Raw genomic sequence first — 56,303 nt, 5'->3', positions numbered from 1 at the left:
CACGGCTACGGATCAGAAGGTGCCCGTGCCCCACCAGCTGCCCAGTCCATCAGGGTCCGTGGTCCGCATACGGTGTGGCCCAGCGCAAGGAGAGGGAGGCCAAGGATCGGCGAACCGGTACAGAGGTGAGCCCCATCCGTGCACGGGGCTTGACCCAAGGCCGTGCCCCCTGCCCCCTACCTGTACACAGCCACGGGGCCGCTGAGCAACAACGTGAGCCTCTACGCGACGACGGTCCCGCTGACCGAGGGCAAGCAGGTCGCCTTCGCCGGTCTCCCCAACATCGAGCGGATGCACATCTTCGCCGCCGCGATCAGCTGACCGCAGGCCCTGTCCTGCTCTGCCGCGCCAGCCAGGCGCGGCAGAGCACGGCTGACCAGCAAAGCGAGCGCGGCGGGCCGTTCCGCCACAACTGCTCCGGCACCTCCACGACCCGGTGGTACATGCACGCGTACAAACCCCGTCGACCCGGAGTTGGAGCAGCAGTTCGATCTTTCTGCGCTCCAGCTCCGGGTCGCCGCCGGTGTTCAGCGCCCGTTACGGATGCGTGGCCAGCGGATCGAGGAACGTCAGTACGGAGGCGTCCTCCTCGATCAGCGGGGTGAGGGCGGCGTTGAACGGGGCACCGTACGGGGCGCCCAGGTGCGTCTTGAAGGCGTCCTCGTCCCGGTAGACCTCGAAGATCCAGTATCCGCGCGGGTTCGCCGCCTTGGTGTAGACGTCGAAGGCCAGGTTGCCTTCCTCTTCCCGCACCTTCAGGGCGTAGTCCCGGATCAGGCGGGCGACCTCGTCCTCCGCTCCCTCTCGGGCGGTGAACTCGGCGAGCAGGGTCTTCTTCACGGTTTCGTGTCCTTGTCAATGAGCGAAGTCGAGGTGCCAGGCGACGGCCTTGTCCAGATTCACCGAGCCGATCCCTCGCATGCGGGCATGCCGGGTTACGCGTACAGGGCTCAGGATGTCTCCTTGTCCCCCGGCCATCCGCGCAGCGGTGACTGCGGTCCCGGCGCGGACGGACCTGAAAGCCCCGGGCCGAGGCCGGCGTCCACGCCGCCGACCAGGGGTGTCATCGTCGACTCATGTCATCGATGACATCGAGTGTCCGATTATGAAGCGCAATCCGGCCAGTGCGTCAACGGTTCGGGCTCGATTGCTCCGGTGCGGACCGACAGACCATCAGGCGTCGCCGACGGTCGCGAACTGCGCCAACTGGTTCGGCCACGGCGGGTTGGGGCCGGCAACCGAACAGGTCAGGGCCGCGACCTGCGCGGACAGAAACAAGCACGTCCCGGGCAGCCGGTGAGCGGCTTCGGGCGGGCGACGGCCGCGGGCGTTGCCGATTTGTGACGGGTACAAGGCATTGACGTTGCCGGGGAACGGAGTCCATCATCCTCGCCAAGCAGTGTCAACGATGACATAAGTCAACGATGACACCGAGGGACGGCATGCCCCGATGCCGGCCGTTCGCCCGCAATCCCGCAGGAGTCGTTCATGTCACGCATCTCTCGTCTGCCCTCCCCCTTGCTCAGAGCCGCTGCCTGCACGGGTGTCGCAGCCCTCGCCCTGACCGCCTGTGGATCCGGATCGGGATCGGGCACCGCGGGCACCGGATCGGGCAGCGTCAAGGTCGGTCTGATCACCAAGACCGACACCAACCCGTTCTTCGTGAAGATGAAGGAGGGCGCGGAGAAGGCCGCCAAGGAGAACGGCGCCCAACTGTCCACCGCGGCAGGCAAGTTCGACGGGGACAACGCAGGTCAGGTCACGGCCATCGAGAACATGGTCGCCGCCGGCGTGAAGGGCATCCTGATCACCCCGAGCGACTCCAAGGCGATCGTGCCCGCGATCCAGAAAGCCCGCGCCAAGGGTGTCCTGGTCATCGCCCTGGACACCCCGACCGAGCCGGAGAGCGCGGTCGACGCCCTCTTCGCCACCGACAACCTCAAGGCCGGCCAGCTGATCGGCGAGTACGCCAAGGCCGCCATGAAGGGCAAGACGGCGAAGATAGCCGCCCTCGACCTCGCGCCGGGTGTCTCCGTCGGCGTCCAGCGGCACAACGGATTCCTGAAGGGCTTCGGCGCCACCGACAAGGACGTCGTGTGCGCCCAGGACACGGGTGGCGACCAGGCCAAGGGCCAGACCGCGATGGAGAACTGCCTGCAGAAGGCGCCCGGCATCAACGTCGTCTACACCATCAACGAACCGGCGGCCCTGGGTGCGTACACCGCGCTGAAGGCCAAGGGCCGGGAGAAGGACGTCCTGATCGTCTCGGTCGACGGCGGCTGCACCGGCACCCAGGCCGTCAAGGACAGCAAGATCGCCGCGACTTCGCAGCAGTACCCGCTGAAGATGGCCGCCGAGGGCGTCAAGGCCGTCGTGACGTACGCCAAGGACGGCAAGAAAGCGTCCGGTTACACCGACACCGGCGTCACGCTGATCACCGACAAGGCGCAGGACGGGGTCACGTCGAAGGACACCGCCTACGGCCTGGACAACTGCTGGGGCTGAGCCGCTCACCCGCCCCTGGCCGCCATTTCCAAACCCGTCAGCGGGGCGGCCGCCCCCACCTCCCCGACCGGGGACGGCCGCCCCCTTGTCCTCCCACCGGGACTTCTGTCTTCCGACAAGGACTTCGCATGACAGCCACGACCACGCCGTACGCCGAGCTCAAAGCGCCGACCACGGCCCGCAGACTGCTCACGGCACCGACCACCGGCCCTCTGGTCGCCCTCCTTCTCGCCTGCGCCTTCTTCGCCCTCTCGACCGACCAGTTCCTCAGCGGCGGCAACTTCTCGCTGATCGTGCAGCAGGTGATGGTCGTCGGCACCCTCGCCATCGGACAGACCCTGATCATCCTCACCGCGGGCATCGACCTGTCCTGCGGAGCCGTGATGGCGTTCGGCAGCATCATGATCGCCAAGATGGCCGCCGAGGGCTCCCTGCCGCCGCTCGTCGCCATCGCGCTGGGCATAGCGGTCTGCGCGGGCTTCGGGCTGCTCAACGGACTGCTGGTGCAGAAGATCCCGCTGCCGCCGTTCATCGTCACCCTCGGCATGCTCAACGTGGCGTTCGCGCTGACCCACATCTACTCCGAGGAGCAGACGGTCACCAACCTGCCCGGCCCGCTGACGGCCCTCGGGCAGACCTTCCCGCTCGGCCACACCGACATCACCTACGGCTCCCTGGTCACCATCGCCCTGTTCCTCCTGCTCGCCTACGCGCTGAGCAGCACCGGCTGGGGCCGGCACGTCTACGCCCTGGGCAACAGCCAGGAAGCGGCGCGGCTGAACGGTATCCGCACCTCCCGGCTGACGATCGGCATCTACACCGTGGCGGGTCTGCTGTACGGGATCGCCGCCCTGCTGCTCATCTCCCGCACCGGAGTCGGCGACCCCCAGGCGGGACAGACCGACAACCTCGACAGCATCACCGCCGTGGTCCTCGGCGGCACCAGCCTCTTCGGCGGACGCGGATCGGTCCTGGGCACCTTCATCGGCGTTCTCATCGTCGGCGTCTTCCGCAACGGCCTCCAACTGATGGGCGTCGCCTCCATCTACCAGACCTTGATCACCGGTGTTCTGGTGATCCTCGCGGTGACCGTCGACCAGATCTCCCGGAAGAAGGTCCAATGACCGCCACCACTTCCCCCACGCCCGTTCTGCAGGCCCGTGGTCTGGTCAAGCGCTACGGCCACGTCACCGCCATCGACGGCGCCGACTTCGACCTGCTCCCCGGCGAGGTCCTCGCCGTCATCGGCGACAACGGCGCCGGCAAAACCAGCCTGATCAAGGCCCTCACCGGCGCGGTGGTCCCCGACGCCGGCGAGATACGCCTCAACGGGGAGCCCATCACCTTCTCCGGCCCGCAAAGTGCCCGCGCCCACGGCATCGAGACGGTCTATCAGGACCTCGCCGTGGCGGCCTCCATGGACATCGCCTCGAACATGTTCCTCGGGCGTGAGCTCCGCCGTGCCGGCGTGCTCGGCAGTGTCTTCCGCATGCTGGACAAGAAGCGGATGCGGCAGGAGGCCGCCGAGCACATGGCTGACCTGAAGATCGGCCTGCGCTCGCTGACGCAGTCGGTGGAGACGCTCTCCGGCGGACAGCGGCAGGCCGTTGCGGTCGCCCGTTCCGTCGCCTGGGCCCGCAGCGTCGTCGTCATGGACGAGCCCACAGCAGCCCTCGGCGTCAAGGAGTCCGGTCAGGTCCTGGACCTCATCCGCCGCGTTCGCGACAAGGGCATGCCGGTCGTTCTGATCAGCCACAACATGCCCCACGTCTTCGAGATCGCCGACCGGATCCACGTCCACCGGCTGGGCCGGCGCGCTGCCGTGATCAAGCCGTCCGACTACTCCATGGCCGAGGTCGTCGCCATCATGACCGGCGCGCTCAGCATCGACGAGGCCGGAGATACTGTCGTAGCGGATTCCAAGGCCGCGAAGGCCGCCGGAGTCCAGGCCACCTGACAGCACAACCCAGCTCTCGCAGTTTCCGGCCGAGGCCGCGGCCGGAACCGAGAGCCCTCAGGAGACGGTTTCTCCATGGCAGCGAACCGCCGCCCCACCCTGGCCGACGTCGCCCGCGAAGTCGGCGTCAGCGCCAAGACGGTCTCCCGAGTCCTCAACGAGGACGGGCCCGCCTCCGCGCAGACCAGGGAACAGGTACTGGCCGCAGTGGCCAAGCTCGGCTTCCAGCCGAACCTGATGGCCCGCAACATCCGCGTCGGCGGCCCGGACACCACCATCGGCCTGGTCATTCCCGACCTCGCCAACCCCTTCTTCGGAGCCGTGGCCCGCGCCATTGAGGACACCGTCCGCGACCGCGGACTGACCCTGCTCATGGGCTCCTCCGCGGACGACCCCGATCGCGAACGCGCCCTGACGGACAAGTTCCTCGCCCGGCGGGTCAGCATGCTGATCGTCGTTCCGTCCGTCGGCGCCGACCACTCCCACCTCAAGTCCCACCGCACGGCGGGACTGCCCGTCGTCTTCCTCGACCGCCCCGGAGCCGGCCTCGCCACGGACAGCATCGTCAGCTCCAACCGCGCCGGAGCCCACGACGGCGTCGCCCACCTCATCGCCCACGGCCACCGGCGCATCAGCTTCGTCGGCGACCTGCCCCCGAAGCTGTACACCCGCCGTGAACGTCTGGCCGGCTACCGCTCCGCGCTGCAGGAAGCCGACATCCCCTACGACCGCTCACTCGTCACCAACGCCCACGACCAGCAGGGCGCCGAGGCCGCGACCGCCCAACTCCTCGGCCTGGCCGATCCCCCCACTGCCCTGTTCGCCGGCAACAACATCATGGCGCTGGGCATCGTCGCCGAACTGGCCCGCAGCAAGCGCAAGGATGTCGCCGTCGTCGCCTTCGACGACGTATCGCTGGCCGAGGCACTCGAACCGGCCCTGACCGTCGTCGCCCAGGACGCGGAAGAACTCGGCAGAACAGCGGCGACCATGGCGCTGGCACGACTCGACGGCGACCGCTCCCGCGCCCGCACCATCACCGTTCCCACACGACTGATCGTCCGAGGCTCGGGGGAGCAACCCGTGTGAAGTTCCACCCTGGGCTTGGACAGCGGGTGTTTATGCTGCGGGAGTGAGGCCTTGCGTCGCCAGAGCTCTGGTCTCGAGTGGGGTGACGTAGCCGTACTCGGGGTGCTTGCGCAGGCGAGTGCGGTTGTACTCGACCTCGACGAAACGGAAGACGTCGGTGCGTGATGCACCCCTCCTTCAGCCCGCCGCGGGCAGCGGCCATCCGCAGAGCGTCGACGACGAGCTCGGCCCGGTGGTGGTCGGCCATCGCGTACCCGATCACCTCGCGTGTGGCCAGGTCAATGACCGTCGCGAGATACCACCAGCCGGCCAAGGTGGGCAGGTAGGTGATGTCGGACACCAGCTTCGTGCCAGGCTCGGCGGCGGTGAAGTCGCGGCCGACCAGGTCCGGCGACGGCGCCGCTTTGGTGTCGGCCTTCGTCAGACTGCGACGCCGACGTCGCGTGATCCCGCGGATGCCGCGCTCCCGCATGATCCGTTCGACCTTCTTCCGGCTGACCGGCCTGCCCCCGTGCCGCAGGACCGCGGTCACCCGCGGGGCACCGTAAGCGCCACGGGATTCGGCGTGGATCTGCCGGATCTCCCCGGCGAGCTCGTCTTCGCCCTCCTGTCGAATCTGGGCAGCCTCCCGGCCCGCAAGGTAGGCGTAGTAGGCCGAGCGGCCCACCTTCAGCAGCCGGCACGCTGTACCCGCCGGGATTGGCCTCACTCACCCTCTCCACGTCGATGAACCGGTAGCGCGCGGCTACTTCGTCCTCTGCTGCGCGAAGAAGGCCGTGGCTTTTCCCAGCACCTCGATCGTCTGCTCCTGCTCGCGGACCTTGCGCCGCAGCCTCGCGAGCTCCTCACGCTCCGCCGTCGTGAGCGCACCGGCCGGTCCCTCACCCCGGTCGATCTTCTCCTGCTTCACCCAGCCCCGCAGGCCCTCCGGACTCACGCCGAGATCCCGGGCGACCTCGGTCACCGTCTTGTCCGAGGACAGCGCCAGCGCGACCGCGTCCCGCTTGAACTCGGCCGTGTACCGCTTGCTCGTATTGCTCTTCTTGCTCACTACCTGGAACTGCTTCCTCCGGGACCTGTCGTCCCAGTATCAGGCTGTCCAGGCCGAGGGTGGAACTTCAGCATGCCGGACGGACGGCAGACAGTACGCTGAATCCAGCGGGATCGGGCCCGCGGCACAGTGTCCGGGAGGTGCTTCATGACGGCCGAGATGATGGCCCCGGCGTGGATGCATGAGCAGATCACGGCGGAGGAGTACGAGTCCTGGTCCGAGGAGCAGTGCGCCGGTATCGAGATCGTGGACGGGATGGTCGTCGTGAGTCCGAGCGCGTCCAAGCGGCACAACCGGCTGGCCCGGATGCTGGCGAACGCCCTGGATGCCGCCTCGGGCCCGGAGTGGAACGCCGACACGGACCTCGACGTCCGGCTTCAGGACGTCCCTCTCACCAATCGCCGCCCGGACGTCGTCGTGTACCGCGCAGACACGATCGACATCACCCCCACCCGCCCTGAGCACGTACTGCTGGTCGCGGAGGTGGTGTCGCCAGGCTCGGAGACCACCGACCGGATCGTGAAGGTCGACCAGTACGCCAAGGCAGGCATCGGCTTCTACTGGAGGATCGAGCAGGCCGCAACAGGCGTTCCTCTCGTGTACACCTACGTTCTCGACCCCGCGACGAAGACCTACCGGGACGGAGACGTGTTCACCGGCGTCCTCAAGGCAGCGGCCCCCTTCGCGGTGGAGATCGACCTCGGCCAGATCTGACCCACGCGCTGCTCAGCAGCCGACAGCGCGTGAGCGGCCGCGTGGAGTGGTCCTGCTCCGACGAGACGGCCTGCGCCGGCATCACCGCGTACCGCGTGGAGCGCTGGAACGCGACCGCCAGGACATACGAACCGGTCACCTCCGTCGCGGCGGCCCCGAACCGCCTGTACCACGCCTACGTGCCCATGGAGCTCGGCCAGACGTCGTACTTCCGGATCACCGGCGTCCGCACCGACGGCACACCGGCCGCCGTGGTCCACGCCTCGGCGGCCAGGGGGGCCTACGTGTGAGCCCCGGGAACCGTGCCGACGACTTCGCGACGGTGGCACGGGTATTGACCGAGGTGGATCAGCAGGATGTCTGCGGCGGACCCTGGGGGGGGGCGACGTCGGCGCTGCCGACGGTGAACCAGCCCGGCTCGTTCTTGAAGGTCCAGTCGTGCTCGTTGCTGGTGATGTGCCGGACGGTCCGCGCGGGGCCGCCGCTCATCCTCCCCTCGTTGCCGAGGGCGTGCCGGGTCACGCCGGGTATCCACAGATCGGACATCAGTGCTCCAGGGCATGCAGAAAGCCCCGGCCGGTTGGCGCGGGGCTGAAGGGGGGTTGGGTGCGGTTCGGGTCAGCAGGTGACCGTGAACCGCTGGAACTGGATCCGTTCGTACGGTCCGGTGGTGCCCGTTTCGTAGAGCACGCCGGCCGTGGTCCGGTCGAGCTTGGCGAGGTCGGAGTACGCGGCCGGACCCGGGGCGATGATCACCTGGGTGCGCCAGGTGCGGCCGCCGTCCGCGCTGCGGCGCACCGTCAGGTTCTGCCGCCGCGCAGGGTCCTGCGGGGCGGAGAACAGCAGCGGCTTGCAGCTGGTGCCGGTGTCCTGCAGCAGGGTGCCCTTGACGACCGGGGCGATGAGGGCGGGCATCGGCCGGAACGCGGCGGAGAAGGTGCTGCCGTTGGTCAGGCTGTAGGTGAAGGCGCGCGTGGTGGGGTCGGTGCCGCCTTCGTCGCGGGCGTTGAGGTAGAGCCGCCCGTCGGGCAGCTGCGCGGCGGTGGTCTCGTCGGGGTTGATGACACCGTCTGTGTGGTCGTCGACGGCGCCGATGCGCCACGTCTGGCCGTGGTCGTCGGACAGCAGCAGGTGCGAGCCGCGCAGCATGCCGGCACCGGTGTGGTTCGCGAGAACGACCAGCCGCCCGGAGGTGAGCGCGATGCCGTGGCCGGGCCCGGTGGCGTACCAGCGCCAGGAGGTCCGCTTGGTGGTGCTGGTGATCTCCCGGGGTGTGGTCCAGGTGACGCCGTTGTCGGAGCTGGTCTGCGCGTAGACGCGGCGCCCGTTGGCCGCGGAGACGGTTCCGGCCTGGATGTCCGCCTGGGAGACCTTGCCGGACTGGCGGGTGGTCAGCAGGACGATGCGGCCGGTGGCCGGGTCGGCGACCGGGGCGGGGTTGCCGACGGAGTCATTGCCGTTGTCGGCGATGCGCTTGAGCGGGCTCCAGGTGCAGCCGCCGTCGGTGGAGCGGCGGGAGACGATCTCGATATCGCCGGAGTCGGAGGACGAGTTCCGTCGTCCCTCGGCGAACGCCACGAGGACACCTCGGGAGTTGACCAGGGCGGGTATGCGGACGGTGTTGTAGCCGCTGGTGCCGGACGTGAAGGGCGTTGAAGCGATACAGCCTGGCGCCGCGCTGGCGTCGTGTGGCTGGACGGTGACGGCGAGCGCTGCGGTGAGTGTGGCTGCAGCGGTCGCCAGGACGGCAGTGGTGCGACGCATGTTTCCCCCGGTTGTGGCTGTTCCCCTGCGGGAGCATAGGCGTCTGCAGTGGCAGCGCGTCACATGAAGCGTTCAACGAGGCTGCGGGGGTGAGGGTGTTGGAGGCGCCCGCCGTGAACCACTGGGCGGTGATGACCAGGTCGTTGGCGGCGGCGGTGGCGGCGGCGGCGGTGGCGGTGTCGCGGGTGATGGGGCCGTCGCCGTAGAACATCTGCACTTCGCCCATCGGGCCGCCGGTGGTCCAGTTGCGCAGCTCGTGGAATTCCGCGAACCAGGTACCCGAGCCTCGAGCCGCCAGCGGTGAGGCACACGAGGTGCCCGCGGACGTGGAACTCCTTGTTGGAACTGGTCGCGGATCTCGGCGTCCATGGTGGCGGCGGCGCCCGCGACATGCGGGGTGGCCATGGAGGTGCCGTGGCAGGCCGGAGACTTCGGCCTCGACCTCTGCCTCTGCCTCTGCCTCTGCCTCTGCCTCTGCCTCTGCCTCTGCCTCTGCCTCTGCCGGATCGTCGGGGTCCTCCACGTGGCGGCGGCCCGCGCGTTCCGGACCGTGGTGTCCAGCCCTGCCGGTGGCGACGACCGCAGCGCCGCGTTCGTCGACAAGGAGGGCCTCGACACCGCCTGGAGCCGGTCGACCCCAACCGCGCGGGAGTGCTCGAAGCGGCCCACCACTTCGGTGTGCCGACGGGGTCGAGGGGCAGTGGTACCGGTGCCGTCCGGCGCGGCCCAGGCCGTCCTGGGGCTCAAGCCGGGCCGCGTCCACGTGCGAGGGAAGAGAGCGTCAGACCTTGAGAGTCACGTGGTGCTGTTCGTGCCCGGCAGCGCGGCCGTCGGGTGACTCGGCAGCGGTGCCAGGCCGGACATCAGAAGCTCGATCAGGGTCAGCAACAGGTCGCGGCTTGCCCGGCGCTGCCGGAGGTCGCCCATGACGACGGGGGTGTGCGGGTCGAGGTCGAGTGCCTCCCGGACCTCGGACTCGGTGCGGTCCTGGCGTCCGTCGAAGCAGTTGACGCCGACGACGAACGGGATACCGCGGCTCTCGAAGAAGTCGATCGACGCGAAACTGCTCTTCAGCCGCCGGGTGTCCACGAGGACGACGGCGCCGAGCGCCCCGTGCACCAGGTCGTTCCACATGAACCAGAAGCGTTCCTGGCCGGGTGTGCCGAAGAGGTACAGCACGAGTTGGGAGTTCACGGTGATCCGGCCGAAGTCCAGGGCCACCGTCGTGGTGGCCTTCTGGTCCACCCCGTCGATGTCGTCCACGCCGACGCCCGCGACGGTCAGATGCTCCTCGGTGTTCAGGGGCACGACCTCGCTCACGGCACCGACCATGGTGGTCTTGCCCACGCCGAATCCACCCGCGATGAGTATTTTCACCGCCGCCGGAGCCTGGGCCGAGGTGGAGTGGGTCATGTGTGTCCCGACCTGGTCGTCAGAGTCTGAGTAGGCCATCTTTCACCGCCTGAAGAAGTGTCATGTCCAGTCCCTGGCCCACCGCGACCGCCAGCGGTGCCCGGGCCGTCACCCTGCCGAGCGCGATCAGGTCGGAGACAAGGATCTTCGTCACCGCCACGGGCAGGTTCAGCCCGGCGGCGACCTCGGCGAGAGCCACCGGGGTGCGGCACTGCTCAAGGATCAGTCTGTGTTCGGGTTGCAGGCCACGGGGCGAGGCCTGCTCACCGGGGGCAGCAACCGTCGCGATCACGGTGATGAGGGTGAGGTCGTCCCGAGCCGAGGTCGTGCGCCCCTGGGTGATCGTGTACGGCCTGATGAAGCTCTGTTCCGCGTACTCGTCGTCCGGTGCCGCGTCCGCCCAGTGGCTCACCCACGCCCTCCCCCACTCTCGCCGTCGCTGGAGCGGCGGGACCCCGATCCCTCAGCGTCCTCCCGCACCACACGAACCTCGGTACCCAGGCGTTGCCCGACCTGCTGTACGAGGGTGTGCATCGCCACGGACATCACCTCGGCGTCCACCTCCTGGTCCGCCACGACCGCCAGGTGCGTGCCCCGGCCGGCGGAGCTGACGAAGAGCCAGAGTTCACGGAGCTCGATGATGACCTGGTGGACCGGTCCCCGCCGCCGAAGACATCACCGACTCCGCGAGCCAGGCTCTGCTGGCCGGTGGCGATGGCAGCCAGGCGTTCCGCGTCGACCCGGTCGATACTGCTGGACTGGCTGACCACCAGGCCGTCGTCGGACAGCACGATGGCGTTCCTGGTGCCCGGAACCTGGTCGACCAAGCGGTCGAGCAGCCAGTCGAGGTCGGAGTTGGTGGCAGTGGTTCGCAAAGTCATCGTCTGTCTTCCTTGCGGGCCCCGTCATGGCCCGGTGAGGGGTGAGTGGGCTGTTGATCGGAGTCGGACCCGAGCCGGGCTATCCGGGACTGGCGCTGGAAGGCGCCGATGGTGGCGCCGGAGCGGCGCGGCGCGATCCGGCGCGGCAACGGCTCCGTCTCCGACGTCTCGACGTGCGGCGCCTCGGCGTACGCACGGGGAGGATCGCGAAGTTCGGCGGCCAGACTGGCCTGTCGTACCCGGCGGGGCAGCGGTTCCGAACTCGTCGTGGGGGACACGGCGGTGGTGCGGGCCGGCGGTCTGGCCCAGGAGCCGATGAGCGGGCGGGTGAACGCCTCCTGATCACCGGAGTGCGGTTGCAGTTGCTGCTGGGGGTGGGGCTCCGGCCACAGATCTCGGGGATCGCCGTCCTGCCCCGAGCGGGGCGCGCCGATGATCGAGAGCTGGGCCGGGACAGCGCCGTCCGGTGGCTCCGAGGCCGGCCTCCCGTCGGAGATCAGCTCTGCCGGCACCAGTACGACCACCCGGGTACCGCCGAAGGAGGAGGGCCGCAGCTCCACGTTCAGCCCCAGGTTGGCGGACAGTCGCGCCACGACGTACAGGCCGAGGCGGGCGTCGTCGGCGCGGGACATCACGTCCATGCGGGGCGGGTCGGCCATCAGGCGGTTGGCCTCGGCGTACTGCTCGGGGTCCATGCCCATGCCCCGGTCCTCGATCTCGACCGCGACGCCACGGCCCACCCGGGTCGCGGACACCTCCACCGGAGTCGGCGGTTTGGAGAACGACACCGCGTTCTCCATCAGTTCGGCCAGTACGTGCACCATGGCGCCGACCGCGCGCTCGGACAGCCAGGTCTCGCCCTCGGTGTCGATCCGGATGCGCCGGTAGTCCTGCACCTCGCCCTGCGCGGCGCGCAGCACGTCCAGCAGCAGCACGGGATTGCGCCAGCGCCGCTGGGGCTGACCGCCACCGAGGATGACCAGGTTCTCCTCGTAGCGCCGCAGTCGGGCGGCCAGGTGGTCGACGTCGAAGAGCCCTTCCAGGATCTTGGGGTCCTCGTGCTGCCGCTGCATCTCGCCGAGACGTTTCATCTGCATGCCGATCAGCAACTGGGTGCGTCTGGCGATGCGCTGCAGCAGGCGCTCGAAGCCGCGGTACTGCTCGACCTGCCGCACGGCTGTCTCCAGCGCACTGCCGCGGGCCTCGTTGAGAGCCTGGCCGAGCATGCCCAGTTCGTCGTTGCCGTAACGGATCTCGGGCAGTTCGGCGTCCGTGTCGACCGTCTCGCCCTGCCGCAGCCGCTCCACCATGTCGGGCAGCCGGGTCTGCAGCTCCAGCGCCGCGGAGCGCAGCCCGAAGATACGGCGGCGCAGGACTCCGGTGAGCCGCAACGAGACCAGGAACACCAGCAGTACGGCCGCGCCGCCCACGACGCTGTTGACGATCAGGTCCGTCATCATGCCGCCGAGCTGGTCCTCGGTGGCGCCGACGAGGTACTCGGAGTAGGAGCCGCTTGCCTGCAGCAGCTGGGCTGTTATCGCCCCGTAGCTCTGCTGCCACTCCTTGCCCACCTGTGCGGATACCGGGGTCCGGCCGTCCTCGCCAGGGTTCTCGGCGGCCAGGACCGTCTGCTCGATCCGGGTCTTCTGCTTCCAGGCCGCGCCGGACAGGATGCCCTGGTACGTCTTGGCGGGCCCGCTCGGCAGCCGCGGTACGACCTTGTTGTCGTAGATGTGCTGCTGACTGCCGATCGCCTCGGCGAGCTGGGAGCGCTGCGCACTGGTGAAGTGGCCGCTCACCGTTGCCGCGGTGAAGACCGCGCTCTCGCGCGAGAGCATCTCCATGCCCCACACCGAGTCGATCAGCGGCTTGGCGAGGACGGTGACCTCGCCGAAGCCCACGTTGGTGAAGTCCTCGAACAGTTGCGCGTCCGACGCGATGACATCGGTGTAGCGGTCGAACGTCTGCTCCTGGGTGGCGTCCCGCTTGTCCACCGCGGCGCGGTACTCGGGCAGTCGGTCCAGGCCCCGGCCGACCTGCTGGTAACCCTTGGCGAGAGCGGCCGGCAGGGCGTCGGAGAGCGCTTCGAGCCCCTGGACGGAGCGGTCGGTGAGCGCACGCTGCTTCGCCAGTTTCGACTGGTAGGCCTTGGGGTCGGCGAGTGCCGCCGCGCTCAGTTGCCGCTCCGCCTGCAACTGGTAGAAGACGACGCCGATCGGCTGCCCGACCTGCTTGCCCGCTTCGTTGCGGTCGTGGACACTCTTCCAGTTGCCGTAGAGCTGAGCCGAGTTCATCGCCCACAGGGCGACCAGGGCGACGGTGGGAACCAGGGCCAGCACGAGCAGGGTCGTACGCAGCGACAACCCTCGCTCCAAAACCGTCTCCTGGCCGCCTTGCCGCCGTTCCACTTCTTGGCCTATCTGCCGTTTTGCCGCTCGCGAGTGAAGTGCCACAGAAGTCCCCGGCATGCTAGCGATGACGGACTGGTCCGAAATGGGGTCCGCGCGATGTCAGACGGAGCCTACTCATCACACAATTAATCTCAATAGTTTGATCATTCAAATTGATACCGATGCTTCGGGTGACAGTGTGTGAACGCACCGTGACGGGAGCGTCCAGGGGGCTCCCGCTCTCCTGAACTCTGCTCCGGTGACGTGCGGCCGGTCCCTGACTCGTCCGCGACCGAGGCCGCCCCGGCGACAGTTGGCACCTGCGGCGCGTGCTGGGCGGCAATCGCCTGGTCGAGGGCGGCGCGGAGCTTCTCGAACTCCGGCTGTTGCTGCTTCGTGACGGTGATCTGGCTGATGTGGAGTCGCTTCTCGCCCTTACCGACAGTGGCGCGGGCGAGGAACCCCTTGCGGGTGATAGTGACGTACTGGCCGTCGAACTGGACCTGCCCGCCGTGGCCTTTGACCTCGATCATGGTGATGCGCCCCCTTACTGGTGGAGGCAGCGTGGCATGAGGTGTCCGGTTCGGGGAGGGCAACGGCAAAGGCCCACTCAGTGTTGGGTCGTTTCTTTTATGGGGCGGCAATTCTTCATCAGTCGACGGCCTTCAAGTGGCCCAGGGCGTCTCCGAGGTCGAGTTCGGTGGCACCACGGGTCTGGAAGCCCTGCTTGAACAGCTCGGCCGTGCGCTGCTGCACTTTCTCGCCTCGGACGAGTTGCTGGAACAGCGCGGCGTCTGCGCGTACTTCGGCAGGGGCCGGCAGGCTGATGGCGTTGATTGCCGACTTGGCCGCGATCAGCGCGTCGCGGGGGAATCCGCTGATGCGCGTGGCGATGCCTGCTACGAACTCGTCCAGTTCGGCGTCAGGGACCGCGCGATTGACCCATCCATAGCGTTCGGCGAGGTCGGCGTCGAAGTCCGACGACGTCAGTACGGCTTCGAGTGCACGGCCCCGGCCCAGCAGGCGGGTGAGGTGCTGGATCGCGCCCGCACCGGGGGGTGCTCCGATTCCCACTTCGGGCTGGCCCAGGATGGCGTTCTCCCGGGAGGCGAAGCGCATGTCGCAGGCAAGGAGGAACTCACTGCCCGCGCCCCGGGCGCGGCCGCGCAGCTTGGCGATGGTGACAGCCGGGAGCCGGCTCAGCTTGCGGAACAGCATTCCCAGGGAGGCATCGCCGGGGCCTCCGGCCTTCGCTGCCTCAGCGGTGTACTCGGGGACTTTCGTCATGTCGACGTGCGGGAAGAAGAAGTCGGCGTCCGCACTGTCGAAGATCACCACGCGTGGGGCGGTCGGGTGGGACAGTTCGTCAAGCAGTGCGACCAGGTCCCGCACCACCTCGGGACCGATGAGGTTCATCGGCGGCGCGTTGAACGTGGCGGACAGGACGGAACCATCCAGCCTGGTCTTGATGGTTTCGTACGAGGCGGTCATCTCGGTCTTCCTGTCATCGCTCAGCCCCGTCCTTCTCGTGGACGCCCGATCGCTCAGGGCTTGACAGCCAGCCTTTCGCCCGGTTTTGCCATGCTATGTCACCCCTCACCGGTGGGCTCCCTGAGCGGTCCGGGCCGAGCCGGAATCGAACACCTGCCCGACATGTGCCTGGCAGGTCGGTAAGGGTTCAGGGCGCGGGTTCGATTCCCGTCACCCGTTCCAAGGACGCAGGCCCAGGCCCGATTCGCGGAGCCTCAGCGCGGTACGACCTCGCCCGCGTGGACGGCACGCATGGCCCGCTCGACGGTCTCCTGGTTCTCGCCGACCGGAGCCACGTAGCCGATGACGTCGCGCGCGGCGTCCTGCCCGAGCATGCGGGTGATCACCCACGTGGCGAGATACTGGGACGCCAGGCAACCGCCCGCCGTGGCGATGTTCCCCTCGGCGTGGAACGGCGCGTCCAGCACGGTGACGTTGCGGGCTTCCACAAAGGGGCGGCTCTTCATGTCCGTGCAGGCCGGCATGTCGTCCAGCAACCCGAGCCGGGCGAGCACCAGCGCGCCGGAGCACTGCGCACCGATCAACTGTCGCGAAGGGTCGAGCGGCAGCCTGGAGATCAGCCGGTCGTCGGCGACCACCTCGCGCGCCTTCACCCCGCTGCCGATCAGCACGACGTCGGCTTCGGTCACGAACTCCATCGGGCGCTGTCCGGTTACCTCGACGCCGTTCATGGACGTGACCACCGGGGTCGGGGTCGTGATGAAGGCCTCCAAGCCGTCCTTTCGGCACCGGTTGATCAGCGCGGAGGCGATGAAGCTGTCGAGCTCGTTGAATCCGTCAAAGGTGACCACGGCTACCTGCATGGCATCTCCTCAAAGCGCGGCACTGGAGTGCAGTCTCTCAGGGCGCTGTGCCCAGGTCGCAGGCCAATCGGCAATCGGTGGCTCGTCTGTCAGTGCGCAGTTGCCGAAGTCGCGCCTGGACCGGTTGAAGGCCGAGACGGAGGGGTCGAGGCAAACGAGACCAGCTTCACCCTCGGCCTTACCGAACCGGCGACGATACGGTCCACGCCCCGTGCCAGAACCGTGCCGGAGCGTGCGGGGAACCACGCCGAGCAAGGGGCGGAGCTCGTACATGCGCGAGGTGACGCAGACGGAGGTCCCCAAGTGGCGGCGCCTCCTACCAGGCCGACGCAGCGCAATCGGGCGGTTGCTGCACAAGATGAAGCCGGACCTCAACATCCCAAGGCCAATGGGGCGACGGGGCACTGACTCGGGGAACTCAACCGTGCCGGCGCCGCCGCCACCGAAGCCAACTCGTGCTCAGGAACGTGACGGCGACGACGGACAGAACGACGGCGCCCACAATCGCCGTCGCGGCCGCTGAGATCACGACAATGGCCCACCAAGGCGGATCACCTTGCATACGCACCCCCACTGATCGTCTCCCACGACGCCAGGAAACAAGGGGGCGGTTCCCAGCAGCCGGTCTTGACGACCTGCTCGGCGGTGCGGGTGAAGTGGCCCACGAGGTCTCCGTAGCACCAGTGGCGACAGCATCTTGCCGCCCTGCAGTACATCGGCAGCATGCTCCAGCCTGCCCAAGGCCGTGCGTCCAGCAGTCGCGGTGACCGTACGCCGGCTCTCAACCTGAGCACGATCGAGCAGGTCGGCAGCGAGCTCGACCTCAACGCCAAGGGCGCGTATGGCAGTCAACCGGGTTTTCAAAGTTGAGCGGTGCAGAGGTGTCCACGGGCTCGGCGGGTGGTGACGCAGCGTGTCCGTAGGCGCTGGTTGTCGCCGTTGCGGAACCCGAACGCGTTGCGTGCGACGAGCTTGACCACACGATTGATCACGCGGTTGATCACGCGGTTGATGCCTTCGCTCCTGGCGTTGCTGTGTCCGGTGTCGATGAACGCGGCGATCTCGGTCCACCAGCGGTCGACGATGGCGGCGAGGGCGGCGAGGGTACGGACTTCGGGGATGTCGGCGTCCGCGCACCAGATGAGGAACTTCCAACGGGCGTGGCCCACTTGGTTCCGCTCCGCCGCGTTCACCGCCGGCGCAGTGGTGGGCACCCGGCTGGTGTTGCACCACGGGTGGGGCCGGCCGCCGCCCGCCGGCCCCACCGAGCGGCACCTTCACGGAGGGCTAATACTGGGAAACGTGGACATAAGGGATAGGTCGTCCCGTGGTCCTTCAGACGAACACGGGGCACCGGTCGTGGATGTTCTGGTGGTCGGGGCCGGCCCGACCGGGCTTCTGCTCGCGGGCGACCTCGCCGGTTCCGGAGTCGAGGTGACGCTGCTGGAACGGCGCGATCACGAATCCAACCTGAGCCGAGCCTTCACCGTCCATGCGCGGACCATGGAGGAGCTCGACGCCCGGGGCCTGGCCGACGAACTGCTCCGTATCGGCACGCCAGTCCAGTCGTTGCGCCCGTTCGGCCGTATCCACATCGACTTCTCCGGGCTGCGAACCCGCTTTCCTTTCATGCTCATCACTCCCCAGTGGCAGGTCGAGCGACTCCTGCTGCGCCGGGCCGAGGAAGCGGGTGCCGCGATAACGCGCGGGGCCCGGGCCACAGGGATACGGCAGGACCCGGACGGCGTAGACGTGGACGTGAGCTATCCGGACGGCACCACGGCCACACTTCGGGCCCGCTACGTGGTCGGTACGGACGGGGCACGCAGCACCGTCCGGCAGAGCCTGGGCATGCCGTTCCCCGCCAAGTCGGCCGTCCGGTCGGTGATGTTGGCCGACGTGCTGCTTGAGCGCGCGCCGGACCAACCTCTTAATTTCGCCTCGAACGAAGATGGTTACACCTTCTTCGCGCCCTTTGGTGACGGCTGGTACCGGGCCATCGCCTGAGACCGGAAACGGCAGTCGACCGAGGATGCGCCCGTCACCCTGGAGGAAGTCCGGGACGTCACGAGGCGAACCATCGGTGATGACCTCGGGATGCACGACGCGCGCTGGATTTCGCGCTTCCACAGCGACGAACGGCAGGTACCCCGCTACCGGCAAGGAAGGGTGTTCCTCGCGGGCGACGCCGCACACGTCCACTCGCCCGCCGGCGGCATGGGCATGAACACCGGGATGCAGGACGCTGCCAACCTCGGCTGGAAACTGGCGGCCGTTCTGCACGGCTGGTCCGGTGATGAGCTGCTGGACAGCTACCAATCGGAGCGTCACCCGGTGGGGCGAATGGTCTTGCGCGTCAGTCACGCACTCCTCACGGCCGTCACCGCCCGATCGGCTGCAGTCCGTACGTTGCGGATCTGGGTGGCCTCCGTCGCCCATCAGCTGCGCGTGGTGGAGGCGCATGCGGCACGCGGCATCTCCGGCATCTCGATCAACTACCGAGCACCCCTGGGTTCTCATCCGCTCGCTGGGCGCCGGGTGCCGGACCTCCGCCTGGCAGGTGAACCGTCTCGGCTGTACGAGGCGCTGCGTCAGGGCAAGTTCGTCCTGGTGGGCCGCGACATCGCCACGATTGCCGCGCCGTGGGCGGGGCGGGTGGTGACGGCCTCCCCAGCGGCCGGCCTGCACCCCACACTGCTGGTCCGGCCCGACGGTTATACCGCTTGGGCGGCCGAGGCCCCCCACCCGGACGAGGTGCGCAAGACCCTGACGCGATGGTTGGGCGAGGTGGGCCACCACGCGGAGTGAACTGACAGCCTGGGCTCGTGGGCGTTGCGGTGTTCCGCCGGCTCGTGCCCTTCAGCGTGCCACGGGCGGGAGGCGCCTTCATCGAGCGCTCGGTAGTACGCCGTGATCTCGGCCTGGATGCGGGAGAGGTCGGACACACAGACATCACATCCTGCCTGCCGAAGCAGCGCCACAGCGCACAGCGAGAAGGGCCGGCTCAGGAGGGGTTTCCTCGTGGGTCGGCCCTTCGGCGTTTCAGGCGCCGCGCCACAGGGGTGCCGCTATGTGCCGGTGGGGTCCTCTTCCTACGTGCCGGTGGGGTCCTCTTCGGGGGTTCTTTGTCGTCCGGATCGGTCGGCGGGTGCCGCACCACAACCGCGCCATGGGCCGAGGCCGCCGCATTCGGCGGGTGGGTCAGGCAGGTGGGTCAGGCAGGTGGGTCAGGCAGGTGGGCATCCGAACCAGTTCACCGTGCCGTTGTCGGAGGTGTAGCCCAGGCACCTGATGGTTCTGTTGTGCAGAGTCCTGGTCCGGTCGACCCCTCCGTCCAGGGTGTCCCCCTTGTAGCGGGTCTGTACGAGGCTGTCGATCTCGACGGTGTACCAGCGGCCCTTGCGGGACGGGATGCTGCAGCGGTGGCCGGTCACGCTGCGGCTGGGCCCGCTGCTCCACACGTCCTGTTCGGCGCGGTCGCAGTGCGCGCGGCCGGCGGCGCCTGCGGTGCCGACGCCGGTGCCGAGCAGAGCCGTCGCGCCCGTGGCCACCGCCGCGGTAACGCCGAGCAGGCGCTTCAGAGTGACGTTCATCGATTGGTCCTCCTGACAGGCTTGGTGACGGATCGGAGTCGCCCTGTCACCTTGTGCGATGATCGCACTTATCCGGGGTGTCCGGCCCGGCAGCCGACGCCGCAGTCCCCCGACCCGGTGACGTAGGTGATGCCAATGCAGCAGGCCGCGGTCGCGCCCCCGGCCGGCCCCGGAGCGGGCCTCGGCCGGTGCCGGGGAGCGCCGCCCCGTCCTGGTCACCGCCGGCGGCCGACGAGCCGTCGCGGTGTGGAAACGATGGCGGCCACGGTCGGCCGACCAGAACCGCGCCCAGGAGTGCGAGTCCCTGCGTCCCCTCCTCCGCGGCGAGCAGGCCGCGCGACCCGCGGCGCAGGCCCGCGTGGAGGAGGGGCACGGGCGGGCCGAGAGCGAGACGTTCTACGCAGCCGCCGCACGGCTGCGCGGCCGCGCGGCTGCACGACTGCACGACTGCACGACTGCACGACTGCACGGCTGGGAGAGCCATCGTCACCGAGCGGCGAGAGGCCAGCAACTCCCCCAGCCGGAGCACGACTTCTACTGCGGCACCGAACTGTCGGCCAAAGTCGATGGGTTGACGATCGCTTTCGGTGCTTTCCGGCAACTTCCCGAGCACCGCTCCGGCCGTCGGCCACCACTCGGCGCGCGCAGCTCACAGAAGTTGACCAGGACCACGACTCGCCTACAAAGCTGCACTGCCACGGCGGACATCGCGTGTCGCTGCCCGACGGCGCGGATCTGTTGCGGTTGTTCAGGGCCGGTAGACCATCCCCGGCTGAGGCCTGGCAGGGGCGAGCAGCTGCGACACCGTGACGATGGTGTGGCCGCGCCGCGTGAGCGCCTCGATGATTCCCGGGACCTTCTCGCTGTAGGGCCTGGCAGCCCTACACCGGTGGAGCGTCAGATCACGGCGGAGCGGGGGCTATCCGTCTTCTCCCTGTTCAGGGCCGGTTGTTGGGGTCGGCTCCAGAACCTTGCCCGCGGTACCGGCCCGGGGGACCCCGTCGACCGCCACACAGATACCGAAGACGCGGTCGTGGCTGGTCCAGCCGTTGATGTGGCCCCGATTGTTGCTGATCTGCACCCGCTTCCTGGCTGGATCGAGGGACGACACCAGATGCAAGTACACGGTGCCGGCGACACGGGCAAGGACGATGTCCCCGACCGCCAGCTTCGAGGGGTCGACCGGAGCGACAGCCACCAACTGCCGACTGCGTATCAACGGGACCATCGAAGAGCCGCTCGGCCGGAACTCAACGGTGCCCCCACCGGCAACCCTGGCTGCCACTGCATCCAATGCGCCCATCCGGTGATCGTGGCAGATGCGGCCGGGCCGGCCCACCGAATTTCGTCCCACGCCCACCACACGGCGAACGTTGCCAGGTGACCGAGTCTGCTGAAGCCACAGACCTGAAAGTCACAGACCCGAAGTCACAGACCCGAAGCCACAGACCCGAAGTCGCAGACCCGAAGTCACAAACCTGAAGTCGCTGCGCGCCCGATCCGGGCCGGGACCGACCGAACTGACCGAGACCCACGGCACTTCCAGAAGCACGGTTGGCTGACAGCGAGGGTCGGTCCTGGTGCCGGGACGTCCTGGTGCCGCTGCCGCAGCGCCGGGTACCGCATCGGACACCGATTCAAAAGGGCGACGGTGTTGTCTCCGCCTTACCTGTAATTGCCGCGGTGAACGCGGTTCCCCGGGATGCATGACAGCGGAAGCTGGAGCAGCATGGAATGCAGGGGAGAAGCGGTTCGACCGGGATTCGCCGACTGAATCACCCGTCGAACGTTCCGAGATCATTCACCAGGTCAGGAATGGCCTTTCAACGGTCCATCACTCTCGTCCCGGGCGTGTCTCGGGAATGCCGACATCACCAGAAAGCGACGGGGTGTTTCGCCATGTCCAATAATCAACCGACCGGATTCCCGGCACCGCTGCAGAACTTCGAGCCGGCTGTCGAACTGCTCCAGGACGCACCGGAGGAGGACGCCCGGGGCGGGCTCGACCCGACGGTCCATGAAAACGAGGGTCCGGCTGCCGGTGACACCGATGCCACGGCGGTGCAGCGACCTCCCGTCGTATCGGTCGAAGACGTGCAGCAGACCACTCTCGCCGAACGGTGGCGCAAGCACATAGAGGCGTCCCGACAGCAAGGAGCATGATCATGCCGTACTTCCGCAACAGCCATTCCTCGACGATCCAGGTGGTCGGAATGTACTGGGACCCGCAGGCATGCGGGCAGTACGGGAACTATCGGACCAAAGGCTGGTGGCGCATCAAGCCCTACGAGCGGATACTGATCGCACCCAACAATCAGCAGTTCTTCTACTGGTACGCCGAGTCCGACGACGGGCGCAAGTGGGAGGGCCGCTACGGGCCCGTCTACACCTATCTCTACCCGTTCGAATCCTGCCTGGGTATCGGCTCGACCGGCGCGTGGAAGACGGTGACCATGCGCCAGCACGACACGTACGCCTGGCCCGGTGGCGTGAACGTGGACGTGTGAGCCCCCTCTACGCGCAGAAGTCAGGAGCATCGCCGTGGTCGCTCAGCAGGACAAAGACGCTCAGCTGTACTGCGCTCAGCCTCCGCAGCGAATCCCCGCGCTGCGCCCGGATCTGAGCCTTCCCCGGACCAGAGCGATACTGCTCAACGGGGCGAAGTGGGTGAACGGTACCGATCTGCGGTACTGCTTCCTCGATGGCGCCGACGACGGCGTGGAAAAGGCGTGGTTGGCCGAGGTCCACAACGGTTTCCAGGAGTGGGAGGATCTCGGGATCGGATTGCGGTTCCGTCCCGAGGACGACCCTACGGAATCGGAGATCCGGATCACCTTCGCCAATGACGGATCCTGGTCGTACGTCGGCACGGACTGCCTCGGTATCAGTGTCGACGAGGCCACGATGAACTTCGGATGGGATCCGACGTCACCCCACGGCAAGACCACGGTCCGGCACGAGATAGGGCACTCGATCGGTTTCTGCCATGAGCACCAGAATCCGTACGCCGGCATCGAGTGGGACGAACCGAAGCTGTACGAGTACATGGGCGGCGCGCCCAATTTCTGGCCACCGGAGACGACTTACCACAACATCATCCGCAAACTCTCCACGAACCAGGTGACCGGTTCGCACTGGGACTCGAAGTCGATCATGCATTACGGGTTCGGACCGGGTCTGATCAAACAGCCGGCAGAATACCGGAACGGCATTCCTTCCCCGCGTGAACTGTCCCAGCAGGACAAGGAGTTCGTGCGCACGTGGTATCCGCCGCTGGCTCCTCACATGGACGAGTTGAAGCCGTTCGAGTCGGCGGTCCTCGGCCTCGGTTCCGGAGAGCAGGCCGATTACGAGGTCATCCCGGAGAAGAGCCAGAAATACCAGTTCGGCACCTTCGGGGACGCCGATGTGCTGATGGTCCTCTTCGAGGAAGTCGACGGTGAGAACCTTCGATACGTCATCGGTGAGGACGACAGCGGCGAGGACCGCAACGGCCGCTTCGAGGTCAGACTCTTCAAGGGGCGCCGGTATGTCCTCCGCGTCCGGATGTACTCCACGTGGGGTTCGGGGAACGCGTCGGTCATGTGCTGGTGACCGCCGGCCAACGGCCTTGGGCTTGGCCCCGCTGAGCGGGCACCGGGGGCTGGTCCGGCCAGGCGAACGCGTACCGGGGATCGCCCCCTCGGCTCAGCCGTACGAAGCGCAGGAGTTCGCGGACGATGCCCGCGTTGCCCATCGCCCAGCCGACGCACGGTTCGAGGTCGCTCGGAGTGGCCCGGTGCTCGGCGTTGGACCAGCGGGCGCCGTCGCTGTCCCGGATCGCGCGGGCGACGAGGACGTGGGCGAAGTCGTACGGGTCCTGCTGTTCGGCGATCCGGTCGCAGGCCAGGGCGAGGACACCCGCGGTGCCGCAGCAGCGGCCGTTGTTGTCCCAGAAGCCGGGGTGCCGCCGCTGGGGCAGGCCGGAGCGGGTGACCGTGTGCCAGCAGCGGTCGGCGAGGCGGGCCAGACGGGATCGGCCGTGATGTCCCGCAGCAGCCGGAAGACCTGGGCGTCGCCGACCGGGCCGTGGCACCAGCCGTAGCTGATGGGCTCGATCACATCGGGGCGGTACTGCGGGGTGGAGTGCGGGACCAGGAAGCCCTCCGGCCCTGCTTCGTCGCGCGCCACGACGTCCGCGGCACCGGCCAGCGCCAGTTCGACCAGGTCCGCACGGCCGGTGGCCCCGCCGACCCGGGCCAGCGCCCGGACGATGCCGAGCGTGCCGTGCGAGATGTGGTGCAGACGGGAGTCGATACCCGTGCGCTGGGCCCAGTGGACGCCCGCCGGAGTCTGCTCCGCCGTCCGCAGATACGGCTCCATGGCCAGGACGGCCAGTTCGGCGTCGCCGGCCAGGAGGGCGCCGAGGCCGATCCCCGCGTTGCCGCCCATCAGCTCGAACAGCTCGCCCCAGCGGGTCCCGTCGAAGCGTGACCGTACGAGTTCCAGCGCGCGGTCGGCGGCGACGCCGGCGGCCGTGTCGCCGAGTTGTTCGTGAAGTGTCCGCAGGACGAGTGCCGTTCCGGTGCGGCCGAAGTAGAGGGAGTCGTCGTCGAAGTCGTCGACGGAGTCCGCGAGGCTGCGGCCCGCGCGCAGGGCGGCGTCGGCGTAGGAGTCGTCGCCGAAGTGCCGCCACGCCTCCAGGAGCACGGGGACGTTTCCCGCCGTACCGCTGTAGAGCATGGGGTCGAGCTCGTCGTCCGAGGGTCTTGTCGGCCAGGCGAGGCCTCCTCCGGAGGTTTCGCGCGCCGCGTCAGTCAGCCACCGCAGCCCGTCCACCGCGAGTCCCTCGACCTCGTCGACCGCCCGACCATGGCTTCTGGTGCCGTCATGGGCCAACCCTCGCATGATCTTCCGGACCCGCCCAGAGGGCGGTGGCGCTCCGCGGGATCCTCGTAGGCGCCCAGCGCGGACGGAGCCCGTAGGGTTCCGCCCATGGTGACTGCGACGGTCCGCGAGTGGAGCGACGAGGAAGGGTGGGGCGTGCTCGACTCGCCCGAGACTCCCGGCGGCTGCTTCGGCCACTTCTCCGACATCCAGGCGGCCGGCTTCCGCACGCTGTCGCCCGGACAACAGGTCGACCTCACGTGGGAAGCCCCCGGCTTCAAACAGGACGGCTACGACTACCGCGCGGTGAGCATCGTGCCTCGGCCTGTCTGACATCTTCCCCTTCCCCGGAGGTGGCGTGGGCCCGAGGTGTGGGCCCGAGGTGCGGGCCGGGAAGAATCCGGCTCGGCCGGGGCTTGTGCAGGTCATGAGAGCAATCGTGTACACGGAAGGCGGCGGCCCCGAGGTGCTGCGCCTTGCCGAGCGTCCGCTGCCGGAGCCGGGGCCGGGCGAGGTGCGGGTACGGGTCGAGGTGTCCGGGGTGAACCCGACGGACTGGAAGTCGCGCACCGCGGGGCCGCAGGGCGAGGGCGAGCAGGTGCCCAACCAGGACGGCGCCGGAGTGATCGACGCGGTCGGAGAGGGTGTCGACCCGGCCAGGAACGGTCAGCGCGTCTGGATCTGGGAGGCCGCCCGGCAGCGCCCGGACGGCACGGCGCAGGAGTACACGGTGCTCCCCCAGGAACAGGCCGTACCGCTGCCCGACAGCGCCTCCTTCGACCTCGGCGCGAGCATCCCGATCCCCGCGATGACGGCCCACCGCGCCCTCACCGTGCGGGACGGCGACCCGGCCCGGCTCGGCCCCGGTGCGCTGCGCGGCCGTACGGTGCTGGTCGCCGGTGGCGCGGGCGCGGTCGGCAACATGGCGATCCAGCTGGCGCGCTGGGCGGGGGCGACCGTGGTGGCCACCGTCAGCAGCCCGTTCAAGGCGCGCCTGGCCGAGGCCGCCGGCGCGCACCACGTCGTCGACTACAAGGCCGAGGACGCGGCGGCGGCGATCCGCCGGGTGGCCCCGGACGGTGTCGACATCGTCGTGGAGGTCGCCATGGCGGCGAACGCGGAGCTCGACGTCTCGGTGACCGCCCAGAACGGCGCCGTCGCGTACTACGACGACGGCGGCGAGGTGACACTGCCCCGCCGGACCTTCTTCGGCAACCTGCGCTTCCAGGGCGTGCTCGTGTACACGATGCCGGGCGAGGCCAAGCGGGACGCCGTCGCCGCCATCACCGCCGCCCTCGCCGACGGGGCGCTGCGCGTGGGCGAGGAGGCGGGCCTGCCGCTGCACCGCTTCCCGCTGGAACGCACCGCGGACGCGCACATCGCGGTCGAGAAGGGAGCGGTGGGCAAGGTCCTCATCGACGTGTGAGTCCGGCGCCGCCGTCGCGTCCGGTGGCTGACGGTTCCTCGGACTCACGTCAGCACGTCAGTACGTCAGCACGCCAGCACGCCAGCACGTCAGTACGAGCAGGGATCCTGCCGGCCGGCCTCCGACTCGTCCTGGTCCCCGACGAACGTGACCGTCTCGTCGAGCGGTGCGCGGTCCGTGCGGGCGTGGCCCACCGTGACGTCCTCGAAACCGATCGACATGCCGCAGAAGAGGATGAGGCCGTCCGGGGGTGACAGGATCTCCGCGACGGTCCTGCGGTACACCGACCACGCCATCTGCGGGCAGCTGTGCAGTCCTTCGGCGCGGAGCAGCAGCATGACGGTCTGCAGATACATGCCGACGTCGGACCACTGGGCCGGGCCCATGTCGCGGTCGATGTAGCAGAACAGGGCGACGGGCGCGCCGAAACAGTCCCAGTTCGCGGCGGCGGTCCGCTGGCGCCCCTCGATGTCCTCGCGCGCGATGCCGAGTGCGCCGTAGCGCTGTGCGGCGAAGGCGGACCGGCGTTCGTGGTACGGGGACTTCAGGCCGGGCGGGTACATCTCGTACTCCCGCTCGTCCCAGGGGTCGCCCGCTGTCACGCGCTCGCCGGCGCGCTTCTTGAGCTCGGCCAGTGGCCCGCCGGTCAGCACGTAGGAGTGCCACGGCTGGATGTTGGATCCTGACGGTGACCGGGCCGCCGCGGAGAGTACGCGCTCCAGCACCTCCCTCGGGACCTGCCGGTCGGTGAATCCGCGTACCGCCCGTCGACTCGCGACCGCCTCGTAGACGTCCAAGATGGCCTGCCTCTCCATCCGCTCGACGCGCAGAGCTCAACGCTCAACGTGTTCACCCCATTGACCGTCGGGGAGCGGAAAATGTGACAAACCACCGGCCGCCCGCAGCGAAACCCCAGGTCATGAGGCTGTCGCGAGATGCCTGGCGGGGCCGGGACGGTCCTGCTGTCCCGGCCCCGCCATGGTTCCCCGCCGGCTACGGCAGAGGGTCTGCGGGCCGCGCTCAGGACAGGCGGCAGGAGTGGAACCGGTTGGAGTGGATGTTCCCGAACGACGCCGGGAGGCGCGGGATGCCCTGATTCGGCCGGACGGTCAGGCTCCGGCCCGCGTAGTCGGCCTTGTTGTACACGGTGACGCACCGGCCCCAGAGATGGCCGCCCGCGCGCCAGGTGGCGGCGCTGTTCCACACCGAGAGGCCGCCGTTGAAACCGACGTAGGCGGTCGTCTCCGGATACCACCGCATGTCCTGCGAGACAAGGCTCACCACACCCGTGTAGCCGGGATCGGTCCAGCCGCACACCCAGCCGGACGAGCAGGGTTCGGACGGGGTGGCAGCGGGGGTGGCGGTGGAGTCGGCCTGTGCCGTGGGGGCGAGAGCGACGGTCACAGCGACGAGGGCGGCGGCCGCCGCTCCACTTCTCCGGGGGGTCATGGTGGCTCCGCGATCCTCAGACTCGGCCCTCGGCTTCGGCGTCGGCGACCGCGATCGTGATGCCGAGTGCTTTGGCGATGTTGCCCGCTGCCGTCATGACACGGGCCGTGCCCACGATGGGGGCGATGGCGACCAGGACGTCCTGCAACTGCTCGGCGGTCAGGCCGGCCTGGAGGGCGGGGTCGATGTGGGCGACGTACGAGATCGGCGGAGCGTCCGAGGCGGCGAGGGCCGCGATGCGGGTGAGCATGAACGTGTCCTGGGTCAGCCCGCACCGCTCGACGGAGTCGACCGTCATCGCGGCGAGGGTGTCGAGTACCGGGGTTTCAGATGCTGTGGCCATGGCGAATCGTCTCCTGCTTGATGTCGTGCTTGATGTCCTGCTTGATGTCGTGCTTGATGTCGTGACGAGGATCAGTGGCGCCCCCTGCTCGACCGTAAGTCCGTTTCGTGCGAATTGCCTGCCGAGGGGGTCGCCCGGCCCGGCAGCAGAGCCGCCCCGACGGAGGCGCCGGCCCCCGTCAGATCGTGGCCAGTGCCTCCGTCGGGGTCAGCCGGGCCGCGCGCAGGGACGGGTAGAGGCCGGCCGCCATGCCGATCAGGATCGCGCCGCCGAAGCCGGCCGCCACGGCGGGCAGCGGCACGACGGGGGGCCAGCCCTGCCACCGCGCGTAGCCGACCGTCGCCAGGACTCCGATCATGGTGCCGGCCAGGCCGCCCAGGGCGGACAGCACCACGGACTCGGTGAGGAACTGGCCGCGGATCTGGCGGCGGCTGGCGCCCAGCGCGCGGTGCAGGCCGATCTCGCGGCGGCGTTCGAGTACGGAGACGACCATCGTGTTGGCGACTCCGATGCCGCCGACCAGCAGGGCGACTCCCGCCAGTCCCAGGAAGAGCGCGGAGAACGTGGCCTGCGTGGCACGTTTGGCGGCCAGGGCGTCCGACGGGCGGCTGACCTGCACGAGCCCCGGTACCTGTGGATAGATCGTGGCGGGCAGGACGTCCCGTACGGCCTCGATGGCGTCCTCGCGGGCCTTGAGATAGATCACCGTGGGGTGGCCGTCGAACTTCAGCTGGTCGCGGGCGGCTCCCCAGCCGACCAGTACCGAGCGGTCGATGTCGGCGGAGAGCGGGGTCGGTGCGAGGACGCCGATGACGGTGAACCAGCGGTTGCCGACATAGATCTGCGGTGTCGGTTGTCCCGGAACCAGCCGGGCGATGCCGAGCCGCGTCGCGGCGACCGAGCCGAGGACGGCGGTCGGGAAGTTCTCGGTGGACGGTCCGAGGAAGCGGCCCGAACGGACCGTGCCGTTGATGGCCGTCAGCAGGTTGGAGCGGGTGGCCAGGACGGCGAGCCCGGAGTAGTCGCCCGCGTCGACCCGGTCCGAACGGTGGACGGCGACATGCGTGTTGGCGACGGCGCCGGCCACGGTGACCGGGCCGATGCGCGCCACCATGCCCACCGAGGTCTCCGGGAGGAGCACCGGCGGTTTCTGGTCCGGGACCGGCTCGGCCCGCAGCATGTTGGTGCCCAGCGCGGACAGCCGCTCCATCAGGTCGCGTTGGCTCGACGCCGGAATGCCGATGACGACGATCAACGTGGCGATCCCGATGGAGATGCCCAGCGCGGACAGTACGGCGCGTGTCGTGCGCGTACGGATGCCGAGCAGACCGAGACCGAGCAGATCGAGCGGCGCCAGCCGCACCGGTCGGCCGCGCGGGGAGTCGGCCGTGTCGCTTCGCGAGGAGTCGGGCGTATCGCCTCGCAAGGAATCGGTCGCGTCGCTTCGCGAGGAGTCCGTCGTGTCGCTCACGTCGGCCCCCCGTCGCCGGCCGCCACCGCCGGGTCGGAGACCACCGCCGTGTCGGAGACCACCCGGCCGTCGCGCAGTTCGACCCGGCGGGGCAGCCGGGCCGCGATGTCCCGGTCGTGCGTGATGATCGCGATCGTCGTCCCCTCGTCGTTCAGCGCGGTCAGCAGGTCCAGGACGGCGCCGCCGGTCGCGGTGTCCAGCGCGCCGGTGGGCTCGTCGGCGAGCACCAGCGCCGGGTGGTTCACCAGGGCGCGGGCGATGGCGACCCGCTGTCGTTCGCCGCCGGACAGCTGGTGCGGCGGGTGGCGGGTGCGGTGGGCGAGGCCCACCCTGGCCAGGGCGTCCAGGGCCAGCGGGCGGCGGCGTCGGCGCGGCACACCGGCGTACAGCAGCCCGGTGGCCACGTTCTCCCAGGCGGAGAGCCCGTCGGTGAGGTGGAACTGCTGGAAGACGAAGCCCAGTTGACGGCCGCGCAGGGCGGACAGCACCCGGTCGGACAGCAGGGTGACATCCTGGCCGCCGATCTCCACGACCCCGCTGGTCGGGCGGTCCAGGGTGCCCATGATGTTGAGCAGGGTGGACTTGCCGGAGCCGGAGGGGCCGACGATGCCGAGCAGTTCGCCGGGCTCGACGGCCAGCGACACGTCGTCAAGGGCTCGTACGCCACCCGCGTACTCCATGCTCGCGCCGCGCACGGCGAGGACGGGCGTCGGGTTCACGACGCCGTCACCACCTTCAGGTCCGCCCGCAGGCCGGTGCCGGTGATCTCCACCATGCCCTTGGCGAACAGCCCGGTCCGTACGGCGATCAGCCGGCCGTCGGGCAGTTGTACGGCGTAACCGCCGCCGCTCAGCGCCAGCAGCGCGCCCACGGGGACGGCGAGCACGCCCTTGCGGGTGCGCGCGGCGAACGCCACCTCGACGGGGGCCGCGTCCAGACGGCGTACCGCGGGGGTGTCGCTCAGGGAGACGGTCACGGTCAGCCGCGTCGCGTCGTCGCCCTCGCCACCGTCCCCCGATCCGCCCTGGACGACGGTCCCGACGCTCACGACCGTGCCGCGCACCGTGGACCGGTCCGGCAGGGTCACGGTCACCGGGCCGCCGGGCCGGACCGAGCCGACGTCGGTGGGGTCGAACTGCACGGTGACCCTCTTGCCGGTGGTCGTGACCGACACCAGCGGCCCGGCGACCGGGTCACCCGGCTGGGCCTGTACGGAGGCGATCCGCACCGCGCCGGACAGCACCGCCACGTCACCGGGGCCGAGAACTCCGGTCGGGGGCAGCCCGGCGTGGCTCTGCCACCGCTTGACGGCGGCGAGGAGGGAGGCGGTGAGCACTCCGTCGCCGCTTCTGACCCGGACCGGAGCCGCGGTCGCCGTCACAGCCGCAGCCGCAGCCGCACTCGTGGTGGCCGACACGGCCGGACTCCCGCTCGGGTCCGGACTCCCGCTCGGGTCCGGACCCCCGCTCGGGTCCGGACTCGCGCCCGGGTCCGGACTCGCGCCCGAATCAGGGTTCGCGCCCGGTTCGGCGGCGCCCGGGGCGGTGTGCTGCGCGACCCACGTACCGGGCGCCGGCTGGGCTCCGATGTCGTAGCCGAGGCGTACGAGGTTGTCGGCGACGACCTTCACGTCGCGGCCGACCGCACCCCTGGTGTCCAGGGTGCGGAACAGCGGTGTGGTCCCGTAGAAGAGCGGTACGGGCCGGTCGTCCACCCGGTACAGCGGATGACCCCGGGTCACCGTGACGCCGATGGCGGGCAGCCAGGTGACCACGCCGTCCCCGGTGCCCTTGACGGCACGGGCCGCGCCGTGGCCGAGCGTGCCGGGAAGCGTCTGCGCGTCGGACAGGTCGGTGCGCTGCACCGCCGTGGTCCGCAGCGGCGCGTCCCCCGTGGCGGCCCCGGATCGCTTCGCGTCGTGGCCGTGCCAGCCGATCACTCCCAGGGTGGCCGCCGCCACGGCGGTCACCGCGACGACGGCTGTGACGACCGTACGGCGACGGGAGTCAGGGACGTCGGGGGCATCGGAGGCATCGGGGGCGTCACTTCTCGCCACCGAACGCCTCCAGCTTGCAGTCGCGCTCGACCTTGACCGCCTTGGCGCTGTCGGGCAGGACCGAACCCGGGTGCTCGGCGAAGTTCCAGCCGCTGCCGTCGGACAGCGCCTCGACCTTCAGCCCCTTCCGGTTCATGCACTGCACCCAGGCGCGGAAGTCGTCCACGTAGTGCGGGTTCTTCGCCGGGTCCGTCTCCGGGGGCTGGATCGGCTTCTTCGAAGCGCAGGCCTTGTAGGCGTCGGGATACTTGTCGGCCCCGTACTTGGGAGCGACCCACTCCTGATCGTGCCCCGGCCAGGGCTTGGTGCCGTACGGCACGCCCTGGTCCTTCAGACAGTGTGTGTAGGCCTGGCCGATGGCGGTCTGTTCGGCGTCGGTCATGTCCAGGCGCATCTGCACGCCGGATTCGGAGGAGCCCGAGGACTCCGAGGACTCCGAGGACTCCGCGGACTCCGAGGACGGTGATCCGGCCGATGCCGTGCCCTTCGCGCCGCCTGGCGCTGTCGGGGTGCTGATCGAGGCCACCTGGTCGCCGCCCGGGGCCTTCGCGCCGTCGGAACCCGAGCCGCAGGCGGTGAGCAGACAGAGCAGGAGGGGGAGGGAGAGCGGAAGAGAGAGGACGGCCGTGGCGCCTGCCGTACGTCGCGGGATGCTGTTCGACATGCCCGGTACGGTCACGCAACGGTATGAAGATCCTGTCAGACCGTCATCAGATTCCTGTTCGGACGGTTTCGGGGGCCGTAGGGTCCGCAGCATGTGCGCACATGTCCTGGTGGCCGAGGACGATGCCGGACAGGCCGAGGTGATCCGCCGTTACCTGGAGCGCGAGGGCCACACCGCCACCATCGTCCACGACGGGCGTGCGGCCATCGACGAGGCCCGGCGGCTGCGGCCCGACCTGCTCGTGCTCGACGTGATGATGCCCGTCGTGGACGGTCTGGACGTGTGCCGGGTGCTGCGCCGCGAGACCGACGACCTCGCGGTGCTGATGCTGACCGCGCGGTCCGCCGAGGAGGATCTGCTGCTCGGTCTGGACCTCGGCGCCGACGACTACCTGACCAAGCCCTACAGTCCACGGGAGCTGATGGCACGGATCCGCACGCTGCTGCGCCGCGTCGGGCGGAGTGCCACGGCGGCCGGATCCGCCCTGCACGTCGGCGCCCTGGCCGTGGATCCCGTACGCCACGAGGTGCGGGTCGACGGCCTGCCGGTGGACTGCACTCCGGGCGAGTTCCGGATCCTCGCCGCCATGGCGGAGCAGCCGGAACGGGTCTTCACCCGCCGTCAACTGCTCGCCCACCTGCACGGGTTCGACCGTTACATCACCGAACGCACGGTGGACGTACATGTGTTGAACCTCCGCAAGAAGATCGAACCCGATCCTCGGCGGCCGGAACGTCTGCTGACCGTGTTCGGCATCGGATACAAGCTGACCGACGGCCGGCCCGCCGAGGACCCCGGCGATGCGCGACCCTGACGGACCCGCCGTCGCGGGCGCCGACGTACGGCGGGTGCGACCGCACCGCAGCCTGCTGGTGCGGCTGCTGGCCGCCTCCGTGCTGATCGCCGTCTGCTCGGTCGCGGCCACGGCCTGGCTCGCCGCCCGGACCACCGCCCGTGCCATCCGCCAGGAACAGGGCCAGGTCCTCACCGACGACGGCACGGTCTACGACACCCTGGTGGGATACGCGGCCACGCACCCCGGCTGGGACGGCGTGGACCGGACGGTACGGGACCTGGCGCGGCGCACCGGGCGCGACCTCACCCTGACCACCGAGGACCGTACCCGGACCATCGCCCGGTCCGGCCCGGACGCCGCACTGCCCGTCCGGGAGTCGGCCGTGGTGAACCCCTTGCACGTCGACGCGGCGCTGGACCGCCATGCCACGGACGACCGGATCGACTCACGCGCCGTCGGCCCGTACCGGCCGACCGCCGCGGAACGCCGCCGCCTGGACAAGGTGAGCGGGAAGATCCTGGGCTGTCTGCGGGCCACCGGGCTCGCCGCGCGGATCGACCACCGGCCGAGCGGCCATCCGTACGCCGTCATCGGCGGCGGCAACGTCTTCTCCACCAAGGGCTCCCAGATCTGCAGCGTTGCCCTGCTCGACCAGCCGACCCCCACCGAGCAGAAGGCCTTCGACCGGTTGTACGCGCTGGCCGAGGGCTGCTTGGAGCGCCAGGGCCTGCACGAGGTGGCGATCGGGCCCGACTTCGCGGCCGTGACCACCTCGCCGACCGCGCAGACCTGCGTGGACTCCGCCCGCCGTGAGCAGCTGACGGCCTACGTCGCTCCGCCGGCGCTGCTGTTCCTCACCGACCCGCCCAGCGGGCCGACCCGCACGGTGTTCGCCCTGTCCCCCGCCAACACCGCGCGTATCGCGGGAGTCGCCGGGCTGGTGCTGCTGCTCACCGTGTCGGTGACGGTACTGGTCGGCACCCAGCTCGTACGGCCCCTGCGGGCGCTGGCCGAGGCGGCGCTGCACCCGGCGGACGGCCAGGTGCGGGTCCCGGTCACCACCCGCGACGAGATCGGCTATCTCGCCGCCGCGCTCAACGACCTGTCCGAGCGCCGGGCCCTCATCGAGGAGCAGCGCAAGGCGCTGGTCAGCGATGTCGCCCATGAGCTGCGCACCCCGCTGAGCAACATCCGCGGCTGGCTGGAGGCCGCGGAGGACGGCATCGCCGTGTCCGACCGGGCGTTCATGGCGTCCCTGCTGGCGGAGGCCCTCCAGCTCCAGCACATCATCGACGACCTCCAGGACCTCGCGGCCGCCGACGCCGGTGCCCTGCGGCTGCACCCGGAGCCCGTGTACGTACGCGACCTGCTCGACCATGTCGCGGACGCCCACCGGGCCCGCGCGGACGCGGCCGATGTCCGGCTGGAGGTCCGTGCCGAAGGGGACCCGGCCCTGACCGCCGACCCGATACGGCTGCGGCAGGCGGTGGCGAACCTGCTGTCCAACTCCTTGCGGCACACTCCGGCCGGGGGTGGCGTCACCCTGCGCGCCGAGCGTGCCGGGGAGGACGTCGTGATCGAGGTCGCCGACACGGGTACCGGTATCGCGCCGGAGGACCTGCCGATGGTCTTCGACCGCTTCTGGCGGGCCGAACGCTCACGGAACCGGCAGACCGGCGGCAGCGGCCTCGGGCTGGCCATCGTCCGCCAACTCGTCGAGGCGCACGGCGGCACGGCCACCGTGCGCAGCACCCCCGGCGCCGGGTCGGTGTTCACCCTCCGGCTGCCCGCCGAGCACTCTTGATCAGCTGCTGATCAGTTGGTCAGTCGGTCAGTCGGATCCGTTCCGAGCGGGTTTCGCCGACGCCGCGGGTGGCGTCACCGGGTGTCGTCACCGGGTGTCGGCGGCGAAATGGTCGGTGCCCAGCACGGTGAGCAGGGCGAGTTTCTCGTGGCTCTCCGTGCCCGGGGTGGTGGTGAAGATGAGCAGCGACTGGCCCTGGTCCGGCTCCAGCAGAAGTTGGCAGTAGAGGTCCAGCTGTCCGACCTGGGGATGGACGAATCGTTTGGTCTCGCTCCACCGCAGGCCCACCTCGTGGCGCTCCCACAAGCGGGCGAACTCGTCGCTGGTGCGCAGCAGGACGTCCACCAGGTCCGCCGCGGGTGGTACTGCTGTTCCTACCCGCGCGACTGGCGGCTGCCGTGTTCCTTGGAGGATGATCGGGCACGCGAAGGCTCCGGCGAGGTCGTTGACCACGGTCGTCGGACCTTCATGACGTGAGATGGCGGCGCCGCCCTGCTCGTGGCCGGGCCCGCAGCGCCGCAGACCCCGAACCGGAGACAGTCAGAAGCCGTTGTCTAACCGAATCCGGGTCCTGACCGATCGAACACAGACCCCCCCAATGGCGGCCCCGCTCCTCATGGAACCGATCAACAGTCCTGGAGTCGCCCTGCGCGCGGCACTCGGGCCCGGCGTGCCTTGGACAGGGGCCGCTTCCGGGCCCGACCGCGGGCCGATGACGCCGAACCCGGCGCCGGCCGGCGAACCGCTCCAGCCGTGCTCCGCTCTCTCGGCATCCACCCGGCCTCCGGGGACTCGCCGCTCTCCTCGTAGGCCCCCTTCGATGAGCGACATCAATGAGGGACATCGGTGCGAGGGCGTCACCTGGCATAAGTACGATCGCCCCCTTCGACTGGCAGGGCGCTCCTCAACAAGCGCTGAGCGAGGGGCAGTTGGGCGTGTGGCCGGCCAGAGGAGCCCCGTGGCGCCGCCGGCCGGATCGGCCCTGAAGCAGAGGAAAGGAAACCACGGTGTCCGATGAAGGACGGCTGATCGCCGGCCGATACCGCGTCCTCGACCGTATCGGCCGAGGCGGCATGGCCACCGTGTGGCGCGCGCACGACAATCTCCTCGCCCGCCAGGTCGCGGTCAAGAAGCTCCATCCCCAGCCGCATCTCGACGCCGCCGACCTCGCCACCCTCTTCGAGCGCACCCGCCGCGAGGCCCGCAGCACCGCCAGGATCAGCCACCCCAATGTCGTTGTCGTCCACGATGTCGTGGACGACGAGGGCCTGCCCCTCATCGTCATGGAGTACGTGCCGTCCACCACCCTCAGTGACCTGATCGCGGCGCACGGCCCGGTCCCGCCCGAAGAGGTCGCCAGGATCGGCCGTGGCGTGATCGCCGCGTTGCGGGCGGCGCATCGGGCCGGGATTCTGCACCGGGACGTGAAGCCGGCCAATGTGCTGCTCGCCGAGGACGGCCGGGTGGTCCTCACCGACTTCGGCATCGCCCAGGCCGCCGAGACCTCGGCTCTCACCCGCACCGGCCAGTTGGTGGGGTCGGTCGACTTCATGGCCCCCGAGCGCCTGGTCGGCGCCAAGCCGGGTCCGGAGGCCGACCTGTGGGCGCTGGGTGCAACGCTCTTCCAGGCGGTCGAGGGCCGCTCGCCGTTCCTCCGGGACACGGTGGCGGAGACGATGTACGCCATTGCCATGGAGTCGGCTCCCGAGGTGCGCGGCGCCGGGCCGCTGACCCCGCTGATCCAGGGTCTGCTCACCGGCAACCCGGCCGACCGAATATCGGCCGAGGACGCCGAGCACCTCTTGCGGACAGTGGACGTCGACCCGCGACGCATACGCCGAGTGGGCCACTCCACCACTCCGCCCGCCGCCCGTGCGGCGGCCGCCGACGCTGCGGCTGCGGCTCCGGTTCCTGCTGAGGCCGACGCTGAGGCTCCGGTTCCAGCTGAGGCTCCGGCTGAGGCTGAAGCTGAGGCTCCGGCTCCGGCTCCGGCTGAGGCGAAGCCGGAACCGAACGCGGAGCCGGAACCGAACTCGGGGCACAGAACACGCGAGGCATCCGCTGCCGACCCGGCAGCGGAACGCCCGCAGTCGGCCACGACCGAGACCGCCCCGCAGGCGCGGCGGCCCTCCGGCCGAACGGGCCATTCGAAGAAGCTGGTCGTGCTTGCCGCAGTGGTCGCCACGGCGGTAGTGATCACGATCGCGTTGCTGGTCAACACGACGACGGAGAAGAACACCAGCAACGCCACGGTGTCGACCGGCCCGCTCCCCGCCGACGGCACCACGACGTCGCAGTCCGCGGACACGCCGACAGCCTCTTCCGTCTCCTCTTCCTCTTCCTCCTCCTCACCGTCGAGCTCTACGAGTTCCAGCGTCACGTCGGCGGCGGCGCACACCCCATCGCAGGGGACGACGCCCAAGGCCGGACAAGAGGAAGAGGATCCCGGCACGGATTCCGGAGACGAGAACACGTCCACGAACAACGGATCCGGCTCATCGGTCGTCCCGGCCAGCCATACCCTGGTGGTCCCCGCCACAGGGAAGTGCCTGAGCGGCGGCGCCGGGACCGAGGGGATACAGCTGGTCCAGGCGACGTGTGACGGCTCCGCGGCGCAGCGATGGCTCATCGGATCGGATGGGACCCTCCGGTCATCGGGGAAATGCATGACCGTGGCCGGAGGGTCGAGCGCTGACCGGACCGAGATCCAACTGACCGGGTGCAGCGGCAACTCCAGCCAGCAATTCCACTTCTCCGGTACGGCACTGGTGGCTGATCAGTCACAGAAATGCGTCACCATTTTCGGGGGCACGAGCGGAACGGTGGTGGTTCTTTGGGGCTGCGACAACAGCTGGGACAACCAGGTCTGGACGATTCGATGACCCACGTCACCTCCGCCCGGCCCGCTGCGGCGAGTGCGCGGGTGACGGCCTCGCCGTCGCGACGCTCGTCGCCGCCCAAGACGCGGGCCTGCCCCACCCCTCGTCGGCCGCGGTCTGCTCCCCTGGGACCGACCTGACCGTGTCCGGCGACAGCGCGGTCGGCGAAGCCGCTGTCGATCCCACGCCGGCCCCGAAAGGAGGGCGGCTCGCACGAGATCCTGCTGGACGACGCCGCACGGTTGGCGGCCCGCGCCGCCGAGCACGACGTCCACGTCGAACTGCAGGTCCGGCCTCAAGTACCGCACCTTTCCCGGGCGCACTGGGCCGCCACCCCCGACGCGTCCGGCGACGCTCTGTCGGCCGGCGCGCCGTAACCCGACACCGGCGGCCAGAACTCGACTCTGTGTAACGAATCCGTGATCCGGCAACAGAAAGCTTCGTGTCGTCCGCGGCATCTGGTCGACGATGACCCGCATGGCAACGATGAATCACTTCGGCATGACTCTGCGCGGCTGGCGTGAACGTATGTCACCGCAGGACAGCGGGCTGGAGGCCGGCGGGGAGCGGCGCATCCCTGGACTGCGCCGCGAAGAACTGGCCCGTTTAGCAGGCATATCGGTCGACTATGTGGTGCGGCTGGAACAGGGCCGCGCTCGCAATCCCTCGGCGCAAGTGGTCACCGCCCTGGCCAGAGCACTGCGTCTCAACCCGTCCGAGCGTGACCATCTGTTTCGCTGCGCCCACCTTGCACCACCCACCGTCGGGAACGTCTCCAGGCACATACCCATGAGTGTGCAGCGACTGGTACAGCAGTTAGGAGAGATTCCCGCCGGGGTCTTCGCTGCCGACTGGACCATCATCGGCTGGAACAAGATGTGGGCGGCCGCGGTCGGCGATCCCCGTGCGTACGGTTGGGACGAGCGCAATCTCGTTGCCGGGATGTTCCAGCCGAGCGGCAGCCGAGAACGGGATCCGGTGACGGCATGGCCCGTTTGGTCATGGAAAGGCAACGAAGCGCAGGAGGAGGACCTCGTTGCCGACCTGCGGGTGACAGCGGCCGCCCATCCCCATGATGTACGTCTTGCCTCACTCGTCGAACGCATGCTTCGAACCGACCGGCGCTTCGCCCGTCTGTGGTTCCACGGCACTGCCGGTCCCTATGTCGGCGACCGCAAGACCATCGAGCATCCACTGGTGGGTGACATCGCCCTCGACGTCGATGTCCTGATGCCTGCCGGCACCGACCTCAGGATCATCACGTATACGGCTGCGGCCGAGACCACCGACGCGGAGAAGATGGATGCTCTACGTGCGACCTGTCATCTGCCGCGAAACAGCCTGGCCCGTCCCGATTCAGAGATCTCCGGCCTCGACCGAGGACGGTGACCCGGGCTGCCGACCGGCCTGGTCCGCCCGACGGGCGGACGATCGACTCGGACACGGCCGCGGGTGGATCACGCGGGCTAGAGCAGTCCCAGGTCGCCGAGTTCCTTGTGCAGGTCGGCGCGCGGGTTGTCGGAGCGCGGTCGAAGGGCGCCGCGAGTGGTCGGCCCGGTGCCGCCGCCGGAGCGTGGGGGTGCGTCGGTCCGCGGGCGCCGGTCCCGGAAGAGCCAGGCACCGAGCAGGCCGCCGATCAGGCCACCGAGGTGTCCCAGCCAGCTCACCCCCGGCGTCCCCGGCACGGCCACGGTGAGCAGATAGGCGAAGGAGGCCGCCATGACGACACCGATCAGCGTGTCGATCAGATGCCGGTCGAAGAGTCCGCGTACCACGACATAGCCGAAGTACCCGAAGATCAGGCCGCTGGCGCCGACCGTTTCCACGTCGCCCCGTTCGAGGAACCAGACCGTGAGCCCACTGGTCACCGCGACCAGCAGGCTCAGCCCCAGGAAGCGGACCACCCCTCGGTAGGCGGCGAGGAACCCGAAGACGAACAGCGGTCCCGAGTTGCTCTCCAGGTGTGCCCAGTTCCAGTGCAGGAAGGGCGCGGCGAGGATGTCGGGCAGCGTGCCGATGTCGCCGGCGGTCACGCCGTACTCCCGTGAGAGCGCGTAGTGGTCGGCATAGTTGGCGAGCTGCACCAGCCAGACGGCCGCCAGCAGCCCGAACATCACGAAGAACGCCTTCCGCGCCTCCGCGATCATCCGTTCGGGACTGATCGGCCCCGTACCCGCCCGTTCCCGTTCCCGTTCTCGTTCCTGTTCCTGTTCCTGTTCCGAGCCGCCCATGGCACGCTTCCCTCCCCCGTCGGCCCTCGGCCGTGTCCGGCGCCTCATGCGGCGATAACCCATGAATAACACCCCCCTCTAACTTCGTGAACTGTAGGGATGGCCGCACCAGAAGGGGGTGCACCATGGAGTTTCGAATCCTGGGCTCGGTGGAGGCTGTACGAGGGGGCGAGCGGGTGGCCCTCTCCGGTTCCAAGATGCATACGGTGCTTGCCGCGATGCTGCTGGCGCAGGACCGGGTCGTGTCGGACACACGGCTCAGTTCACTGCTGTGGGGGTGGGAACCGCCGGCCACGGCGAGTGCCCAGATTTATACGTACATGTCCCGGCTGCGCAAGCAGTTGGGCGCCGAAGTGGAGATCCTGCGGCAGCCGCCGGGGTACGTGCTGCGGGCGCCCGGTGCCGTGGTCGACCTCGTCGAGTTCCGGCGGCTTGAGCGGGACGGGCGGCGGGCGCTCGGCGAGCGGCGCTTCGAGGACGCCTCGGAGTCGCTGTGGGCGGCGCTGCGGATGTGGCGCGGGGCCGCGCTCGCGAACGTCACCGAGCACATGCTCGACGCGGAGCTCGCGCCGCTGGAGGAGGAGCGCATGCTCGCCCTGGAGTCCCGGATCGAGGCCGATCTGGAGCTGGGGCGGCACGAGCAGGTGACGGCCGAACTCACCGGCCTCGTCGCCGAGTTCCCGGTGCGGGAGCGGCTTCGGGCGCAGTTGATGACCGCCCTCTACCGGTGCGGTCGGCAGGCCGACGCGCTGCACACGTACTACGAGGGGCGCAAGGTGCTCGCCGAGCAGCTCGGGATCGATCCCGGTGAGGCGCTCGGTTCCACCTACCAGGCCGTGCTCGGCGGCGAGTTGGGGCTCCGGCACGGGCAGAGCCATGGGCACGGGCCCGGACACGGGAACGGGCGCGGGCACGGACAGGGAGCGGTACGGGGCGGACAGCGGCCCGTGCCCGCCATGCTGCCCGCCGCCGACGGGGAGTTCGTGGGCCGGGAGGTCGAGCTCGAGACGCTGCGGGGGCGTCTTGGGCGGGAAGGTGCCGGACAGCGGCGGATCCTCGTCACCGGCATGGCCGGCATCGGCAAGACCGCGCTGGCGGTGCGGGCCGCGGCCGAGAGCAGGGAGTGGTTCCCCGACGGGCTGCTCTTCATCGAACTGTGCGGTCCCGACGGCGCGCCGAAGACTCCGCACGCCGTCCTCGCCCAGCTGCTGCGCGCCCTCGGCGAGAGCGACGGCGACCTGCCGGTGCGGGATCTCGACGAGCTCGTACGGCTGTACCGGACCCGGACGGCCGATCAGCGGCTGCTGGTGGTGCTGGACAACGTCCGCGGGGACCGGCAGCTCGGACCACTGCTGCCGGCCGGACCCTCGGCCGTGGTCGTCACCAGCCGGTCCCGGCTGGCCTGGGTGTCCGGGAGCGACACGCTCGCCCTGCCGCTGCTCGACGACACGGCGTCGCTGGAACTGCTGGCCGCCAGGGCCGGGCGGCAGCGCCTCGTCGAGGACCCGGACGCGGCCGACGACCTGGCGGCGTACTGCGCCGGGCTGCCGCTCGCGCTGGCCATCGCCGGTGCCCGGCTCGCCGCCCGCCCGCACTGGGCCGCCGCCCGGCTCGCGGTCCGGCTCGCCGACCCCGCCGCCCGGCTCGGCGAGCTGTCCTTCGGCGAACTGGACCTGCGCCGGACCCTGCTCACCTCGGTGGAGCAGCTCGGTCCGGCCGAGCGGGCGACGCTGACCGCGCTGGCGGGCACGGAGGCCGACCCCGGGTTCGGGGCGTTCACCGCGCAGCAGGCGGCGGCGCGGCTCGGGGTGCCGCCGGACGGCGCCGAGAACGCGCTGGAGTCGCTCGTCGACGCCGCGCTGCTCGACCTGTCCGGGCTCGACGACCGTGGGCGGCCGCTGTACCGGTACCACGAGCTCGTACGGCTGCTCGCCGCGACGCTCGCGCGTCCCGAGCCGGCCGCCGCACGGGTGGGGTGAGCGCACGGTGTACGTCGGGCACTCCGGGCGCGTCCGCCGCCGCCGTCTCCGCCTCCGTCGCCGTCCTCACCAGGCTCCCCGCGCCCGCGCCGGTGGCCGTCCCGGCATCGGCAGCCCCGGCGCGATGATCTCCCGGGCGACCGTCCAGGCGTCGGAGACCACCCGCTCCCGGGGCGGGCGCGGTGACTGGGCGAGCGCCTGCGCGGCGACCGACCAGACCGCGCCGACGGCGGCGGAGGCACGGACGTGCGCGGAGGGCCGGGCGGGGCGGGTGCCGTTGCCGGACACGTCCATGCGCAGGCCGAGTTCGGCCGCCTGGGCGGTCTGCGCGGCGCGTGCGAACCTGCCCTCCGGGTGCGCGAACACGGCGGGCGACAGCGGGTGCTCGTACACCTGGCGCACCCAGGCGGAGAAGCGCAGCCGCTCCCGTGCCTCCCAGCCGCCGGGGGCGGTCGGGCCCGGGTCCATGCGTTCCACGGCCTCGGCGAGGGCGGCGAAGTACGCGGTCAGCTCGGCGGGAGAGAGCGCGCGAGGGGACACGAGAGAGGACAGGGAAGAAGACACGGGGGAAGACACCGGGGAAGGCACCGCGGAGGGCGCGGGGGGAGCGGGCTCGGTGACGGCCGTGCGGGTGCCGCGCGGAGCCGCGGGCACGAGGGAATCCGTGATCATGGCGGGCGATGTCCTTTCGGGGAACGGGAGTCGGGCCCTTCGGGGCGTGCGCCCCCGTCGGGCGTTCAGCGAGTCGGTGGGTGCAGATGGACGCGGCCGCGGGAGGCGGGGCCGACCGGGCGGGCGAGGGACACGGCCAGGCGGGGCGACAGGGGCAGGTCCTGGACCGTCCAGTCGGTGTCGCGCCGCGGCCCTCGATGGGTGACACGGACCGGGCCCGCGCTGTCGGGGCGGGTTTCCAGGCCGCCGCTCCCGCCGAGTTCGGTGCCGGTGAGGCCCAGACCGACCGCCTTGATCACTGCCTCCTTGCGGGTCCAGACGCCGTGGAAGGCCGCGTGCCGTACCGCGCCCGGTGTGAGGGCGCACAGGTGCCGCTGTTCGTCGGGGGTCAGTACGAAGTCGGTGAGGAGCGCGTCGCGCACCGGGCGCAGCGCCTCCGCGTCCACGCCGATGGAGTGCCCCGCCCCGACGGCGAAGACGCCCCAGCCCTCGGTGCGGCTCAGGCTGATCGCGAACGGGAGTGAGGGGCGCAGAAGCAGCGGCGGGCCGTGGCTGTCCGCGCCGCAGCCGGGGCAGCGGCGGCGGCCCAGGTCCACGGTGTCGGGGGTGATGCCGAGGAGTTCGCCCAGGGCGCGGCGGGCGCCGGCCCTGGTGTGCACGAACTCGGCGGCGTCCCGCTCGGCGAGCATGCCGAGGGCGCGCCGGAACTCCTCGGTGCCCAGCAGTCGCAGGTCCTGGGGGTCGACGCGTTCGGGCGTACGCCACCACCACACATGTGCCTCGCCGTGCGCGACCAGCCGATCGGCGACGGCCACCGCCCCGTCACGGACCTGACCCCTGCCGTCGTGCGCCCGGCCCTCCCGGTCCTGTCCCTGGTCGCGGGGGGACACCATGCCATCACGCGACAACCCCATGCCCTCGCCTCCTTGTCCGCCGCAGCGCGCCAACGTACTTACCGTTCCTCCAGAATCCTCCGCAGGCACTATTGCCGCCCTATACCGGTCTTCCATAGGGCGGCAATAGGACGTGCTCCGAGACTTGCTCGGGAAACGTCCGACTACCCGAGGAATCTCTCCTATGGCTCAGATACAGACCCTCGCTCCCGAAGCGCCGCGCACGCATGCCGGATCCGACATCGCGGGGCATGAACTCACCGAGCGGGAAAGGGCGGAAACGGTCGCACTGACCGGTCGGCTGACCGGTCCTGGGCACCCGCTTGTCGACTCCCCCCAGTGGCTGGCGGACGCGCTTGAGGTCTCCTCGCTGCTGCCCCGGAAAGTGCTGGCCACGCTGCGTGCGTTCCGGCACGACCCGGGCCGGGACGGGGTGCTGCTGGTGCGCGATCTGCCGGTGGTGGCGGAGCGTCCGCTGCCGCCCACGCCGTGCGTGCCGAATTCCGTCGAGCGCGTTCCGACCACCGCCGCCTCGGTCATCACCTCGATGATGCTGCAACTCGGTGAGGTGATCGCATTCCGCAGCGAGAAGGGCGGTGCCCTGGTGCAGAATGTGGTGCCGGTGCCGGGCCGGGAGGAATCGCAGAGCAACGCGGGATCCGTACTTCTCGAATTGCACGTCGAGAATGCGTTTCACGACAACCGGCCGGATTATGTGGGCCTGGTGTGCCTGCGGGAGGACCCCACCGGGGACGCCCGGCTGTGCACCTCGTCCATCCGGCGGGCGCTGCCGCTGCTCTCCGAGGCGACCCGGCAGGTGCTGGCGGAGCCGCGGTTCCTCACCGAGCCGCCGCCGTCGTTCGGCACCCTCAACAGTGTCCGTTCGGCGCACCCGGTGCTCCTGGGCGACCTCGAAGACCCCAATGTCCTGGTCGACTTCGCCGCGACGCATCCGCTGGACGACACGGCGAAGAACGCGATGGCCGAGCTGCGGGAGGCCTTCGTGGAGACGATGACGGCGCACCGGCTGCGGGTGGGTGACCTCGCCGTCGTCGACAACCGGGTCGCGGTGCACGGCCGTACCTCCTTCACTCCGCGCTACGACGGCGCGGACCGCTGGCTGGAGCGGGTGTACGCGCACCTGGACAACCGCCGCAGCCGGGTGGACCGGATGGACGGCGGCCCGGTGCTCAACTGACCGCAGCGGCCGCACAAGGACGCACGGCCGAAGGGCCGGCCCCCACGGGCCGGCCCTTCAGCCGTGGTCCGGACGGCGTGTGCGTCACTGACGGGAGCCGATGACGTCCGCCGGCTGTCCCTGCAGGGCCAGCCGGCCCGGCACCACGGTCGCCAGCAGCGCGAGCGTCCCGGCGAAGGCGAGGACGCCCAGATACATCCAGGGGTCCACGGACGGTGCCGCCGTGCCCGTCATGCCCACGCTGAACGCGGTGAGCACGGCGAGCGCGATACCGCTGCCGAGCGCGGCGGCGATGAGCACGACGACCACCGACTCGATGCGCAGCATGCCCATGACCTGGCGGCGTGTGGTGCCCACCAGCCGCAGCAGCGCGAACTCGCGGGAGCGGTCGGAGACCGACATGGCGAGCGTGTTGACGACGGCGATCGCGGTGAACGCGATGATCAGGCCCATCGCGACGTAGTTCACCTCGGCGTTGGACTGCTGCACCTCGGCCTGCAGATCCTCGACCTGACCGCGGTCGAGGACCCCGACGCCGGGGAACTTGGCCACGGAGGCCTGGAGCTGCTCGCGCCCGGCCTTGCCGTCGCCGGCCGTCCTGACCAGGACGGAGGAGGCGAGCGGATTGTCGACGTGCTGTACGGCGAGCGCGTGCGACATGGTCAGGTCGCCGAAGCCCAGACCCCGGGAGTAGACGGCGGCCACCTTGAGGGTGACCACGGTGCCGTCGCCGAGGGTGAGCTTGAGGCTGTCGCCGGGCTTCTTGTCCAGGGTGTCGGAGGCGATCTCGCTCAGCGCCACACTGTTGTCGCCGAACCCGGCCAGGGAGCCCTTGGTGACGTCCGGGTCCCAGTTCTCGCGCAGCCCGTCCGGGGACAGGCCCTGCGCCGGGAACTTGTCGAGGCCGACGCGGACGTTGGTCCGTACGACCTCGGTGACGGCCGTGACCCCGGGCACCCGGCCGAGCGCCTGCGCGGCCTGCTCGGGCACACCCGGGCCGGCCGAGGCGACCACCCAGTTCGCCTTGTTGCCGTCCTTGGCCTGTGCGGAGGCGGCGTCGCCCATCGTGGTCTGGACGAAGAACACCGTGCAGGCCATGCCGATGAGCAGCGCCAGCGGGGTGATGGCGGAGGCCATCCGCTTGGTGTTGGCGCGCACGTTGGCGGTGGCGAGGTGGCCGGCCACCCGGGAGGCGCGCAGCGGCACCCCGAGGACGGCGACCGCGATCCGGGCGATGAGCGGGCCGAGCAGTGAGACCGCGACCGACAGCACGACGACCGACAGGAAGGTCACCGGTGTGGAGGCGGGCTCGGTCTTCAGCACGCTCAGCACGGCGAGCAGCACGATCCCGCCCGCCAGGGTGAGCGCACCGGCGAGGAACCGTCCCCAGCCGAAGTTCCGCGACTCCATGGCGGACTCGGCGAGCGCCTCGGCGGGGCGGATCCGGGCGGTGCGGCGAGCGGAGATCCGGGCCGCGGCCCAGGCGCCCAGCAGAGCGGCGCCGATCGCGGCGAAGAACGGGAACACGCTGTACGTGACCTGCAGGGTCTCCGGGATCGCCTTGAAGTCGACGAACTTGCGGTGCAGCCAGTACGCGATCGGCAGTCCGGCGACCGAGCCGAGCACGCCCGCGAGCAGCCCGACGATGAGCGCCTCGCGGCCGATCAGCTGCCGTACCTGCTTGGGAGTGGCGGCGATCGCGCGCAGCAGGGCGAGTTCGCGGTAGCGCTGCTGGATGGACAGGGCGAAGGTGCCGACGACCACGAGGATCGCGACGAGCAGCGAGGTGCCGCCGATCGCGCCGCCCATGGAGACCAGCTTGACCCGCGCCTTGGCCGCGTCCAGGAACTCGACCGGGCCGCGGTCGCCGCCGGTCGCCACCTGCGCGGTGGTGCCGTCCAGCGCCTTGCGGACCTGGCCGGCGAGTTCGCTCGTGGACACGCCCGGCTTGGGCAGCACGCCGATCACGGAGACCGCGCCGTCGCGCCCGGACAGCCGCTTTGCCTCGTCGTCGGAGAAGAACAGCGAGGACTGCTGCTTGAGATCGCCGTCGGCGGGTGCCGCGACGCCGGTGACCCGGTAGGTGCGTGGCGCGTCGGTGGACTGGACGGTGAGGGTGGCGCCGGGCTTGAGACCGGTGCGGCTCGCGAGTTCGCGGTCGACGACGACGTCACCGGCGGAGCTCGGCGCGCTGCCGGAGACCAGCTTGAACGGGGTCAGGACGGCCGAGCTCCAGGCGTGCCCGTACGACGCCTTGTCGTCGACGCCCGGCACGACCTGGCCCTTGGGGCTCACCGCGTAGGCGGGGAAGGTCACTTCGGGGACGACGGACCGGGCGCCGGGCAGCCCGGAGAGCTTGCCGACGGTGTCGGCGGGCAGCCAGACGCGCTCGGCGAGCGGCTTCGCCTTGTGCTTGACCTTGGTCTTGCCCTTCTTGTGCTTGACGGTGGTCTGGTGGACGTTCTGGTCGCCGCCGACGATCACGGGTGCGGCCGCGTACCGCTCGGTGCCGATGGTGCCGCGCAGACCGGTCTCCAGGAGGATGCCGCACGCGGTGACCAGCGCCGCGGCGCACATCAGCGCCAGGAACGCGCCGATGAACCCTCCTTTGCGGGCCCTGAGGGTCTGGAAGGCGTAGCGCAGCATCAGGCCCACGCTCCCAGGTGCGTCATCCGGTCGGCGACGCGGTCCGCGGTCGGGTTGTGCATACGGTCGACGAGCCGGCCGTCGGCGAGGAAGAGCACGGTGTCCGCGTACGAGGCGGCCATCGGGTCGTGGGTGACCATGACGACGGTCTGGCCGGTCTCGTCCACGCAGGACCGCAGCAGGGAGAGGATCTCCCTGGCGGTGACGGTGTCGAGGGCGCCGGTCGGCTCGTCGCCGAAGATGACGTCGGGCTGGGTGATGAGGGCGCGCGCGATCGCCACGCGCTGCTGCTGGCCGCCGGAGAGTTCGGCGGGCCGGTGGCTCGCCCGCCCGCCGAGGCCGACGCGCTGCAGGATCTCCTCCAGCCAGCGCTTGTCGAGGTTGCCGCCCGCGAGCCGCAGCGGCAGCTCCACGTTCTGCCGGACGGAGAGCGAGGGAATGAGGTTGAAGGCCTGGAAGACGAAGCCGACGCGCTTGCGGCGCAGCTTGGTCAGCTGGGTCTCGTTCATGCCCGCGAGTTCGGTGTCGCCGATCCAGGCGCGGCCGGAGGTCGGTTTGTCGAGACCGGCCGCGCAGTGCAGGAAGGTCGACTTGCCGGAGCCCGAGGGCCCCATGACGGCGGTGAAGGAGCCGCGTTCGATGCCCACCGTGACACCGTCGAGGGCCCGTACGCCGCGACCGTTTCTGCCGTAGACCTTGGTGATCGCGTCGAGCCGCAGGGCATGAGTGGTGCCCGTGCCGCTGAGCGGCTGGGTGTTGGTCCTCTCGGTCATCATGTGTGACCAGTCCTCTCCGTCCATCGTCCGTGGGGGTCGTCAGCGGCCACCGCCGGCTGCGGAATCGCGTCCCCACGAACGTGGCCCGGCGATCTATATCGGGCCTATGGCGGAGGGCCGGATGGACGTTTCAGGCATGCCTTTCGGCCGATCGCTCGCGAGATCGGCCGAAAAGTGGTGGATCGGGCATGTGGGTACGGGGATACGACGCGGTCCCGGCCTCCGCCGGGGAGGGCCGGGGGCCGGGGACCGCGTCCCTCGGGGGTCGGGGTGCGACCCCCGAGGACGAACCGGGTCCGGAAACCAGGGGGTGGTCGCCGGCGCCCGGCAACGGGCTCACCGACCGACGGGGGATGTCGCCGACGAGCCCGAGCTCGGTGCGGTGGTGCGGTGGTGCGGTGTTACGGCGGTGCGGTGGTGCCGTCGGGCCTCAGGGCCCTCAGGGCCCTCAGGCCGGTGGGTGCAGATGGACCGCGCCCAGGGGTGCCGCCGTCGCGGGGCGGGCCAGGGACGTGGACCAGGGGCCGGGCAGGGTCAGGTCCTCCACGTGCCAGCGGGTCGTACGGCCCTCGTGGACGTGGTCCACGAGGAGTGGTCCCGGCGACGTGGGATGGACGTCGAGGGTGTTCAGGGGCATGCCCATCAGTCCGAGGCCGACGGCCTTGACCACCGCCTCCTTCCTGGTCCAGGCCCGGTGGAAGACCCGGTTGCGCACCGGGCCCTCCGGCAGGGCGAACAGGCTCTCGCACTCGTTCGGTGTCAGCACCAGCTCGGCCAGCGCCTCGGACTCCACCGGCCGGTACTCCTCGACGTCGACGCCCACCCAGTCACCGGCCCGCACCGCGAGGACACCGCAGCCCGCGGTGCGGGAGAGGCTGATCGCCAGCGGGACCGGGGGCCGCACGACGGCGGGCGGCCCGTGTTCGGCGTCACCGCAGCCCGGGCAGATGCGACGCCCGAAGCGGACGGCCTCGGCGGCCACACCCAGCAGCCCGGCCACCGCGCGGCGCGCACCGGCCCGCGTGGTGGCGAAGGCCGCCGCGTCCCGGGCGGCGTGGAACCGCCGGGCACGGGCCCGTTCCGCCTCGTCCAGCAGCGCGAAGTCCGCCGGATCGGCCGTGTCGTGCAGCCGCCACCACCACACATGGGCCTGGCCGCTCCGCCGTAGTCGCGCCACCACATCCCGTGCCGCTTCGGGCAGGTACACCTCACCAATGTCCGCCGCGTGGTCGATGTGTTCGGCGGTCGGAACCGATCGCGTTGCCATCTTTCCTCCTCTCTCCTCGTCACGGCCGGTCTCAGGCCAGTCCGTTGAGGCGCAGGAGAAGCTCCTTGACCTCGGTGGCGTGGTAGCGGTCCCGTTCCTGGACCGGGTCCGAGCACAGCAGCAGCGGCCCGTCCCGGTCGTCGGAGGGCAGCCGTCCATGGCTGCCCCTGACCATGCCGGGGTCCAGCGGCACCACCGTCAGCGGTGCGCGCATCCCGGCCTTCTTGCGCAGCACGGTCCACGCCGCCTTCGCCTTGACCGCCGGGATCGACGGGTCGAAGAACAGCTCGGCGGGGTCGTAGCCCGGCTTGCGGTGGATGTCGACGCCGCGCGCGAAGTCGGGCGCCTTGTCGTCGTCGAGCCAGTAGTAGTAGGTGAACCAGGCGTCCGGCTCCGAGACCGCCACCAGCTCACCGGAGTTGGCGTGGTCGATGCCGTGGTCCGCCTGCTGGGTGCGGTCCCAGATCTCGTCGACGCCCGGCACGCTCTTGAGCACGTCCCGCACCCGCGGCACATCGGCGGGATCGGCGACGTACACGTGCGCGGCCTGGTGGTCGGCGACGGCGAACGCCCGTGAGGTGGGGGCGTCCAGGTACTCCATGCCGCGCTGGGTGTACACGGACAGCAGGCCCTCGCGGCGCAGCGCGCGGTTGAGGTCGACGGGCCGGCGCACCGGGGTGATGCCGTACTCGCTGAGCGCGACCACCGTCGTACCGCGTGCACGCAGGTCGTCGAGGAGCGGGGCGAGCGCCGCGTCCGCGTCCCGGGCCGCCCGCACGGCCTGCGGGCTGTCGGGGCCGTAGCGCTGGAGGTCGTAGTCGAGATGGGGGACATAGACGAAGGAGAGGTCGGGGCGGCGCCGGTCGACGACGTACCGGGCGGCGCCCGCGATCCACCGGGTGGAGGCGATGGAGGCGGTCGGCCCCCAGTACTGGAAGAGCGGGAACTCGCCCTGCGCGGCGGTCAGTTCGTCGCGCAGGGAGGCGGGCACGGTGTAGCAGTCGGGGGACTTGCGGCCGTCGTGGTGGTAGACGGGCCTGGGGGTCAGCACGGTGTCGACCTCGGCGCCCATCGCCCACCACCAGCACAGGTAGGCGGTGGAGTGTCCGGGGTCGCGCCGCCGGGCGGCCTGCCACACCTTCTCGCCGTGCACCAGCGCGTTGTGCTGGCGCCACATCATCACCTCGCCGTGGTCGCGGTGGTACCAGCCGTTGGCCACCGCCCCGTGCTCGCGCGGCAGCAGCCCGGTGGTGAGGGTGGCCTGCACGGTGGCGGTGACGGCCGGGAAGACCGTGTCCAGGCGGGCGGTGAAGCCCTGCTCGCCGACGGCCCGTACGTGCGGCATCTCGTCCAGCAGCCGCCGGGTCAGCCCGACCGTGCACAGCACGGCCACCTTGTTCCCGGCGTTCCCGGTGTTCCCGGCGTTCCCGGCGTTCCCGGCGTTCCCGGCGTTCCCGGCGTTCCCGGCGTTCCCGGCGTTCCCGGCGTTCCCGGCGTTCCCGGCGCGAGAGCCGCTCACGGCGTTTCCCTGCGCAGTCCGAGGTCCGTCAACTCCGCGCTCATCCAGGTCAGTTCGGCGGCCAGGCCGGCCGCGAGGGTCTCGTCGTGGTGGCCGGGCAGCACCGACCAGGTGTAGGTCTCCACCTCGACGTGGTGGGTGACCGCCCGCTCCCCGCCGAACAGCGCCCGCAGGGTCTCCCGCAGCACCGGACGGGTGCTGGACAGCGGCGGCCGGGGCTGCTCGTGCAGGGGTACGTGGTAGTGGATCCGCCAGGGTGCCCGGCCGGGCAGCGCGCCGCCGAGCGCCGCCCCGAGGTCGTCGCTGGCCAGCAGGGTGCCGTCGGCGCCGCGTTCCCGGGTCTGGTGCAGGAAGCGCGGCTCCGCGAACGGCGCGAGCAGCTCCCGTACGGACGGGTCGGCGGGGTCGGCGACCTCCAGGGCCGTGGACGCCTGGACCTTGACCACGGGGATCCGGGCCTCGTGCAGCCGGGCCAGCGCGGCGCGCGGCTCCTCGTGGGCGACCGCGAGGTGGCAGGCGTCCAGGCAGACCCCGATCCACTCGGGGTCGGTGCCGGCCAGCACCTCGACGGCCTGCTCGGTGGTCTCGGCGACACAGCCCGGCTCGGGCTCGATGCCGACCCGCACCGACCTGCCGGTGTCGGCCGCGATCTGCTTGAGCCCCTCGGCGAGCGCGTCCAGCTGGCGGGCGGCCGCGACGCGCTGCGCGGAGGTCCACACGGTGCGCCAGGCCAGCGGCAGGGTGGAGACCGAGCCGCTGCGGGTGTCGTCGGGGAGCAGCCCGGCGAGCACCCGGGCCAGGTCGAGGGTGTATTCGAGGCGGGCGGGCTCCGACCAGTCCGGGTAGTACACGGCCCGTTTGACGACGGGCGCGTGGAAACCGCGGTAGGGGAACCCGTTGAGGGTGACCGTCTCCAGACCGCGCGTGGTCAGTTCGCGGCGCAGCCGGGCCACGGCCGCGGGGTCGGCGGCGAGCGCGCCCGCCGTCTCGGCGGGCAGCCACAGCCCGATGCCGATCAGCCCGGCGCCGACCGCGACGCGCACCGGCTCGGCGTACGCGGCGAGCTGGGCGATGATGCCGTCGAGGGTCTCGGCCGGGTGCACATTGGTGCAGTAGGCGAGGTGGACGGCGGTGCCGTCAGGGTGTCGAAAACGCATGAGGGGTCCTCAGCTCCCGCCGCGGGCGATGGAGTTGCCCGCGAACAGACCGGCGGCCTGGATGTCGTTGTAGCCGTCGAGGTCGAGTCGCCCGGACTGGCCGTAGAAGGTGACCGGGTTGCGCCACAGCACCCGGTCCACGTCGTTCTCGTCGAAGCCGGCGGCGAGCATCGCCTCGGCGGTGGCCCGGGTCAGCAGCGGGTCGCTGTGGCCCCAGTCGGCGGCCGAGTTGACCAGGATCCGCTCGGTGCCGTAGCGCTGGAGCACGGCGACCATGCGCTCGGGGGTCATCTTGGTGTCGGGGTAGATGGAGAAGCCCATCCAGCAGCCGGTGCCGACGACCTCGCCGACGGTCACCTCGTTGAGGTGGTCCAGGACGACGAAGGCGGGGTCGATGCCGGACTCCCGTACGACGTCCAGGGAGCGGGTCGTACCGCCGGCCTTGTCCCGGTGCGGGGTGTGCACCAGCGCGGGCAGCCCGAACTCCACGGCCAGCGCGAGCTGCGCGGCGAACGCCTGGTCCTCGGCCTCGGTCACGGTGTCGTAGCCGATCTCGCCGACCGCGACGACGCCGTCCTTGGCGAGGTAGCGCGGCAGCTGCTCCAGGACGGGCAGGCAGCGCGGGTCGTTCGCCTCCTTGGGGTTGAGGCCGACCGTGCAGTGGTGGCGGATGCCGAACTGGGCGGCCCGGTAGGGCTCCCAGCCCAGCAGCGAGTCGAAGTAGTCGGTGAAGCTGGCCGGGGAGGTACGGGGCTGGCCCAGCCAGAACGCGGGCTCGACCACCGCGCGCACGCCGGCGGCGTGCATCGCCCTGTAGTCGTCCGTCGTACGGGACGTCATGTGGATGTGTGGATCGAAGATGCGCATGGCCGGGCTCCGCTCGGGGGTGGGTTACGTCGGTCAGTCTTCGTGGGGGGCGACGAGAGTGGCCACGAGCCACAGGTCCGCCGGCACCGGGCGTCCGGCGGCCCGCCGCTCGATGGCGAACCCCTGTGCCATGCGGGCGAGTTCGACGTCGCGGCGCTCGTCGATCCCGGCCACCTTGTGCAGCGGAATACCGGTGAACAGGCATTTCAGGACGGCCTGGCGCCAGCGGTACTGGTCCAGGTGGGCGCGCGCGTACGGGCCCAGCGCGGCCGCGATCAGCCGGTTGTCGTTGGTGCGCAGGGCGTCGTCGGTGAGCGCCAGCGCGGCGTCCCCGACCGGCAGGAACGGCAGCGCGCGCAGCACGCCCCGGCGTTCGGCCGCGTCCCCGCCGTCGTAGCGGGCGGCGGCCTCGGCGGCCAGCTCCGCGCCGTGCAGCGGCAGCCGGATCAGCAGGACGGCGCGGACGGCGTCCTCCACGCTCCAGTCCGCCCAGCCGGGCAGCGGGCCGCGACCGTAGTACCGCCCGGCCGCCGGGAACCGGCTGTCGAGCGCCGCCGGGCCCGCCGCGGCGACGGCCGCGGTGTCCTGGGCCAGCCGGGCCCGCTGGTCCTGCGTGAGCACGGAGAGCAGGGACTCCTTGAGGGTGCGCAGGGTCAGGGCGTCGTGTACGGCCCCGGACACCTGCGCCAGCGTGGTTGCGGTCATGTCGTGACGACCTCCTTCGAGTGGGCCTCGGCGGGCAGCCGGGCAGGGCGCCGCGGGGGGTGTTGTCCGTGGGCTCGGGGTACGGGTGGGACCGCCGCCCGGGGCGGGGTTGCCGCGGGACCGGACGAGGCGGGCGGGGCGCTCGGCGTGGTGGCCGCCGCGCGCAGGAACTCGATGCTGTGGCGGGCCGTGGCGGTGGCCGCGTGGCTGTGCCGGGGGAGCTCGACGGAGACCAGACCCTGGTAGCCGGCCGTGCGCAGCGCGTCCAGCACCGGCGGGAAGTCGATCTCGCCCTCCCCGAACGGGAGGTGTTCGTGCACCCCGCGGCGCATGTCCTCGATCTGCACATGGGCGAGCCGGTCGGCGGCCAGTTCGACGCAGCGCGCCACCGGGTACGGCTCCAGGCACCGGCAGTGCCCGATGTCCAGGGTCAGCCGGAACCGGTCCGGCGTACCGAGCGCCCGCAGCAGCCCGCGGTAGCCCGCGAGGTCTTCCACGAGCATGCCGGGCTCGGGCTCGAAGGCCAGGTCGATCCCGGCCCGCCCGGCGTCCACGACGGCCGCCGCGCAGCCCTCCTCCAGCCGCTGCCACGCCTCCCGCCGGGTCGTGCCCGGATCGGGGGTACCACTCCAGAAGTGCACGGCCTCCGCACCGAGTTCGGCGCCGATGCCGATCGCCCGGCGCAGCAGCTCCTGGCGGGCGGCGCGGCCCTCGGGTTCGGCGCTCAGCAGGGTGGGCCGGTGCTTGCGCATCGGGTCGAGGAGATACCGGGCGCCGGTCTCCACGACCACGGCGAGTCCGGTCCGCCGCAGTGCCCTGGCGGTCTCCCGGACGCGGGCCGCGAGGCCGGGCGCGTACGGGTCGAGGTGCTGGTGGTCGAGGGTGAGGGCCACGCCGTCGTAACCGAGGTCGGCGAGGACCCCGAGCGCGTCGGTGAGCCGGTGGTCGGCGAATCCGTTGGTGCCGTACGCGAAACGCGGGCGCGGGGCCCCGGCGGTGGTCGAGGTCATGTCGAGGACACCTTCCTTGCGAGCCGCCCGACCTGCGGCAGCCCCGCGGCGACGAGGACGGCGAGCCGGGTGCCCCCGGCCCGCGCGAGCAGCGCGGCCTGCAGCGGCAGCAGGGCGTGGATCCCGGTGCCCACGGCCGCCCGGACGGACCCGGCGGCCGGCTCCCGCAGGGCGGTCCACTGGGCGCGGGCGCAGGTCATCGCGTACCCGAGGGCGGCGACAACAGTCACGGCGAGCGGTACCCCGGCCGACGGCCCGTTCGTACGGTCGCGCGGGGGCGCCGTACCGCCGGGCATCCGGCGCGTGGCCAGGGCGCTGTCGAGGAACCGGGCGCCGGAGCCGGGCAACCGTACGGCCGAAGCCACCGCGGCCAGCGTCACCGCGGCCGTGGTCGCCAGGGACACCAGGGGCTCGCGGCCCGCGTCGCCCGCCACCTCGTGGCGGCTGAGACGTGTCACCGCCCAGGTGTGGGTGCCCACCGTGACCGCGGCGCGCAGCGCGGGACCGGCCGGGTCGGGGCCGGTGCCGTGCAGCACGTCGAGGGCGCGGGCCGCCGCCATCGCGACGGGCCCCAGCGGCGTCCGCTTCAGACCGAGGTCGTACGCCCACACGGCGGCGGCCAGCGGCAGGGTGCGCCGCAGCAGCACCCGCCGTCCACCGGCCAGGGCGCCCAGGCCGAGGCCCGCGGCGGTGAGCCCGGCGGCGATGCCCAGCGCCGTGCCCGCGCCGATCCGGCCGGACGGCACGGGCCGCTGCGGGCGTTCGCGCGCGTCCTCCTCGCGGTCGGCCCAGTCGTTGAGGGCCATGCCGGCCCAGTACAGGCTGACGGACGACGCGGCGAGCAGCAGCGTGCGCCCTCCGGCGGGCCGCCCCGCGGCGAGCGCGCCGGCCAGTACGTCACCGGGCACGGTGAGCGCGGCGGGCGCCCGCACCAACTCGGCCACGGCCCGCGCCTGTTGCCGCACGGCGACGGAACGGGGCCGGTAGCCGGTGTCGTACGGGCGGCCCGTCTCGATCGGGCGGCCGGTGTCGTTCGGGCGGCCGGTGTCGTTCTCGGGCCGCGCCCCCGGCGGAGCCTCGTGTGCCCAGGGAGCCCGGGGCGCCCGCGGTGCCCGTGCCTCGCGGAACGCCGTCGTCGCCGCGTTCGCCGCCGCCCGGCACGCCGCCGCCGTGTCGCGGGCGGTGCGGGCCAGGTCGGCGAGCGAGCGCCGGCCGGGGCGCGGGCGGGGTGTCGAGGCGGCCGGGGCGGTGGGCCGCTCGGGGCGGACCCCGGTCACGGTGGTCATCGGGCCGCCTCGGGCAGCCGCGCGGGCGCGGCGGCGCCGGCCCACGCGGTGAGGGCGCCGTACTGCAGGGTCAGGTTGTGCTCGTTGGAGCCGGCCGGGTCCTTGAAGAAGAAGCCGAGCGCGGGCAGCGCCCCGCTCTCCCCGCGCCGCCGCCCCAGCGCGGCCAGCCGCGCCAGGTCCAGGACGAGCGGCGCGGCCAGCGCCGAGTCGCAGCCCTGCCAGGTGAACTGCAGGGACATCCGGACACCGAGGAACCCCTCGAAGGAGATGTGGTCCCAGGCGGTCTTCCACTCCCCCATCTCGGGCACGTTGTCGATGTGCACATGCCCCTCGACGGGGTGTCCGACGGTCTCCTCCAGGCTGCGCTGCTTGGACTCGGTCTTGCTGCGCGCGGCGGCCGGGTCGGCGAGGGTGGCGCCGTCCCCGCCGCCGAGCAGGTTGGTGCCGGACCAGGAGCGCACCCGCAGCGCCCGCTGGGTGAACATCGGCGCGAGCGCGCTCTTGACCAGCGTCTCGCCGGTCTTGCCGTCACGGCCCGCGTGCGGGACCCCGCGCAGCCGGGCGAGCTCTTCGAGGGCGGGCAGCGCGGCCCCGGCGGACGGGGTGAAGTTGACGTAGGCGCAGCCGGCGTG

The 56,303-nt window shown here is 70.8% G+C and carries 56 protein-coding genes and 3 pseudogenes (2 of these 59 cut by a window edge); 20 read left to right on the top strand and 39 right to left on the bottom strand.

Translation table 11 applies throughout. The features are described 5' to 3' along the window. Positions 1-13: pseudogene (locus RV986_RS30480) on the bottom strand (DUF2000 family protein); its annotated part reaches 173 nt to the left of the window's first position; the annotation flags it as partial. A gap of 149 nt (positions 14-162) precedes the next feature. Here RV986_RS30480 and RV986_RS30475 point away from each other — a divergent pair. Next, positions 163-321 (top strand): hypothetical protein, encoded by a 159-nt coding sequence (locus tag RV986_RS30475; RefSeq protein ID WP_475920460.1) that lies wholly within the window; start codon positions 163-165, stop codon positions 319-321. A 216-nt stretch (positions 322-537) separates the two neighbouring features. On the opposite strand, the gene RV986_RS30470 is transcribed toward RV986_RS30475, so the two are convergent. After that, complete coding sequence (locus RV986_RS30470) at positions 538-840, bottom strand: putative quinol monooxygenase (RefSeq protein WP_475920459.1); 303 nt, start codon at positions 838-840, stop codon at positions 538-540. Positions 841-1,173: 333 nt separating this feature from the next. After that, positions 1,174-1,281: pseudogene (locus RV986_RS30465) on the bottom strand (carbohydrate kinase family protein); the annotation flags it as partial. Between the two features lie 207 nt (positions 1,282-1,488). On the opposite strand from RV986_RS30465, the gene RV986_RS30460 reads away from it, so the two are divergent. The 4 genes from RV986_RS30460 (at position 1,489) to RV986_RS30445 (ending at position 5,551) form a co-directional block, all read left to right on the top strand. Further along, positions 1,489-2,505: a substrate-binding domain-containing protein gene (locus RV986_RS30460; protein ID WP_475920458.1), complete on the top strand. Its 1,017-nt coding sequence runs from the start codon at positions 1,489-1,491 to the stop codon at positions 2,503-2,505. A gap of 128 nt (positions 2,506-2,633) precedes the next feature. After that, the gene (locus RV986_RS30455; RefSeq protein WP_475920457.1) at positions 2,634-3,629 is read left to right on the top strand and encodes an ABC transporter permease; all 996 of its coding nucleotides are present in this window, start codon (positions 2,634-2,636) and stop codon (positions 3,627-3,629) included. Continuing rightward, positions 3,626-4,462: an ATP-binding cassette domain-containing protein gene (locus RV986_RS30450; protein WP_475920456.1), complete on the top strand. Its 837-nt coding sequence runs from the start codon at positions 3,626-3,628 to the stop codon at positions 4,460-4,462. Before RV986_RS30455 ends, RV986_RS30450 begins: the two co-directional genes overlap by 4 nt. 75 nt (positions 4,463-4,537) lie before the next feature. Further along, complete coding sequence (locus tag RV986_RS30445; protein WP_475920455.1) at positions 4,538-5,551, top strand: LacI family DNA-binding transcriptional regulator; 1,014 nt, start codon at positions 4,538-4,540, stop codon at positions 5,549-5,551. Here the strand turns inward: RV986_RS30445 and RV986_RS30440 are convergent. Both RV986_RS30440 and RV986_RS30435 read right to left on the bottom strand, forming a co-directional pair. After that, positions 5,499-6,260, bottom strand: coding sequence for an IS3 family transposase (locus tag RV986_RS30440; protein WP_475920454.1), 762 nt, complete (start codon positions 6,258-6,260; stop codon positions 5,499-5,501). The two genes, RV986_RS30445 and RV986_RS30440, sit on opposite strands and share 53 nt — an antisense overlap. A 36-nt stretch (positions 6,261-6,296) precedes the next feature. Beyond that, positions 6,297-6,602, bottom strand: coding sequence for a transposase (locus RV986_RS30435; RefSeq protein ID WP_475920453.1), 306 nt, complete (start codon positions 6,600-6,602; stop codon positions 6,297-6,299). A 147-nt stretch (positions 6,603-6,749) separates the two neighbouring features. Here RV986_RS30435 and RV986_RS30430 point away from each other — a divergent pair, with 147 nt between their 5' ends. Then, positions 6,750-7,316 (top strand): Uma2 family endonuclease, encoded by a 567-nt coding sequence (locus RV986_RS30430; RefSeq protein ID WP_475920452.1) that lies wholly within the window; start codon positions 6,750-6,752, stop codon positions 7,314-7,316. A 29-nt stretch (positions 7,317-7,345) separates the two neighbouring features. Next, complete coding sequence (locus tag RV986_RS30425; RefSeq protein ID WP_475920451.1) at positions 7,346-7,606, top strand: hypothetical protein; 261 nt, start codon at positions 7,346-7,348, stop codon at positions 7,604-7,606. A gap of 58 nt (positions 7,607-7,664) precedes the next feature. On the opposite strand, the gene RV986_RS30420 is transcribed toward RV986_RS30425, so the two are convergent. The 10 genes from RV986_RS30420 to RV986_RS30375 all read right to left on the bottom strand — a co-directional run bounded on the left by RV986_RS30420 (position 7,665) and on the right by RV986_RS30375 (position 17,332). Further along, positions 7,665-7,862, bottom strand: coding sequence for a hypothetical protein (locus RV986_RS30420; RefSeq protein ID WP_475920450.1), 198 nt, complete (start codon positions 7,860-7,862; stop codon positions 7,665-7,667). A 72-nt stretch (positions 7,863-7,934) separates the two neighbouring features. Further along, entirely contained in the window at positions 7,935-9,080 is a 1,146-nt protein-coding gene (locus RV986_RS30415; RefSeq protein ID WP_475920449.1) for a sialidase family protein, read from the bottom strand. Positions 9,081-9,875: 795 nt separating this feature from the next. Beyond that, a complete protein-coding gene (locus tag RV986_RS30410) occupies positions 9,876-10,493 on the bottom strand; it encodes a GTP-binding protein (protein ID WP_475920448.1) in 618 nt (205 codons plus the stop codon). A 19-nt stretch (positions 10,494-10,512) separates the two neighbouring features. Next, complete coding sequence (locus tag RV986_RS30405) at positions 10,513-10,905, bottom strand: DUF742 domain-containing protein (RefSeq protein WP_475920447.1); 393 nt, start codon at positions 10,903-10,905, stop codon at positions 10,513-10,515. 133 nt (positions 10,906-11,038) lie between these two features. After that, on the bottom strand, positions 11,039-11,374 hold the full coding sequence (locus RV986_RS30400; protein ID WP_475920446.1) for a roadblock/LC7 domain-containing protein: 336 nt from the start codon (positions 11,372-11,374) through the stop codon (positions 11,039-11,041). Next, the gene (locus RV986_RS30395; protein ID WP_475920445.1) at positions 11,371-13,749 is read right to left on the bottom strand and encodes a sensor histidine kinase; all 2,379 of its coding nucleotides are present in this window, start codon (positions 13,747-13,749) and stop codon (positions 11,371-11,373) included. The genes RV986_RS30400 and RV986_RS30395 overlap by 4 nt, the downstream gene beginning before the upstream one ends. Before the next feature lie 179 nt (positions 13,750-13,928). Beyond that, positions 13,929-14,297 (bottom strand): hypothetical protein, encoded by a 369-nt coding sequence (locus RV986_RS30390; RefSeq protein WP_475920444.1) that lies wholly within the window; start codon positions 14,295-14,297, stop codon positions 13,929-13,931. A gap of 118 nt (positions 14,298-14,415) precedes the next feature. After that, entirely contained in the window at positions 14,416-15,255 is an 840-nt protein-coding gene (locus RV986_RS30385; protein ID WP_475920443.1) for an enoyl-CoA hydratase/isomerase family protein, read from the bottom strand. Positions 15,256-15,509: 254 nt separating this feature from the next. Then, positions 15,510-16,118, bottom strand: coding sequence for a DJ-1/PfpI family protein (locus tag RV986_RS30380; RefSeq protein WP_475920442.1), 609 nt, complete (start codon positions 16,116-16,118; stop codon positions 15,510-15,512). An 860-nt stretch (positions 16,119-16,978) separates the two neighbouring features. Next, positions 16,979-17,332, bottom strand: coding sequence for a transposase (locus tag RV986_RS30375; protein ID WP_475920441.1), 354 nt, complete (start codon positions 17,330-17,332; stop codon positions 16,979-16,981). On the opposite strand from RV986_RS30375, the pseudogene RV986_RS30370 reads away from it, so the two are divergent. Together RV986_RS30370 and RV986_RS30365 are read left to right on the top strand one after the other, a co-directional pair. Beyond that, positions 17,238-18,461 (top strand): annotated as a pseudogene (locus RV986_RS30370) (FAD-dependent monooxygenase); the annotation flags it as partial. The gene RV986_RS30375 and the pseudogene RV986_RS30370 overlap by 95 nt on opposite strands. Continuing rightward, positions 18,462-18,926 carry an aromatic-ring hydroxylase C-terminal domain-containing protein gene (locus RV986_RS30365; RefSeq protein ID WP_475924483.1) on the top strand — a complete coding sequence of 155 codons (465 nt, stop codon included), beginning with the start codon at positions 18,462-18,464 and terminating at the stop codon, positions 18,924-18,926. 419 nt (positions 18,927-19,345) lie between these two features. Here the strand turns inward: RV986_RS30365 and RV986_RS30360 are convergent, their stop codons facing one another. Together RV986_RS30360 and RV986_RS30355 are read right to left on the bottom strand one after the other, a co-directional pair. After that, complete coding sequence (locus RV986_RS30360; RefSeq protein ID WP_475920440.1) at positions 19,346-19,711, bottom strand: hypothetical protein; 366 nt, start codon at positions 19,709-19,711, stop codon at positions 19,346-19,348. Positions 19,712-20,630: 919 nt separating this feature from the next. Continuing rightward, complete coding sequence (locus RV986_RS30355; RefSeq protein WP_475924482.1) at positions 20,631-20,909, bottom strand: S26 family signal peptidase; 279 nt, start codon at positions 20,907-20,909, stop codon at positions 20,631-20,633. 701 nt (positions 20,910-21,610) lie between these two features. On the opposite strand from RV986_RS30355, the gene RV986_RS30350 reads away from it, so the two are divergent. From RV986_RS30350 to RV986_RS30340, 3 genes are read left to right on the top strand one after another with little or no spacing between them, the layout of a single operon-like run. After that, positions 21,611-21,874, top strand: a complete 264-nt coding sequence (locus RV986_RS30350; protein WP_475920439.1) for a hypothetical protein — start codon at positions 21,611-21,613, stop codon at positions 21,872-21,874. A 2-nt stretch (positions 21,875-21,876) separates the two neighbouring features. After that, complete coding sequence (locus RV986_RS30345; RefSeq protein ID WP_475920438.1) at positions 21,877-22,218, top strand: hypothetical protein; 342 nt, start codon at positions 21,877-21,879, stop codon at positions 22,216-22,218. Between the two features lie 34 nt (positions 22,219-22,252). Then, on the top strand, positions 22,253-23,305 hold the full coding sequence (locus tag RV986_RS30340; RefSeq protein WP_475920437.1) for a M12 family metallopeptidase: 1,053 nt from the start codon (positions 22,253-22,255) through the stop codon (positions 23,303-23,305). 93 nt (positions 23,306-23,398) lie between these two features. On the opposite strand, the gene RV986_RS30335 is transcribed toward RV986_RS30340, so the two are convergent. After that, positions 23,399-24,589 (bottom strand): lanthionine synthetase LanC family protein, encoded by a 1,191-nt coding sequence (locus tag RV986_RS30335; RefSeq protein ID WP_475920436.1) that lies wholly within the window; start codon positions 24,587-24,589, stop codon positions 23,399-23,401. A 96-nt stretch (positions 24,590-24,685) separates the two neighbouring features. On the opposite strand from RV986_RS30335, the gene RV986_RS30330 reads away from it, so the two are divergent. Both RV986_RS30330 and RV986_RS30325 read left to right on the top strand, forming a co-directional pair. Beyond that, complete coding sequence (locus tag RV986_RS30330) at positions 24,686-24,910, top strand: cold-shock protein (protein WP_475920435.1); 225 nt, start codon at positions 24,686-24,688, stop codon at positions 24,908-24,910. Between the two features lie 94 nt (positions 24,911-25,004). After that, entirely contained in the window at positions 25,005-26,003 is a 999-nt protein-coding gene (locus RV986_RS30325) for an NADPH:quinone reductase (RefSeq protein WP_475920434.1), read from the top strand. A gap of 89 nt (positions 26,004-26,092) precedes the next feature. Here the strand turns inward: RV986_RS30325 and RV986_RS30320 are convergent, their stop codons facing one another. The 7 genes from RV986_RS30320 to RV986_RS30290 form a co-directional block, all read right to left on the bottom strand. Continuing rightward, complete coding sequence (locus RV986_RS30320; protein WP_475920433.1) at positions 26,093-26,800, bottom strand: nitroreductase; 708 nt, start codon at positions 26,798-26,800, stop codon at positions 26,093-26,095. A 223-nt stretch (positions 26,801-27,023) separates the two neighbouring features. Beyond that, a complete protein-coding gene (locus tag RV986_RS30315; protein ID WP_475920432.1) occupies positions 27,024-27,452 on the bottom strand; it encodes a peptidase inhibitor family I36 protein in 429 nt (142 codons plus the stop codon). A gap of 16 nt (positions 27,453-27,468) precedes the next feature. Further along, positions 27,469-27,795 carry a carboxymuconolactone decarboxylase family protein gene (locus tag RV986_RS30310; RefSeq protein ID WP_475920431.1) on the bottom strand — a complete coding sequence of 109 codons (327 nt, stop codon included), beginning with the start codon at positions 27,793-27,795 and terminating at the stop codon, positions 27,469-27,471. 178 nt (positions 27,796-27,973) lie between these two features. Next, complete coding sequence (locus RV986_RS30305) at positions 27,974-29,158, bottom strand: ABC transporter permease (protein WP_475924481.1); 1,185 nt, start codon at positions 29,156-29,158, stop codon at positions 27,974-27,976. A 104-nt stretch (positions 29,159-29,262) separates the two neighbouring features. After that, on the bottom strand, positions 29,263-29,985 hold the full coding sequence (locus RV986_RS30300; protein WP_475920430.1) for an ABC transporter ATP-binding protein: 723 nt from the start codon (positions 29,983-29,985) through the stop codon (positions 29,263-29,265). Further along, positions 29,982-31,322, bottom strand: a complete 1,341-nt coding sequence (locus RV986_RS30295; RefSeq protein WP_475920429.1) for a peptidoglycan-binding protein — start codon at positions 31,320-31,322, stop codon at positions 29,982-29,984. Before RV986_RS30295 ends, RV986_RS30300 begins: the two co-directional genes overlap by 4 nt. Then, on the bottom strand, positions 31,309-31,986 hold the full coding sequence (locus RV986_RS30290) for a hypothetical protein (protein WP_475920428.1): 678 nt from the start codon (positions 31,984-31,986) through the stop codon (positions 31,309-31,311). Before RV986_RS30290 ends, RV986_RS30295 begins: the two co-directional genes overlap by 14 nt. A 91-nt stretch (positions 31,987-32,077) precedes the next feature. Between RV986_RS30290 and RV986_RS30285 the strand changes: the two genes are divergently transcribed. Together RV986_RS30285 and RV986_RS30280 are read left to right on the top strand one after the other, a co-directional pair. Next, positions 32,078-32,800, top strand: coding sequence for a response regulator transcription factor (locus tag RV986_RS30285; RefSeq protein ID WP_475920427.1), 723 nt, complete (start codon positions 32,078-32,080; stop codon positions 32,798-32,800). Continuing rightward, positions 32,787-34,586 (top strand): sensor histidine kinase, encoded by a 1,800-nt coding sequence (locus tag RV986_RS30280; protein ID WP_475920426.1) that lies wholly within the window; start codon positions 32,787-32,789, stop codon positions 34,584-34,586. The genes RV986_RS30285 and RV986_RS30280 overlap by 14 nt, the downstream gene beginning before the upstream one ends. Before the next feature lie 87 nt (positions 34,587-34,673). On the opposite strand, the gene RV986_RS30275 is transcribed toward RV986_RS30280, so the two are convergent. Continuing rightward, positions 34,674-35,039 (bottom strand): MmyB family transcriptional regulator, encoded by a 366-nt coding sequence (locus RV986_RS30275; RefSeq protein WP_475920425.1) that lies wholly within the window; start codon positions 35,037-35,039, stop codon positions 34,674-34,676. 554 nt (positions 35,040-35,593) lie between these two features. Between RV986_RS30275 and RV986_RS30270 the strand changes: the two genes are divergently transcribed. Beyond that, entirely contained in the window at positions 35,594-37,468 is a 1,875-nt protein-coding gene (locus RV986_RS30270; protein WP_475920424.1) for a serine/threonine protein kinase, read from the top strand. A gap of 474 nt (positions 37,469-37,942) precedes the next feature. Beyond that, entirely contained in the window at positions 37,943-38,854 is a 912-nt protein-coding gene (locus RV986_RS30265; protein WP_475920423.1) for a helix-turn-helix transcriptional regulator, read from the top strand. A 77-nt stretch (positions 38,855-38,931) separates the two neighbouring features. On the opposite strand, the gene RV986_RS30260 is transcribed toward RV986_RS30265, so the two are convergent. After that, a complete protein-coding gene (locus RV986_RS30260) occupies positions 38,932-39,696 on the bottom strand; it encodes a rhomboid family intramembrane serine protease (RefSeq protein WP_475920422.1) in 765 nt (254 codons plus the stop codon). Between the two features lie 125 nt (positions 39,697-39,821). On the opposite strand from RV986_RS30260, the gene RV986_RS30255 reads away from it, so the two are divergent. Beyond that, positions 39,822-41,675: an AfsR/SARP family transcriptional regulator gene (locus tag RV986_RS30255; RefSeq protein WP_475920421.1), complete on the top strand. Its 1,854-nt coding sequence runs from the start codon at positions 39,822-39,824 to the stop codon at positions 41,673-41,675. Between the two features lie 66 nt (positions 41,676-41,741). Here RV986_RS30255 and RV986_RS30250 read toward each other — a convergent pair whose 3' ends face one another. Together RV986_RS30250 and RV986_RS30245 are read right to left on the bottom strand one after the other, a co-directional pair. Then, positions 41,742-42,347 (bottom strand): hypothetical protein, encoded by a 606-nt coding sequence (locus RV986_RS30250; protein ID WP_475920420.1) that lies wholly within the window; start codon positions 42,345-42,347, stop codon positions 41,742-41,744. 65 nt (positions 42,348-42,412) lie between these two features. Continuing rightward, complete coding sequence (locus RV986_RS30245) at positions 42,413-43,261, bottom strand: 4'-phosphopantetheinyl transferase family protein (RefSeq protein ID WP_475920419.1); 849 nt, start codon at positions 43,259-43,261, stop codon at positions 42,413-42,415. Between the two features lie 163 nt (positions 43,262-43,424). Here RV986_RS30245 and RV986_RS30240 point away from each other — a divergent pair, with 163 nt between their 5' ends. After that, on the top strand, positions 43,425-44,438 hold the full coding sequence (locus RV986_RS30240) for a TauD/TfdA family dioxygenase (RefSeq protein ID WP_475920418.1): 1,014 nt from the start codon (positions 43,425-43,427) through the stop codon (positions 44,436-44,438). Positions 44,439-44,522: 84 nt separating this feature from the next. On the opposite strand, the gene RV986_RS30235 is transcribed toward RV986_RS30240, so the two are convergent. The 10 genes from RV986_RS30235 to RV986_RS30190 all read right to left on the bottom strand — a co-directional run. Further along, positions 44,523-47,084, bottom strand: a complete 2,562-nt coding sequence (locus tag RV986_RS30235) for an FtsX-like permease family protein (RefSeq protein ID WP_475920417.1) — start codon at positions 47,082-47,084, stop codon at positions 44,523-44,525. Next, entirely contained in the window at positions 47,084-47,860 is a 777-nt protein-coding gene (locus RV986_RS30230; RefSeq protein ID WP_475920416.1) for an ABC transporter ATP-binding protein, read from the bottom strand. The genes RV986_RS30235 and RV986_RS30230 overlap by 1 nt, the downstream gene beginning before the upstream one ends. 448 nt (positions 47,861-48,308) lie before the next feature. After that, positions 48,309-49,127, bottom strand: a complete 819-nt coding sequence (locus RV986_RS30225) for a 4'-phosphopantetheinyl transferase family protein (RefSeq protein WP_475920415.1) — start codon at positions 49,125-49,127, stop codon at positions 48,309-48,311. A 31-nt stretch (positions 49,128-49,158) separates the two neighbouring features. Then, on the bottom strand, positions 49,159-50,514 hold the full coding sequence (locus RV986_RS30220; protein ID WP_475924480.1) for an alkaline phosphatase family protein: 1,356 nt from the start codon (positions 50,512-50,514) through the stop codon (positions 49,159-49,161). A 128-nt stretch (positions 50,515-50,642) separates the two neighbouring features. Then, the gene (gene eboE, locus RV986_RS30215; protein ID WP_475920414.1) at positions 50,643-51,803 is read right to left on the bottom strand and encodes a metabolite traffic protein EboE; all 1,161 of its coding nucleotides are present in this window, start codon (positions 51,801-51,803) and stop codon (positions 50,643-50,645) included. Between the two features lie 9 nt (positions 51,804-51,812). After that, positions 51,813-52,670, bottom strand: coding sequence for a TatD family hydrolase (locus RV986_RS30210; RefSeq protein WP_475920413.1), 858 nt, complete (start codon positions 52,668-52,670; stop codon positions 51,813-51,815). Positions 52,671-52,703: 33 nt separating this feature from the next. Beyond that, positions 52,704-53,375: an EboA domain-containing protein gene (locus tag RV986_RS30205; RefSeq protein ID WP_475920412.1), complete on the bottom strand. Its 672-nt coding sequence runs from the start codon at positions 53,373-53,375 to the stop codon at positions 52,704-52,706. Beyond that, positions 53,372-54,385, bottom strand: a complete 1,014-nt coding sequence (locus RV986_RS30200; protein WP_475920411.1) for a sugar phosphate isomerase/epimerase family protein — start codon at positions 54,383-54,385, stop codon at positions 53,372-53,374. Before RV986_RS30200 ends, RV986_RS30205 begins: the two co-directional genes overlap by 4 nt. Continuing rightward, positions 54,382-55,671 carry an SCO3242 family prenyltransferase gene (locus RV986_RS30195; protein WP_475920410.1) on the bottom strand — a complete coding sequence of 430 codons (1,290 nt, stop codon included), beginning with the start codon at positions 55,669-55,671 and terminating at the stop codon, positions 54,382-54,384. Before RV986_RS30195 ends, RV986_RS30200 begins: the two co-directional genes overlap by 4 nt. Next, positions 55,668-56,303, bottom strand: the 3' portion of a protein-coding gene (locus tag RV986_RS30190) for an inositol-3-phosphate synthase (RefSeq protein WP_475924479.1). The gene runs 564 nt beyond the window's last position; only the last 636 of its 1,200 coding nucleotides appear in the window; the start codon falls outside the window, past its right edge — the gene reads right to left on this strand; its stop codon occupies positions 55,668-55,670. The genes RV986_RS30195 and RV986_RS30190 overlap by 4 nt, the downstream gene beginning before the upstream one ends.

This window comes from Streptomyces sp. RLA012 (genome assembly GCF_056270325.1).
The sequence above is the reverse complement of the archived record's forward strand: the minus strand, read 5'-3'. Positions and strand labels throughout refer to the sequence as shown.

Coding starts and splice junctions, on each gene's coding strand:
- RV986_RS30195 (WP_475920410.1), bottom strand. CDS start 55,671: ATGACCACCGTGACCGGGGTCCGCCCCGAGCGGCCCACCGCCCCGGCC.
- RV986_RS30390 (WP_475920444.1), bottom strand. CDS start 14,297: ATGATCGAGGTCAAAGGCCACGGCGGGCAGGTCCAGTTCGACGGCCAG.
- RV986_RS30200 (WP_475920411.1), bottom strand. CDS start 54,385: ATGACCTCGACCACCGCCGGGGCCCCGCGCCCGCGTTTCGCGTACGGC.
- RV986_RS30245 (WP_475920419.1), bottom strand. CDS start 43,261: ATGGGGTTGTCGCGTGATGGCATGGTGTCCCCCCGCGACCAGGGACAG.
- RV986_RS30240 (WP_475920418.1), top strand. CDS start 43,425: ATGGCTCAGATACAGACCCTCGCTCCCGAAGCGCCGCGCACGCATGCC.
- RV986_RS30460 (WP_475920458.1), top strand. CDS start 1,489: ATGTCACGCATCTCTCGTCTGCCCTCCCCCTTGCTCAGAGCCGCTGCC.
- RV986_RS30410 (WP_475920448.1), bottom strand. CDS start 10,493: ATGACCCACTCCACCTCGGCCCAGGCTCCGGCGGCGGTGAAAATACTC.
- RV986_RS30455 (WP_475920457.1), top strand. CDS start 2,634: ATGACAGCCACGACCACGCCGTACGCCGAGCTCAAAGCGCCGACCACG.
- RV986_RS30430 (WP_475920452.1), top strand. CDS start 6,750: ATGACGGCCGAGATGATGGCCCCGGCGTGGATGCATGAGCAGATCACG.
- RV986_RS30415 (WP_475920449.1), bottom strand. CDS start 9,080: ATGCGTCGCACCACTGCCGTCCTGGCGACCGCTGCAGCCACACTCACC.
- RV986_RS30205 (WP_475920412.1), bottom strand. CDS start 53,375: ATGACCGCAACCACGCTGGCGCAGGTGTCCGGGGCCGTACACGACGCC.
- RV986_RS30265 (WP_475920423.1), top strand. CDS start 37,943: ATGGCAACGATGAATCACTTCGGCATGACTCTGCGCGGCTGGCGTGAA.
- RV986_RS30285 (WP_475920427.1), top strand. CDS start 32,078: ATGTGCGCACATGTCCTGGTGGCCGAGGACGATGCCGGACAGGCCGAG.
- RV986_RS30290 (WP_475920428.1), bottom strand. CDS start 31,986: ATGTCGAACAGCATCCCGCGACGTACGGCAGGCGCCACGGCCGTCCTC.
- RV986_RS30360 (WP_475920440.1), bottom strand. CDS start 19,711: ATGAACGTCACTCTGAAGCGCCTGCTCGGCGTTACCGCGGCGGTGGCC.
- RV986_RS30325 (WP_475920434.1), top strand. CDS start 25,005: ATGAGAGCAATCGTGTACACGGAAGGCGGCGGCCCCGAGGTGCTGCGC.
- RV986_RS30230 (WP_475920416.1), bottom strand. CDS start 47,860: ATGATGACCGAGAGGACCAACACCCAGCCGCTCAGCGGCACGGGCACC.
- RV986_RS30385 (WP_475920443.1), bottom strand. CDS start 15,255: ATGACCGCCTCGTACGAAACCATCAAGACCAGGCTGGATGGTTCCGTC.
- RV986_RS30445 (WP_475920455.1), top strand. CDS start 4,538: ATGGCAGCGAACCGCCGCCCCACCCTGGCCGACGTCGCCCGCGAAGTC.
- RV986_RS30365 (WP_475924483.1), top strand. CDS start 18,462: ATGGTCTTGCGCGTCAGTCACGCACTCCTCACGGCCGTCACCGCCCGA.
- RV986_RS30350 (WP_475920439.1), top strand. CDS start 21,611: ATGTCCAATAATCAACCGACCGGATTCCCGGCACCGCTGCAGAACTTC.
- RV986_RS30400 (WP_475920446.1), bottom strand. CDS start 11,374: ATGACTTTGCGAACCACTGCCACCAACTCCGACCTCGACTGGCTGCTC.
- RV986_RS30420 (WP_475920450.1), bottom strand. CDS start 7,862: ATGTCCGATCTGTGGATACCCGGCGTGACCCGGCACGCCCTCGGCAAC.
- RV986_RS30330 (WP_475920435.1), top strand. CDS start 24,686: ATGGTGACTGCGACGGTCCGCGAGTGGAGCGACGAGGAAGGGTGGGGC.
- RV986_RS30450 (WP_475920456.1), top strand. CDS start 3,626: ATGACCGCCACCACTTCCCCCACGCCCGTTCTGCAGGCCCGTGGTCTG.
- eboE (WP_475920414.1), bottom strand. CDS start 51,803: ATGCGTTTTCGACACCCTGACGGCACCGCCGTCCACCTCGCCTACTGC.
- RV986_RS30310 (WP_475920431.1), bottom strand. CDS start 27,795: ATGGCCACAGCATCTGAAACCCCGGTACTCGACACCCTCGCCGCGATG.
- RV986_RS30345 (WP_475920438.1), top strand. CDS start 21,877: ATGCCGTACTTCCGCAACAGCCATTCCTCGACGATCCAGGTGGTCGGA.
- RV986_RS30210 (WP_475920413.1), bottom strand. CDS start 52,670: ATGCGCATCTTCGATCCACACATCCACATGACGTCCCGTACGACGGAC.
- RV986_RS30380 (WP_475920442.1), bottom strand. CDS start 16,118: ATGCAGGTAGCCGTGGTCACCTTTGACGGATTCAACGAGCTCGACAGC.
- RV986_RS30235 (WP_475920417.1), bottom strand. CDS start 47,084: ATGCTGCGCTACGCCTTCCAGACCCTCAGGGCCCGCAAAGGAGGGTTC.
- RV986_RS30315 (WP_475920432.1), bottom strand. CDS start 27,452: ATGACCCCCCGGAGAAGTGGAGCGGCGGCCGCCGCCCTCGTCGCTGTG.
- RV986_RS30260 (WP_475920422.1), bottom strand. CDS start 39,696: ATGGGCGGCTCGGAACAGGAACAGGAACAGGAACGAGAACGGGAACGG.
- RV986_RS30250 (WP_475920420.1), bottom strand. CDS start 42,347: ATGATCACGGATTCCCTCGTGCCCGCGGCTCCGCGCGGCACCCGCACG.
- RV986_RS30255 (WP_475920421.1), top strand. CDS start 39,822: ATGGAGTTTCGAATCCTGGGCTCGGTGGAGGCTGTACGAGGGGGCGAG.
- RV986_RS30225 (WP_475920415.1), bottom strand. CDS start 49,127: ATGGCAACGCGATCGGTTCCGACCGCCGAACACATCGACCACGCGGCG.
- RV986_RS30280 (WP_475920426.1), top strand. CDS start 32,787: ATGCGCGACCCTGACGGACCCGCCGTCGCGGGCGCCGACGTACGGCGG.